The sequence below is a fragment of the Sphingobium fontiphilum genome (genome assembly GCF_014196635.1).
In the GTDB taxonomy this organism is placed as follows: Bacteria; Pseudomonadota; Alphaproteobacteria; order Sphingomonadales; family Sphingomonadaceae; genus Sphingobium; species Sphingobium fontiphilum.
Window position 1 is genome coordinate 113,561 of record NZ_JACIEB010000007.1, and the last position, 56,367, is coordinate 169,927.

Consider the following 56,367-nt stretch of genomic DNA (forward strand, 5'->3'; position numbering starts at 1 on the left):
CTCGGAGAGCCACCGTGCTTCACCAGCGGCAGGATTTCCGTGGCAGCGGCTGCGAACACGACGCCGGCTGCCAGATGCTGCATGGCCGCGACCAGCTTCTCGCCGGGGGACCGCCAACCGGCAAGGATGGCCCCAAACAGAATCGCGACCATCGGGATGAGTGAGAATTTGAGAGCGGCCATCGTCAACGCTCCACGATGATGTCTGGAGTGGTCATAGGCTCGTGGCCTTCGTGCACACGATGGTTGGCTGTTCGGCATCCTCGATCCTGATCTCGTTACCCGAGAAGGTAGCGCTGGCCGTATCGCCGACATACTGGAGGCCCTGCGCGGGGGCGGTCAGCACAAGAGGTGCCGCATCCGCAGCCCGCCGAATTTCAAGGGTCAATCCCTCATCCTTGAAGTCGATGAGAAGCGTGCGCTTGTCGTCGCACCGATACGGATGGCGGCCAGAAGTGCCGCTTGCGTCCGCGCTATCATTCGCGTGGATTTCCTGTTCCGTCGGCGGCTTGGTCGTCGGCTGCTCCGAACATGCAACCAATGCCATTGCGCCCGCGACGATGCCGACCGTCCTTGAACGAAGCGATGTCATGATGGCCTCCGGTTGCTTCTGAAGCCGTTCCGAGGCGGCAAGGTCCGCCCCTTCGCGCTTGGTTGAGCCGCCAAGCGCCGCAGGTATCGTTCCAGGCCAGCGTCCGAGCGGACGAGACTGACCTGGATCGTGCCCCGCATCATCGCTGCCAGGGGAACGCCAAGGAGCCCGGTAAAGTGCAGGCTATGCCGCACGCGTGTCCCCGTTGCCTCCATCTCCAGAGTGTAAGTCTCCTCGAACAGGAGGAGCTTGGGAACACCGGCGGTCCAGGCAAACATGCGGGGTTTGTCGATGCAGATGATGTCCGCCTTGGCGGTTATTTCCTTGTCGAGCTTGCCGATGCGGAAAATGTAAGCGGCCTCGCCGCCCTGAACCGCAGTGCCGGAAAGCTGAATGAAGGGCTTCCACCGCGCATGACCGGCAAAGTCGGTAAGAACCGACCAGATGCGCAGCGGCGATGCCTTGAGGCTCGTCACATTTTCGATCACTGACACCTCATGCCTCCTTCCTGGGCGTGGTGGGGGAGGACGAATCCTTGCCCTCCCCTGTCCGATCATGTGTGCTGCGGCAGCGACGCTGCCTCGTCTCGCTCGTCATCCTTCGCCGCTTGCTGCCCGAAACGCGCGTAGAGCGTCGGCAGCACGAACAGCGTCAGCAAGGTTGCGGAGATGAGACCGCCGATGACGACGGTGGCGAGCGGCTTTTGCACTTCCGCGCCGGCCCCGTTCGCGAACGCCATCGGCACGAAACCGAGGCTGGCGACCAAGGCCGTCATCACGACGGGACGAAGCCGCTGGATCGCCCCCGTCCGCGCAGCTTCCGCCCGGTCCATGCCGGACCGGATCAGGTCCTGCACCGAACTGACCATGACGAGGCCGTTAAGGACCGCGATGCCCGACAGCGCGATGAACCCGACCGCTGCAGAGATCGAGAAGTCCATGCCCCGGGCAAACAGAAGCAGTACGCCGCCCACCAAGGCGAACGGCACGCCGGTGAACACGATCGCGGCATCACGTGCCGATCCCAATGCCCCATAGAGCAGCATCAGGATCAAGATGAAGCAGGCCGGGATCACGAGCTGAAGCCGCTGGCTGGCGGACTCAAGATTTTCAAATTGCCCGCCCCATTCAAGATAGCTGCCAGCGGGCAAGCGCACGTTCTGCCCGACGGCCGCCTGTGCGTCCGCCACCACGCTGCCGACGTCACGTCCACGCACGTTCGCCTGCACGACGACGCGGCGCTTGCCGTTCTCGCGACTGATCTGGTTCGGCCCATCGACGACGCCGATACTGGCGACGCTGGACAGCGGCACATAGCCGCCCCCGGCAATCGGCACCTGCACCTGTTCGAGCTGGCGCAGATCGGCGCGCTGCGCGTCCGACAAGCGGATGACCACCGGGAACCGGCGATCACCCTCGAAGATCATGCCGGACTCGCGGCCGCCGACGGTGGCGGTGATCGTGTCCTGCACGTCCTGCGCGGTGACGCCGACCCGCGCCATCGCGTCGCGATTGACGCGAATATCGAGCATCGGCAGACCTGTGGTCTGCTCGACCTTCACGTCCGCCGCCCCTTGCGTCTTGCGCAGAACGCCGGCGATCTGTTCGGCGGTGCGGTTCATGGCAACGAAGTCGTCGCCAAACACCTTGACCGCGATGTCGCCGCGCACGCCGGCAATCAGCTCGTTGAACCGCATCTGGATCGGCTGCGTGATCTCGTAGGCGTTGCCAGGAATCTTGCCGAGCAGGCCTTCCAGTCGCTCGACCAATTCCTCCTTGGCTAGCTTGGGATCAGGCCATTCATCGCGGGGCTTGAGGATGACGAACATATCGGTCGCGTTGGGCGGCATCGGGTCCGATGCCAGCTCGGCCGTGCCTGTCTTGGAAAAGACGAAGCGCACCTCGGGCTGCTTGGCGACAATACGCTCGATCGGCACCTGCATGGCCTGGCTCTGTTGGACCGATGTCGCCGGGATACGCAGCGCCTGGATGAGCAGATCGCCCTCATCGAGCTGGGGCAGGAAGACTTGCCCCAGCGTAGTGAAGGCCAGCGCCGCCGCGACGAGGCTCACAACGCTTGCGCCGATCGTGAGCGACGGGCGCTTCATGGCCTTTTCGAGACCCGGTTCGTAACGGGCTTTGAGCCATGAGATGATGCGCCCATCCTTCTCCTCGACCCGCTTGGACAGCCAGATGGCAATCGCCGCCGGCACGAAAGTCAGCGACAAGGCAAAGGCGAAAAGCAGGGCGATGATGACCGTCAGCGCCATTGGCACGAACGTCTTGCCCTCCACGCCCGTGAGCGTGAGCAGCGGGACATAGACAAGGATGATGATTGCCTGCCCGTAGACCGAGGGCCGGATCATCTCGCGCGCCGCCGTGGCAACGGCTTCAAGGCGCTCCTTCATGCTGAGCAGTCGGCCTTCATGGTGCTGTTGCTCCGCGAGGCGGCGCAGCGCGTTCTCGACGATGATGACAGCGCCATCGACGATGAGACCAAAGTCGAGCGCGCCCAGGCTCATCAGATTTGCCGAGACACCCAGACGCAGCATGCCGAACCCGGTGAGCATCATTGTCACCGGAATCACCGCCGCCGCAATGAGCGCGGCGCGGAAATTGCCGAGCAGAAGGAACAGCACGACGATGACGAGCAACGCGCCTTCGGAGAGGTTCTTGGCGACCGTCTTGATCGTCGAATTGACCAGCGCGGTCCGGTCCAGAACGGGTTGCACCACGACATCAGGCGGCAGCGAGGCGTTGATCTCCTTCAGCCGATCAGCGACCGCCGTCGCCACGTTGCGGCTGTTCTCGCCAATCCGCATGATCGCGGTGCCCACGACCACTTCGGTGCCGTTCTCCGAGGCCGAGCCCATGCGGATCGCCTGGCCGGTGCGAACGGTGGCAACCTGGTCAAGGGTGATCGGCACCCCTTCGCGGGTTGCTATGACGGTGCGCGACAGTTCGGCCGCGTTGCGCACCAGAGCGTCGGAGCGGACCGCCAGACCCTCGCCGTTGCGGTTGACGAAGCCGCCGCCCACGCTGGTGTTGTTCTTCTCGAGTGCGGTGCCAAGATCGGTGAGCGTGATGTTCAGGGAAGCGAGCTTCTGGACGTCGGGGACGACCAGATACTGCTTGGCATAGCCACCGATGGAGTCGACGCCGGCAAGACCCGGCGTGTTCTTCAAAAGCGGCGTGACGATCCAATCCTGCGCGGTGCGCAGATAGGTTGCCTTGTCTTCCTCGCTCGTCAGCCGTTCGCCTTCCGGCGTGATGTAGCTGCCGTCGGGCTGCTGACCAGGCTCACCGGGACGGTGCCTGTCATCCTGCCGATGGTCGAGACGGACGGTCCACATATAGACCTCGCCCAGTCCGGTCGCGATCGGTCCCATTTCGGGGTTCACGCCGTCGGGCAGGTTTTCCGCGACGCCCGCCAAGCGCTCGCCCACCTGTTGGCGGGCGAAATAGATATCGGTGGACTCGTCGAAGACCGCCGTTATCTGCGCGAACCCATTGCGGCTGAGCGAGCGCGTGTTTTCAAGGCCGGGAATGCCCGCAAGCGCGGTTTCGATCGGAAACGAAACCTGCTTCTCGACCAGTTCGGGCGAGAGCGCCGAGGCGCGGACATTGATCTGGACCTGGTTGTTGGTGATGTCCGGCACCGCGTCGATCGGGAGCCGGTAGAGTGAATAGGCACCGATTGCGGTGGCGACGGCGGTGAGAAGCAGGACGAGCCAGCGCTTCTCGACCGCCCATGTGACGATACGGGCGATCATGGCATCAATCCTCGTGCGCCGCTTCGCCCTTGCCGAGTTCGGCCTTGAGCGTGAAGCTGCCGGTAGTGGCGATCTGTTCGCGGCCGGTGAGACCAGAGCGGACGATGACTGTGTCGCCGGCAGCGTCGCCCAGCGTGACCGGGGTCGCCTGGAACCCCTTGGCCGTGCGGACAAAGACCACCGATTTGCCTTCGACGGTCTGAATGGCCGTCGTCGGCACGCGTACCGCAGAGCTTCCGGCATTGCCGCTCAGCTGCACCGCGGCAGTGACGGGTTCGCCGACACGCCACTGCGCGCCGCGATTGTCGAGCGTCGCGATAACCGGCACTTGCCGGGTCTGGGGATCAAGCGCGGGCGAGACGAAGGTTATGCGCGCGCTGGTCTGCCTGCCCGGCGCCGTTACCGTCACCACGTTCCCGGGTTTGACCCTGCCGGCGTCTTCGGGCTTGAGGTTCAGCGCCAGCGATACCCGGCCAAGATTGGCGATACGGTACAGTTCCGCGTCGGCTGTAACCGTCTGGCCCAGCACGACCGGACGCGAGATGATCTGGCCGGCGATCGGAGCTGTGATGCCGAGGCGGTTGAGGCCCCCCCCGCCCCCGCCCCCGCCGCCGCCGCCGCCGCCGCCGCCGCCGCCAGCGGCCGAGACCTGACTTTGGGCCTGGCGATAGGCAATCCTTGCTTCGGTCGCAGCCGTTCGCGCCGCAATCAGGTCCTGTTCGGGCGACACGCGCTGCGCGAACAGGCGCTGTTCGCGTGCGAGGTTGGAATTGGCGAGTGCAAGCCTGGCGCGCGACGCTTCCACCTCTCCCTTGAGCTGTGCCGCTTCCCTGCTTTCGATGACCGCGATGGTTTCCCCCCTGCTGACCGACTGGCCCAGATTGCGGGTCAATGAAACGACGCGGCCTCCGATCGCGGCCGAAACGACCTGCGTCCCTTGCGGATCACCCTCGATAGTTGCGGGCAGTTCGATCGTACCGGCTCCGCCTGTCATCGGGCGCGCGATCTGGACCCCGGCGGCCGTGATCTGGTCGGGCGTGAGCGTCACGGCCCCTTCGTCGGCATGCGCTTCTTTATCGCCGCCCTCGTCGGCATTGGCAGATGCTTCATTGGTTGCAGCAGCATCGCCGCCTTCGGAGCTACCGCCGCAAGCGGAGAGCAGCAAGGCGAGGCCAAGCGGCATCGCGCCGCCCATAAGGATGGTCTTCATCGGTCGGTATCCCCCGAAATCGTGGTTGCCGTCGCGGGGGCGGTCAACCGCTCCAGTTGCGCGCGTGCATTTTGATAATTGGCGAGTGCGTCGATCGCGGCGACGCGCGTCTCGGCAAGAGTGCGTTCGGCCTCCAGCAGGTCGAGCTGGCCGAACTTGCCTTCGCGGTAGCCGATCCGGGCGATCCTGGCGGCTTCCTGTGCCGCTTCCAGCGCCGGTCCGGCTGCAGCGCGGGCGGTCGTCGCCGCGTTTGCGGCCTCCGCCTGCGCGTTCGTGATCGCCTGCTCGACATCGAGGGCGGTAACACGCCGTAAGGCTTCCGCTTGGCTTCGCTGCGCGCTCGCCTGCGCGATGGCCGCGCGGCCATTGTTGAACAGCGGGATCGGAATCGAGATCGAAAATACCGCAGCGGTGTCGTTGGACGCTTCGAGCCGCCTTAGAGCCGGGCCGACGTTGAGGTCCGGCACCCGGTTCGCCCGCGCCAGCCTCACGCCGGCATCGGCGACGGCTAGATCGGCGTCGGCGGCGGCGAGCGCCAAAGTGTTTGCCGCCGGCGGCGTCTCGACGGGACCAAAGGTCAGCGCCGGGAGCTGATCGAGAAGCGCGGCATCGAGCATCCCGTCGATAGGTCGTCCAATCCGCCGTGCCAGGTTCGTGCGCGCTGCTTCGGCCAGCCGTGTCAGCCGTTCCACATTGGCATCGGCGTTGATCCTCGTGACATCGGCGCGCTGCTGTTCGAGCGGCGAGGCCCGTCCCGCCTGAACCCGCACACCCGCGCCGCGCAGCACTTCGGCGGCAATGCGCGCTTGATCGCGCGCTGTTGCGAGCCGGCGTTCGGCCGCAACCGTATCTATATAGAGCTGCGTCACTTGCAGACGAATGTCGCTCGCGGTGATCGCTGCCTGAAGTTCGGCACGCGAAAGCTGGGCGCTGGCAACGGCGACGCGGGCACCGCGCTTACCGCCCAGCTCGATCGGGATCGCAACACCGACGGTCGTCTCGGCACTTTGCAGACCCTTGTATGGGCCAGAGCCGGCAACATTCTCGACCTGGCCCTGCAGGACGGGATTTGGCCGTAGCCCAGCGATCGTCCGCTCGGCCTGAGCCGCTTCGATCGCTGCTGCAGCTGCGTCAACAGCAGGTGCCGAGCCGCCCGCAGCCAGCACAGCCTGTTCTAAGGTATAGACGCCGAGCGGTTGCGCGGCCGCGGTAGCCGGCTCCGTCTGCGCCTGCGCGATCGCCGCGCAGGACGTTACGGCCAATAAGGCCGCGATGACACGATGCATGGATAAAGAACTCCTGACGAACCTTGAGAACCCACCGGTCGATGCCGGAGGAAGCTAGGGAGTCGTCAGGCTTGGGGAGGGCGTAGCGCCGGGTCGGCCGCTGCGGTGGCCAGAACTATCGCCCGGCTCGGCCGCATGATTGATCCAGCCAAAGCCTGCCCAAAGGACTCGGCCTCCGCCAGCGGAGCCGCGACATGATGACCATGGCAACTGCCATGATGGTGGGGGTAGCCCTTGTCACCATCGGCGGGCACTTGGTCGCCATCGCCCTCGGTGTGGCCGATTTCAGCGGCGCTATTGGCATCAATACAAACGATCGGCTCCATCGCGTGCGAGACCGATCCGACCCCAAGGGTCAGGAACACGGCCAAACAGGCGAAAAGGATCGTCAGTCGATGCATCTATCTGCTCTTTAACAACTATAGGCTCGTGGAGGCCAGCGAATGTTGTGCCGAACCTTCATTTGGCGGTTTCGGGCGCAGTTCTGAACGGGCCTGACTGATGATTTGCAGGCCGCCCCAGATACCTAGGCCCGCCATGATTAGGGCAACAGCGAGATCCGGCCAAGCCGTGCCCGTACCAACGACACCGGCGGCAGCGAGCAAGACCGCAAGATTGCCGATTGCGTCGTTGCGCGAGCAGATCCAGACTGAGCGCATGTTGGCGTCGCCACTGCGGTAGCGATAGAGCATGAGCGCAACGCTGCCATTCGCGATCAGCGCGATCACGCCGACGATTCCCATCGTCTCGGCCTGCGGCACGCCGCGGCCCAGCGCCGCAAGCACCGTCGTGACGAGGACATAAAGGCCGAAGGCGAGGATCGTGCCGCCCTTGAGCAGCGCGGCACGCGACCGCCAGCCAAGCGCCAGACCCGCGACCCCGAGGCTGATGGCATAATTTGCAGAATCGCCGAGGAAATCGAGCGCGTCCGCCTGTAGCGATCGCGACCCCGAAGCGATGCCGGCGACAATCTCGCCCAGAAACATCGCCAGATTGATCGCGAGCGCGATCCAGAGCATGCGGCGCCAGCGCGGATCCGGCGTCGGCGGTACGTCGGACTGGCAGCTGTTACAGACCATGATCATCTACTCGAACAAGCATCATGGACTCTCTATGCACCCTCTAGCTACTAGAGGGTCAAGGCAAATCATCGTGGTTGTCCCCGGCTGCATCAGCCGACCGCCACAGCGGCACGGCGCCGGTTGAGGAGGAAGCCACCAAGCACCGCGATGAGCATCAGGAGCTGCGCGCCCATTGACTGCAAGGTCGGGAAGATACCGAGCATGGAGACGCGGACGCCGCCGCCAAGCGGCGCGATGTCTATGATGCCGGCTTCCTGTAGCGCCGACACGCCCTTGCCGGCGAGGACGATGGTAAGGATCGCCATCAACCACGCGCTGTAGGCGAAGAATTTCGCGATCGGCAGGTCGCGGCTGTAGCGCAGCATGGCCCAGGCGAGAAGTCCGAGCAGCAGCGATAGCCGGTTGATGCCGAAGCTGAGCGTAAAGACGAGGGCGAGTGGTGCGAAGACCGCGATCCATCCGAGCAACGTCGGAGCGCCGCTCGCCGTGAAAAATACGGCACGCACGCCAGTGCTGTTGACAACGAACAAGGCGACGATCCCGGTCAACAATAGACCGCTGGCCATGTAGTTGTAGACCGCGAGCATATATGCTCGCAGTCCCGCATGAAAGGCGGCCGCAGGCCCCTTCGGGATTGCGCGAGCAGCAAGCGGCGATGTGGTCGGTTTCAACGGATCTGCCATGGCCAGTGCTCTTTCTCGGTGTGGCGATTGCGTGTTCCAGTCAGCTCGGCGATGCGACCGATCAAAAGGTCGCGGCCGGCAGGAATTTCATTGTTGATCCGCGCTTGCGTCACGCGTCGCACCGAACAGGCGCGCAAGGTGGGGCACAAACGGTGGAACGGTCTTTGTGTAGCGACGATAAGCATCGCCAAATTCGGCGAGCGCCTCACGCTCTTCGGCCCGTGCCAGACGCAAATACATGACGACAAGTACTGGAAACATCGCCAGCGTGAGGATGGTCGGCCACTGCAGCAAGAAGCCGACCATCACCAATACGAACCCATCATACTGTGGGTGGCGAACCAAGCCATAGATTCCGGTGGTAGCGAGCTTATGCCGGCGCTGGCTTTCATGAAGCGCCGTCCATCCAACGGCGATCAGCCAGAAGCCGGCGCCGATCAGCACGAAGCTGGCAATGTGGAACAGCCCGAAATGAGGGTTGATGCGCCAGCCAAACATCATCTCGAGGAGGTGGCCGGCGTCGTGGCTCCACCAGTTGACGCCGGGGAAGTGGGACTGGAGCCATCCTGAAAGCACGAAAATCGTTAGCGGGAACCCATACATCTCGGCGAAGAGGGCGACGATGAACGCGCTGAACGCTCCGAAACTGCGCCAGTCGCGCTTGGTTGCCGGCTTGAAGAAGCTGAATGCGAACAGGATGAACACGGCTGCGTTGACCAGCGCGAGCCCCCACAGGCCGTAGCCGTAATCGATATGCGTCATCGCGGCTCTCCCTCGGCGCGCTCATTGAGATTGGCCAGCGGGGCGCGGCCGGTCTCCTGGTCATGAGCATGCTGATGACCGCCATGACCATTATGCATGAACAGGTGCATGAGCGGACAAGCGAGAAGAATCAGGTAGGGGAGCAGGCCAAAAAAGTGCGCGGTGTGCTCAGTGATCAGGAAGAAGCCGGCAACGAGCAGAAATCCGATCAGGACGAACGTCCCGCGCCGGCGTATCTGATGGTCATGATCGTTCATACCGCTCTCTTCTGGTCAATGCCCGACGAGCATAGATCCCGGTCCAGAAGGCGCGGTATAAGTAGACACCGCAGCGGACCGCGCGGGCGGCGGTGCTCCCTGCGGTTCAGCCCTGCCCGCCCAGCGTAGTCCGCCTTTTCATCGAAGCCAGGGCGGCTCCGCGTTACCTGCGGTCTTTGCGTATAGTTTCTAGCGTCTCGGACCAGGAAATCTGCACGGCACTAGATAATCGCGGGAGGCAGCCAGAATTCATGCACAAGCGAAAGAAGAAACACAGGTCCCGCGCCCATTTGGGGGCGACCGTGCTCGAGCGCGAGGCAAAGATCGACCTTGCGGAGCGTCCTGCCGACGGTCTCGGCATCGCCTTCCTCGGCGCATCGGAGACCGTCACGGGCTCGCGTTACCTGGTGGATGACGGCGAGACGCAGGTCGTCATCGATTCCGGCCTGTTCCAGGGGCCTAGGGACCTGCGCCGCCTCAACTGGGCGCCCATTCCGCCCGAGGTCGCCGACGTCGACCTGGTGCTGCTGACCCATGCGCATCTCGATCATTCCGGCGCTCTGCCGCGCATGGCGCGTCTCGGCTGGGATGGAACCGTTCTCAGCACACGGGCCACCGAAGCCTTGTGCGAACTTCTTCTGCCGGACAGCGGACACCTCCAGGAGAAGGACGCCGAGTTTGCCAATCGCCACGGCTTTTCACGGCACCAACCCGCGCTGCCTCTCTACACCCAGGCCGACGCGCGCATGGCGCTGCAGCTGTTCCGAACGGTCGAGTTCGGAGCGTGGCACGCAATCGCCGACGGTATCAAGGCGCGCTATCACCGCGCCGGCCATATTCTCGGCGCCGCATCGATCGAGATCGACTGGAACGGTCGCACGATCCTCTTCTCCGGCGATGTCGGACGTTATGGCGACGCAGTCATGAAGGATCCCGAGCTGCCTGAGCGGGCAGATTACGTCGTCGTGGAATCAACCTATGGAGATCGCCGGCACGAGCAGGTCGATCCGGCAAGGGTGCTGGGTGATCATATCGAACGATGCGTCAGGCGCGGCGGAACTGTCGTCATCCCAGCCTTCGCGGTCGGGCGCGCCCAGTCGCTGCTGTATCACCTGTCCCGCCTGCGCGCTGACGGACGCCTGCGGGACATTCCCATCTATCTCGACAGCCCGATGGCGATCAATGCGAGCGGGCTGATGTGCGACTTCATGGGGGAGCACCGGCTGAGTCGCGCGGAGTGCGAAACTGCCTGTGGGGTGGCGCATTATGTACGGGAGGTCGAGGAGTCCAAGGAGCTGACCGCCAATGCCGCCCCCAAGGTCATCATTTCGGCAAGCGGCATGGCGACCGGCGGCCGCGTTCTCCATCATCTCAAGCGCTTCGCACCCGATGGGAAGAACCTCATCCTCTTTTCGGGGTTCCAGGCGGCGGGGACACGCGGCGCGGCGATAATCGGCGGGGCCCGGACGATCAAGATCCACGGCGAATATATCCCGGTCGCGGCCGAGGTCGCGAACCTCACCATGCTCTCGGCCCACGCCGACAGCGACGAGCTCATGCGGTGGCTCGGCGCGCTGCACGAGGGGCCACGACACGTCTATGTCACTCACGGCGAGCCGACCGGCGCGCATGTGCTGGCGAAGCGCATCTCGGAAGAACTGAACTGGTCGTGCAGCGTGCCGGCATTAGGAAGCTGGGGCCTGCTCGCGTGAGAGCTTCTGCAATCGAGGAGGCCGATTCGGAGCCCGTCGCGACGACGCTGCGGGCGCGCCGCCTCGGCCTGACCGCAGCCGGCAACGACCTCATTGCAGTCATGCGCCACGACTGCCCGGTCTGCCGATCCGAAGGCCTCGCCTCGCGGGCGCAAGTCAGCCTCCGTGCCGGCGACAACGAAGTGGTGGTTTCCTTGCTGCACAGCTCGGGCGATGCTCCTGCGCCCGGGGAAATAGGCCTGTCCGAGACAGCGTGGCATCGGCTCGGTGTCCGTGACGACGATCTGGTCGAGATCACGCACGCCCAGCCGCTCGCCTCGCTCAGCGACGTACGCCGTCGCATCTACGGGAACCGGCTTGGCAAAGAGGCCTTCTCCGCGATCATCAGCGACATCACCGAGCGTCGGTACAGCGATGTCCATCTCGCAGCCTTCGTGACGGCCTGTTCGGCAGTGCCGCTCGATCAGGATGAAACCATCGGGCTCACCAGGGCCATGGTTGATGTCGGTGAGCGGCTGAGCTGGCCCGGCGCGGTCATCGTCGACAAGCATAGTGTCGGCGGATTGCCGGGAAATCGCACGACGCCGATCGTCGTCTCGATCATGGCCGCTGAAGGCTTGATCATGCCCAAGACATCCTCGCGGGCGATCACCTCGCCGGCCGGCACCGCCGACACGATGGAAGTACTGGCACCCGTCGACCTCGACGTCCCCGCGATCCGCCGGGTGGTCGAACGCGAAGGCGGGTGTATCGTGTGGGGCGGCGCCGTCCGGCTGAGTCCGGCCGACGATGTAATCATCGGAGTCGAACGGGTGCTCGACATCGATGCGGTCGGCCAGATGGTGGCCTCGGTTCTCTCCAAGAAGATCGCCGCCGGCGCGACCCATCTCGTGATCGACATCCCGGTCGGTCCGACTGCCAAGGTGCGCAGCGCCGATGCGGCCGACACACTCTCAACGGCGCTGACGTCGGTCGCCGAAGCCTTTGGCTTGCGTACCCGCGTAATGTGCGGCTCAGGCGCCGAGCCGATCGGACGTGGCATCGGCCCGGCGCTCGAAGCTCAGGATGTACTGGCCGTGCTTCAAGGCGAACCCGGCGCGGAGGATCTCGCGCAGCGCGCATGCGAACTCGCCGGAGGCCTCTTCGAGTTGGCGGGGGCAACACCAGCCGGCGGAGGGTTCGCGCGGGCGCTGGAAAGTCTCGAAAGCGGCCGTGCCTGGGCGAAATTCCAACGCATCTGCGAAGCTCAGGGCGGCATGCGCGCACCCCCGGTTGCCCCATTTCAGCAGGATATGATCGCGCCTTATACCGGCCGGCTCGTCAGCATCGACAACCGCAAGCTCGCGACCGTCGCAAAGCTCGCCGGCGCCCCGATGGCCAAAGCCGCGGGAGTCGCGCTCCATAGCCGCCTGAACCAGAGAGTTGAGGCAGGCACACCCCTGTGCACCATACATGCCGAGAGCCCAGGCGAACTCGACTATGCGGCAGCCTTCGCGGTGAGCAATGGTGCGATCTTCGGGATCGCCGCGGAATGAGCCGGCCGATCGTCTTCGCGCTTCCCGGCAGTGAGGCGCTCCTCCAGGCCTTGTGTGCCGCGCTCGGCGCACAGCCGGGCGTACTGGAGCACCGCGAGTTCCCGGACGGAGAATCGTATCTCAGGACCGTAAGCGATGTCGCCGATCGTGACGTCGTCCTCCTGTGCAGCCTCGATCGTCCGAATGCAAAGCTGTTGCCACTTCTGTTCGCAGCGGACACGGTTCGCGAGCTTGGGGCGCGCAAGGCTGGCCTTGTCGCTCCCTATCTTGCCTACATGCGCCAAGACGTGCGCTTCCATCCCGGCGAGGCCGTGACGTCGCGCACCTTTTCCGCCGTCCTGTCGCGCCATCTCGACTGGATGGTGACGGTCGATCCCCATCTCCACCGCTATCATGATCTGTCGGAAATCTACCGCATTCCTACTCGGGTCGTTCATGCCGCGCCGCTGATGGCGTCCTGGATCAAGCAGAATGTCGCCCGACCGCTGATCATTGGACCCGACGCGGAAAGCCAGCAATGGGTGGCGCAGGTAGCAGCGGACGCTGACGCGCCGTACCTCGTTTGCGAGAAGGCGCGTTCCGGCGATCGCGAGGTGACCATCTCGATCCCCGATGCCTCCACCTTTTCCAACCGCCAGGCGGTGCTGGTAGATGATATCGCCTCATCGGGCCGCACACTCGCGGGCGCTGCGCGCCAGCTCGTTGGCATGGGTTTTGCGCCGCCCGATTGCGCGGTGGTGCATCCCCTCTTCGCGGGAGACGCAGCACAGGTGCTGGGCGCGCTTGTTGGCCGCATCGTCAGCACCAACACAGTTGTCCACGCTTCTAACGGTATCGACACGGTGCCCATGATCGCCGAGGCGGTTCACAGCCTCCTGTAATCGGCATGGGTCCACCTTCGCGATTGGTGAGCCAACGATCGCACGTTCCTGACCGTCCGCACCGACTGGAACGCGTGTGCGATCAGCCCCGCGCGTGCAACAGTGCAAATCCCTCTTGACCTTGGACTATGGTCCAACCCGCACAAGGCCCGCGCGAAGCGGCGCCATGATCGCCGCTGCAGCATGGTGCCGGTTCGGTTTGCCTAGGAGGACCATGGGGGACAAGCGCGTCGTTCATATCGTCGATGACGAAGAGACAATCAGGAAAGCAGTTGGATTCACGCTACGCACGGCGGGGTTTGTCGTTGAGACTTATGCGTCGGGACCGGAATTTCTGCAGAGTGCAGATGAGGCCGAGAACGGGTGCGTCATTTTGGACATGCATATGCCGGACATGGATGGTCTAGAGGTTCAGGCCGCCCTGGCACAGATAAACATCGACATGCCGGTCGTCGTGCTGACCGGAAATGGCGATGTGGCGCTGGCAGTCCAGGCGATGAAGGCAGGCGCCGTGGACTTTCTCGCCAAGCCGATCGAAAGGGCCATACTGCTCGATGCGATCGACCGCGCTTTCGCGCGCATTGATCGGGCAGATAGCCGTACCGTCGAAGAAGCCGGAGCGCGGAGGCTGATTGATCTGCTGACGCAGCGTGAAAGGGATGTTCTTGAAGGTCTCGCCCAGGGCCACCCGAACAAGACTATCGCCTACGACCTCGGCATCTCTTCCCGAACGGTCGAGGTCCATCGCGCCAACCTCATGTCCAAACTCGGCGTCCATACCCTTTCCCAAACCTTGAGGATCGCCTTTTCGGCAGGAATGGGAAAGCTGCCGTGAGCCTCTAAACACAGCCATATAACTGCGCTTCCTTCGGCTTAGCCAGCCCGGAGTGACAGCGAAACGCCGTCATAAGCTGCGCCACCTTCGCCAAGAAGGTGATGATACCACCCCGGCCGGCGGCTTTGGTGCGGGCTCATTCCTGCCAAAGGGCAAGCCGATCTTCGATCGCTATCTCAAAATCGCGTTAGAGTTCAACGATGAGAAGATAAACGGCGGCCAATGACAACGCAAACAGGCCCGCAATAACCCACAGAAAGTCGGAACTCAGGACGATATTGCTGTAAAGAAAGCGGCCGAATACGATCAGGAGACTTAGTGCGGTCGCCCTGATCAGCCAGCTATTCCGCCCAGTCAGCATGAAACGCCGGCTCCGGTCAACATGGTTCCGTATCCCGCGATAAAGCCTCCCCACGTGTTAAATACGATGCCAAGCCAATCCCGCAATGCTGGCGAAAGAGCCTGCGGATTGCCGCCAATATAGCGAACATCCTCCGGGAGCAGTGGTGGACGGAATCCGAGGAAATATATCGAAAGCCCCATCGTGAGAACGCCAAGTGCGATCAACACTCCGCCCACCAGAGCGGGTCTGATCCGAGAGACGGGCTACTTTACCATTTTCTACCGACAGTCAGCTCAGCGATGATGGGACAATCCGGCCGTTCGTCGCCGTGACACTGCTCGGCAAGATCGAGGAGTGTCTTCCGCAGGGTAGTCAGGGCTTCGGCCTTGCGCTGAAGTTCCTCCGCACGCGCCAGCGCAACCCGCTTCACATCGGCGCTGTTGCGGCCATTATCCGCCCAAAGGCTGAGCAGGGTCCGAATTTCCGCGATCGGGAAGCCGAGATCGCGCGCATTGGCGATGAACCGCAGGCGATAAAGGTCGCGCTCGCCATAGTCGCGATAGCCCGCGCCCCGGCGCGGCGGCGCCGGGATGAGGCCGATCTTCTCATAGTGGCGGATCATCCGCTCCGAGACGCCGGTCTGTTTCGAAGCCTCCCCGATATTCATGCTGAGCCCTTCTCGCCCGCCTTGAGAGGAAAGGTGCGGGCGGCATCCCCGACCATCCGGTCCACGCACCAGCGGGCGTAGAAGCCCGCGAACAGCGCGCCCAAGAGTCGCCCCGGGAACGAACCGGGCAAGCCATAGTCGATCCACACCCGCAATCGCGATCCCGACGGCAAGGGCTCGATCTCGAAGCCCATCTCGTAGCCGCCGATAATCAGGAGCTGCGGTGCACCGACGGTTCGCCATCGCTTGCGCCGCGGGGGCTCATGCTCAACCACCACCTCGTCCACTCGGAGGTTGAGCCCGAAGGCCGAGCCGATCATGGTGATACGCGAGCCGATCGCCTTGCCGCACTGCTCATCGAGCAGATACTCTATCCCGCCGCCGCCCATCATCCAGAACGACCCGGTCATGTGACTGGCGAGCGATGCCGGATCGTCGAGCCGCACGAACAGCGCATCCGAAGCGGCAGCGGTTTCGCGAACCTCTTCGAGGTGATGCGTGAGTTGCGACATCACGGCGGTGTCGGCAGCCATGATCCTTGCTTCACAGCGCTTGCCGGTTGAGGCGGAGCGCGTTCGTGACAACGCTCACCGAAGACAGCGCCATCGCCAACGCCGCGATGATCGGTGACAGGAGGATGCCGAACAGCGGATAGAGGACGCCCGCCGCGACCGGGACCCCGGCGACATTGTAGATGAAGGCGAAGACCAGGTTCTGGCGGATGTTGGACATGGTCGCCTGGCTCAACCGCCGTGCCCGCACGATGCCCATGAGATCGCCCTTGAGGAGCGTCACGCCCGCGCTCTCGATCGCAACGTCCGTCCCCGAGCCCATGGCGATGCCGACATCGGCGGCAGCCAGCGCCGGCGCGTCGTTGACGCCATCTCCAGCCATCGCGACGACGCGGCCTTCGGCTTTAAGACGAGCGACCACGGCACTCTTCTGGTCTGGCAGAACTTCGGCCTCGACATCGTCGATCCCGAGGCGTCTCGCGACCGCTTCGGCGGTCGTGCGGTTGTCGCCGGTCAGCATGACGACGCGGATACCTTCCGCCTTGAGCGCGGCCAACGCTTCGGGTGTCGTCTGCTTCACAGGATCGGCGATCGCGAACGCTCCTCCCACCTTGCCGTCGACACCGATGAAGATCGCCGTGGCGCCATCGCGGCGAAGCGTGTCGGCCTGCTCAGCCAGCGCTTCCGTCGCGATCCCCTCCTCGCCCAGGAAGCGGGCATTGCCGAGGACGATCCGGCGGCCATCGACGGTGCCGAGCGCGCCGCGCCCTGTCGGAGAGTCGAAGTCGCTCACCTCGCTCATGGCGATGCCACGGTCTTTCGCGGCCTCGACGATCGCAAGTGCCAGCGGATGCTCGGACGCACGCTCCACCGATGCGGCAAGACGCAGCAGCTCCGCTTCGTCGAAGCCGGAAGCCGGCACGACCTGCGTGACAGCCGGACGGCCTTCGGTAAGCGTGCCGGTCTTGTCGACGACGAGCGTGTCGACCTTTTCCATATGCTCAAGGGCCTCGGCATTCTTGATGAGGACGCCGAGCCCCGCGCCCCGGCCGACACCGACCATGATTGACATCGGCGTGGCCAACCCGAGCGCGCAGGGACAGGCGATGATCAGCACGGCAACGGCCGCGACGAGCCCGTAGGCGAAGCGCGGCTCCGGGCCCCAGATGCTCCAGGCGATGAAGGCGATGATAGCGATGCCGATGACGACGGGGACGAACCAGCCCGAGACCTGATCGGCCATGCGCTGGATCGGCGCGCGCGAGCGCTGCGCCTCCGCGACCATCTGGACGATGCGCGCGAGCATCGTGTCGCGCCCGACCTTGTCGGCGACGATGACGAGCGCGCCGGTCTGGTTGAGCGTGCCGCCGATGACCTTGTCTTGCCTGGCCTTGGTAACGGGCATGGATTCGCCGGTGACCATCGATTCGTCGAGCGAGGAGCGTCCATCCTCGACCACGCCGTCGACCGGCACCTTCTCGCCGGGACGTACCCGCAGGCGGTCGCCCACGGCGATCAACTCGAGACCGACCTCTTCCTCCGCGCCGTCAGCGGCGATGCGACGCGCGGTCTTGGGCGCGAGATTGAGCAGAGCCTTGATCGCGCCGGAGGTGCGTTCTCGCGCACGCAGCTCCAGTACCTGCCCCAGCAGCACAAGGACGGTGATCACTGCGGCCGCCTCAAAATAGACCGCGACCATCCCGTCCCCGGCGCGGAATGCGGGCGGAAATATCTGCGGGGCGAGCGTCGCGACGACGCTGTAGACCCAGGCGACGCCGGTCCCCATGGCGATCAGAGTGAACATGTTGAGATTGCGGGTCTTGAGCGAGGCCCAGCCCCGCACGAAGAACGGCCATCCGGCCCAGAGCACGACCGGGGTGGCGAGGACGAGCTGAACCCAGACCGAGACCGACATCGGCACCAAGCGATGGATTACCGGGAAGAGGTGCGCCCCCATTTCGAGGATCAACACGGGAACCGCGAGCACCAGACCAACCCAGAACCGCCGCGTGAAATCGATCAGCTCATGACTGGGGCCGCTGTCGGCGGTCACCGTTGCCGGCTCGAGCGCCATGCCGCAGATCGGGCAGGCACCGGGATGGTCCTGACGGATCTCGGGATGCATCGGGCATGTCCAGATCGTGCCTTCGGGGGCCTCGGCCGGCGACGCGGCCGGCCGGAAGTAGCGCTCCGGATCGGCAATGAACTTGGAGCGGCAGCCCGCGCTGCAGAAATGCCAGCTCTTGCCGCCATGCTCGGCATGATGGGCGGTCTTGGCCGGATCGACGGTCATGCCGCAGACCGGATCCTTCACGCCCGCCACTGGTTTCGCCGCACCGTGGCCGCCGCAGCAACCGCCTCCATGCGCCGCTGAGTGTGTCTCGTTCATCGCCTTGCTCCTTTTCGACGCCTGACGATGTAGGGTCTGACACCGTGTCAGGGTCAATACGTATTCTCCTAAGCGGCGAGGCTGGTGCTCAACGCCCCCACGCTCGACACCCGGCTGCGCGAAACAGGGATATGTCTCAAGTCGATCCCGGGCTGCGTTGATCCGGCTCCCAAGGGCGGCGCGTAGGACTGCATGGCGCTCGCTCTGCTCGGGCGGTTGGCATTGCGCTAGACCGACATTGGCGGAGACAGTGTTCCCAGCCATGCGACGAGCCCTAGAATGACGACCGCCAGGCAGCCCTCGACGAGCAAGCTCTTGCGCAACAGGACCATCGCCGCCGCCGCGTCCTGTTGCGCAATGGCGAAATTCAGCGCGGGCGTGAGGCGGAAGCGGTTGAGTCCGGCAAGGCCGACCATCGCGGCAAAAAGCAGGAGCTTGGCGATCAGCAGCAGCCCATAGGTCGATTGCGCCAGCGTCAGGACATGGTCAGGGCCGACCAAAAAGGCGCCGTTGATGGCGCCGGTGAGAATGAGCAGGCCAACGATCAGCGTGCCGACGCTTGCGAAGCCGCGCAGGGCGCACTCGGCCAGCATTGCCCGCTCCATGTCATCGGTCGCGATCGTCGGCAGGGTCAGGATGAGAAAGGCGGCGATCGCCCCGACCCATGCCCCGGCCGCAAAGAGATGAAGGAGGTCGGCCGCAAGTTGCAGCCACCCCGCATTGCCTTCCCCGGCCGCGCCGTGACCCGACCAGGCAAGCGTCGCCAGCGCGACTGCGCCTGCGACCGTCACACCCAGGGTGGCGCCGCGCGGCAATCGGCTCAGCAGCGCAGCGCCGAACAGCACGAAAAGAAGCGCCAGCATTCGTATCTTGAGCGCGAGGCCCAGCGCCGTTTCGTCGAGGAGGTCGCCGAGGATCGACATGTCCGGCTGGGTGAACGGCACGCCGGCCATGGCCGCTCCCTGGAACAGGAAACCCAGCGAAGAGAGGATGAGGCCGAGCACCGCGAGGCCGATGAGCGGAGCGACCATCGGCAGGTGCCGCCGCCCGGTCCGCCCGCCGCCGAGCGCATAGAGCGCAAACAGCGGCAGACCGAACAGCAGCCCGAGGTCGACGTAGAGCGCCCAGCGGATCGCGACGAGAGCCACGTCGCTCACCGGGTCACGTCACAGTGAAGGCGAGGTTGCCCTGAATCCGGTGCGTATCGGTCGAGACGACATGCCAGGCGACCTGATAGCTTCCGGCCGAGAGCGGTCGCGCGAGCGTCAGGATAAGCGTCTTGCCGTCAGCGCCGGTCGAGGTCTTGAAGCCCGTGACCGCCATGCGATGGTTGGGCATGCCGGGCATGCCGGTCATGACGATCTCGGCGCCCGACAGCCTGGGCATCAAGCCCTCGCTGAAAGTGAGCGTGATCTTCGACGGGGCCGCGACGCTCGCATTGGCGACAGGCGTCGAGGACAGGAGCTTGGGATGGGCGAAGGCCGGGGATGCGACGAGCACGCTGGCGGCGAGCGCGGCCAGGGCAAGGCGATGCGGTGCAGGCATGAAAGCAACTCCTTCTCGAAGAACGGTATTGCTGAATACGCAGCGCCGAGGCTTACCCCTCAAAATATTCACGCGCGCATCGCATGAGGGGCATGATGGGTTATTGCGTATTCTAAGGTTGAAGGAGAATGCAGATGACGGATCTCGACACACTTCTCGGACGCTTGCGCGATGCGCCGCTCGATCGGCGGCTACACGGTCTCGACGATCGGGTGATGGCGGAGATCGCGCGCATCCAGGCAAGTCCGAGCGTAGGCAACACCATGTTCGGCATTGCTGCGGTCGCGGCGCTTCTCATCGGGATTGCCGGCTCTGGGCTGCCCGCGGCATCCGCCGGTGCGAGCACCATCACGCCGTTCGACGCCCAGCTGGCCTTGGCGCCCTCGTCGCTGCTTGGATCGCGGTGATGCGCGATCCTCGGCGGCTGGTTCTTCTGGCGCTGCTGACATTTGCCGCGGCGATCGCCGGCGTGGTGATCGGGCGCGTCTATGTGGTGCCCGATCGGCCCGTCGAGAATGAACTTCACGAATTGCTACACCGCGATCTGAAGCTCGATGCCGGACAGCATGCTCGTCTCGAGACGATCGAGAAGAGCTATGCGATCCGTCGTCAGGCGCTCGAGGCTGAGCTGCGCGCCGACAATGTACGCCTTGCCGAGGCGATCGATGCCGAACATGGCTATGGCCCGAGGGTCTCGGCCGCTGTCGACCGCTCGCATCAGGCAATGGGCGAATTACAGAAGGAGACGCTGGAGCATATCTTCGCGATGCGCGCGGTGCTCCGTCCCGACCAGGCGGCGAAGTTCGACGAAGCCGTGGTGAAAGCTCTCACGGCCCAGAAAAAATGACGCTCCACCTCCCCGACTGCTCGGACGGGGAGCTTGCGGATCTGGCCCTGGCTGGCCGACAAGCAGCGTTCGGCGAACTGGTGCGACGCCACCAGGGCTGGGTCTACCGGCTCGTGCGCAGTCACGTCGGCGATAGCGAGGAAGCCATCGATGTAACCCAGACCTGCTTCGTCTCGGCGTTCACCGCGTTGGGCCGGTATGACGGCAAACGATCGTTCCGCGCCTGGCTGTCTCGTATCGCGCTCAACAAATGCAGAGACTGGCACCGCCGCCGCGCCGTTCGCAGGCTGCTCGCCTTCGCTTTGCCGCTGGGCGAAGCACGCGACGTGGCAGACGAAACGCCTGGCGCGGACAGAACGCTAGCTGGCGAAACCGAGCTGGAGCGCACGACGACGGCGATCGCGGCTCTGCCTGTCGCGCTCAAGCAAGTGCTGCTTCTGCGGACAGTTGAAGGCTGCTCCGAAGCCGAGACCGCCGAGATCCTCGGGATCAGCCAGAAGGCGGTCGAAACCAGACTTTACCGCGCTCGGACGCGACTTTCGGAAATCTTGCAAAATTCCTGAGGGGTAAGCGCTCACGCTGCGTATTCCCAATAACCCCTCCTGGATGTGAGCAGAGACAGCGCGTTATGAATTCAGTGTTCGACCGCCGCCAGTTCCTGCGCGGCGCCGCGCTCGCAAGCGGCGCCGCCGCGCTGTCGGCCTGGCTGCCTGCCTGGGCGCAAACCCTGTCGGCGGGCTTGCGGCCGACTATCCCAACCGTCTCCGGCGAGGACATCACCCTCACCATCGCCCGCCAGTCGATGACGATCGACGGGCATCGCTTTCGCGCAATCGGTATCAACGGCACGGTCCCTGCGCCGCTGGTCCGCTTGCGCGAGGGGCAAAGGGTGCGGCTTAACGTCGTCAACCAGCTCGAAGAGGACAGCTCGATCCACTGGCACGGGCTTCTGGTCCCGGCGAAGCATGACGGCGTGCCGGGCGTGTCGTTCCCCGGCATCAAGCCGGGTTCGAGCTATCTCTACGACTTCCCGGTCATCCAGAGCGGCACCTATTGGTATCACAGCCATTCGGGCCTTCAGGAACAGGAAGGTCATTACGGGCCGATCATCATCGACCCGGCGGGCGACGATCCCGTTGCCTATGACCGCGAGCATGTGATCGTACTGGCCGATCACAGCCCGCTGTCGCCGGAGGCGATCTTCCGTCGCCTCAAGGTCAATCCGGGCCATTTCAACTTCCAGCGCCAGACGCTCGCCGGGCTGCTCTCGGGGCGCGACCAGCCGCTCAAGGACCGGCTCGACTGGGGCCAGATGCGGATGGACCCGACCGACATCTCGGACGTCACCGGCTCGACCTACACCTATCTCGTCAACGGCCATGGCCCGTTCGACAACTGGACCGCGCTGTTCACGCCCGGCGAGCGGGTGCGGCTGCGCGTCATCAACGCCTCGGCGATGACCACCTTCAATGTCCGTATTCCGGGACTGCCGCTCACGATCGTCCAGGCCGACGGGCAGAATGTGGTGCCGGTGACGGTCGACGAGTTTCAGATCGGCGTCGCCGAGACCTACGACCTCATCGTCACGCCCGGCGAGGACAAGGCTTTCACCCTCGTCGGCGAGGCGATCGACCGCTCGGGCATGGCGCGCGCCACGCTCGCGCCGCGCGCCGGCATGGCCGCCGAGGTGCCGCCGCTGCGCAAGCGACCGCTCGCCGACATGAAGGACATGGGAATGGACATGTCCTCGACGCCCGGCATGGAAGGCATGGACATGTCGGGTGGCGCGCCGCGCGGCGTCGATCCCAGCGCCGAGAAGAACGCCTCGGCGCGTCTCGGCGGCACGGCAGCGGTGATGCCGGGCATGGATCATTCCGGGATGAGCGGCATGGACCACTCCGGCATGGCCGGGATGGATCATTCGGCAATGGCGGCGGAAGCCGGAGACCAGATGAACGGCATGGATCATGGCGGGCACGAGATGGCCTCGATGAAGATGCGCGACTTTGCAAATGCACCGCAGGTCAAGCGCGATCCGAGCGTTCAGACCATCTCACCGATGCCGGTCGATCGCACCGGCGAACCGGGCCAGGGCTTGGCCGACGTCGGCCACAAGGTACTCGTCTACAAGGATCTGATGGCACTGGAGCGCAACCCCGATGTCCGGGCGCCTGGCCGCAGCATCGACATCCACCTCACCGGCAACATGGAGCGCTTCATGTGGTCGTTCGACGGGGAGAAAATGTCGGACCATCACGAACCGATCCCCTTCACCGAAGGCGAGCGCGTGCGGATCAACCTCATCAACGACACGATGATGGGCCACCCGATCCACATCCACGGCCATTTCTTCGAACTGGTGACGGGACACGGCGATCACGCGCCGAGGAAGCACACGGTGATCGTCCAGCCCGGCGGCAAGGTGAGTTGGGACTTCACCGCCGACGCCGTTGGCGACTGGGCATTCCACTGCCATCTCCTCTACCACATGCATGCCGGCATGATGCGGGTCGTGAGCGTGCGCCCGAAGGGAGACGCATAATGATCCGGCCACTTGCCACACTGGGCAGTGTGATCGCGCTCATGGCAGCCACCCCGACCTTTGCCCAGGACCATTCGATGCACGACATGCCCGGCATGACACCGCCGGGCGGGGCGCAGCCGGCGCAGGACAAGCAGAAGCACAAGGACGCCGCGCCGCGCCCCAACCCACCTGCGCAGTCGCAGGATCCGGCCGCCTCGCCAGACAGCATGCCGGGAATGGACCATTCTCAGCATCAGGGCAGCGCAATGCCCGACATGCCTGGCATGGATCACGCCCAGCACAGCCAGGGCGCGATGCCGGGGATGGAGATGACGGGGACGGCGCTTCCCGCCGGTGACGCACCGCCGCCGCCTGTTCCGCACGACCATTATGCCGATCGCGATTTTCCCGGCGGTGAGATGGCGCAGCCGCGCATGGCCATGATGAAGGAGAGCGGCGGCAATAATTTCGGCCAGCTGTTGCTCAACGTCTTCGAGTATCAAGCCCATAGCGGCCGCGACGGCTATCGCTGGGACGGCGAAGGCTTCTACGGCGGCGACATCAACCGGCTCTGGCTCAAGAGCGAGGGCGAAGGCGAGTTCGGGCGCGGGATCGATACCGCCGAAGTGCAGGTGCTCTACAGCCGCGCCATCGACCCCTATTTCAACGTCCAGGCCGGTGTCCGGCAGGATTTCGGGCGCGGGCCCGACCGCACCTATGCGACGGTCGGCTTCGAGGGCCTGGCGCCCGGCTTCTTCGAATTGGAAGGCGCACTGTTCCTCTCCACCAAGGGCGACCTGCTCGGCCGGGTCGAAGGTTATTACGACCAACGCATCACCCAGCGCCTCATCCTCCAGCCACGCGTCGAGGTGAATTTCAGTGCGCAGGATGTGCCCGAGAACGACATCGGCTCAGGTCTCGTCAACGTCGAACCCGGCCTGCGGCTGCGGTACGAAATCAGCCGCCAGTTCGCGCCCTATATCGGCGTGTCCTATCTGCGCAAAACGGGAGATACGGCACGGCTCTCCCGCCTTGCCGGGGAGGATGTCCATGCCACGAGCTTCGTCGCTGGCGTCCGCTTCTGGTTCTAGTCCGGGAGCGGCGAATGGCGATGCGGCAGATGGGCAAGAGGATGTGCGGCGATCCCGCTGTATCTGATTCACGCCGAACCAAGGAGAGGACCTATGGACCACCCATCCGGCCACGGCAGCCCGCAAAAGGGAGCCTATTGGAGCCTCGCGCTCCAGACCCTCGTCAGCGGCGTCATCATGTATCTCGTGATGTTCGTCATGATCGACGGTCTCGACAGCTTCTACAACAACCTGAACATGCTCTACATGACGATGATGATGGTAGCGCCGATGGTGGTGCTGATGATCCTCGCCATGCGGCATATGTTCCCGTCGAAGGCCGCCAATATCGCGCTGATCGGGGTCTCGCTGATCGCTTTCTTCGGCAGCTTCGCCCTGATCCGCACCCAAACGACGATCGGCGACACAGCCTTCCTGCGCTCGATGATCCCGCACCATTCGGGCGCGATCCTGATGTGCCGCGAAGCGCGGCTGAGCGACCCGGAGGTCGTCCGTCTGTGCACCTCGATCGAGCAGTCGCAGCGCCAGGAAATCGACGAGATGAAGGCCATCCTCGCGCGTCGCTGAGCATCTCCTTCGAACCTCGATCCCTCAAACGCCTTCGGTTACTGGGCTGAGCGGGCGTCATGGACAAGAAAGATCCCGACGCCAAGAATGCCACTACCGAGATCGAGCGGCTTGCCGCGCTGTTTCTGCGTCAGGCCGGCCGCTATGTCCTTTCGCTGCTTGATGTCTCCGGGCGGGTGCTGAGCTACAATGAGGAAGGCGAGCGGATCGAATGCTGGCCGCTCGACCATGTTCTGGGAAAGCCGCATGATCTTTTCTATCCGCCCGACGAGATCACTGCCGGCAGACCACGGGCCGACCTGGCAGCGGCGCTAGACGAAGGAACATTCGAGCGCGAAGCCTGGAGAGTTTGCGAGAACGGCTCCGAGTATCTGGCGCGCCTGACCATTACGGCGCTGTTCGACGGTGACCTTCATTGCGGGTTCGCGTGCATCACCCGCGACGTCACCGACGAGGCCGCCGTTCGCGCCTCGATCGAGACGCGCGAACAGCATTTGCAATCCATCCTTGCGACCGTCCCCGACGCGATGATCATCATCGACGAGGGGGGCAGCATCACCTCGTTCAGCGCAGCCGCCGAGCGCCTGTTCGGCTACCGGGAATCCGAACTGATCGGGCACAACGTCTCGTGCCTGATGCCGCAACCGGACCGCGGCCGTCACGACGAGTATATCGCCCACTACCTCCGGACCGGCGAGCGCCGCATCATCGGGCTCGGCCGCGTGGTCGTCGGGCAGCGCCGCGACGGTTCGACCTTTCCGATGGAGCTATCCGTCGGCGAGGCGGGCGAGGACGGCCAGCGCATGTTCACCGGCTTCGTCCGCGATCTCACCGCAAAGGAACAGGACGAGCTGAAGCTGAAGGAGCTTCAGGCCGAACTCGTGCACGTCTCCCGCCTCAGTGCCATGGGCACGATGGCCTCTACCCTTGCGCACGAACTCAACCAGCCTCTCGCGGCGGTAGCACTCTACCTGGAAACGATCAGGGATCTGCTCGAGGCAGAGGAGGGCGAGCGTTTCGCGTCGCTGCGTTCGGTGATGGACGACGCGGCCCAGGAAACCTTGCGTGCCGGCCATATCGTCCGCCGCCTGCGCGATTTCGTGGCGCGCGGAGAGGTCGAGAAGAGCGTTCATGACTTGCCGCATGTCATCGCCGAGGCAAGCCAGCTGGCGTTGGTCGGCGCGCGCGAACGCGGCGTTCGCACTTTTTTCGCGCTCGACCCGGCCGCGACGCCGGTTCTCGTCGACCGCGTGCAGGTCCAGCAGGTGCTCGTCAATCTGATGCGCAACGCGATCGAGGCGATGGCGGAAGTGCCGATCCGCGATCTCCGGCTCGCGAGCATGCTGCGCCCCGATGGCCTGATCGAAGTAACCGTCGAGGATACGGGACCGGGCATCGCCGAGGAAATTCGGCAGCAGCTCTTCACCGCGTTCGTGTCGACCAAGTCCGATGGCATGGGCCTCGGCCTTTCGATCTGCCGGACCATCATCGAGGCGCACGGTGGAAGGATCTGGGTCGAGCACCCCCCGCGTGGCGGCACGCGATTTCATTTCACGCTGATCCACGCGAAGGCGGAGGAGGATTATGGAGGATAGGCGGATCATTCACCTCGTCGACGACGAGGAAGCAATTCGGCGCGCGGCCGGCTTTGCGCTGAAGACGGCAGGCTATGTTGTCGAAACCTATGCGTCAGGGGTGGAATTTCTCAAGGTGGCCAGGTCCGCGACAATTGGCTGCGTTATCCTCGACGTGCGCATGCCGGAAATGGATGGCCTGGCGGTTCAGGCCGCCATGGCCGAGCGCGGGATCAACATGCCGGTCGTCGTTCTCACAGGGCATGGTGATGTCTCGGTTGCAGTGCAGGCGATGAAGGCCGGCGCCGTCGACTTTCTGGAAAAGCCGTTCGAGAAGGCTGCCCTCCTTCAAGCAGTTACCCGCGCCTTTGGGCGCATAGACGATGCCGACGTCCGCGCGATAGAGGCAACCGACGCCCAAGTGCGCATCGCCGCCCTGACGCCCCGGGAGCGTGAAGTGCTCGAGGGTTTGGCGAATGGCTACCCCAACAAAACCATTGCCTACGATCTGGGATGCTCATCGCGGACGGTCGAGGTTCACCGCGCCAGCGTCATGACCAAGCTGGATGTCCGCAACCTGTCCGAGGCGCTCAGGATCGCCTTCGCCGCCGGATTGGGCCGCAAACCCTAGTAACTGCGAAGTTTACGTAGCGACCCTGAGCCGTGACCGTGCGACCGATATAGCGGTTTCAACCGGTATATTGATCACGCGCGATGTTATCTGTCAGTGCCCGGTGCGATGGCCGCTACACCATCCTTGTCTCTGACGACGATCCGGGCGTGCGGCGCAGCGTTCAGTTGCTGCTGCGATCGCGCGGCTATAAGGTGTACGGCTACACGACAGGTCGTGCGCTGTTGGCCGATCCTCGAGCAAACGAGGCCGACTGTGTAATCCTCGATTATCGGATGCCCGATATCGACGGTTTCGCCATCCTGCGCCATCTCAGGCAGACTGGCTGGTCGGGACACGCGATCATGATATCGGGCTTTCATGACGTCGTGCTGGCGCAGCGTGCCGCCGAAGCCGGCTTTGATCACATCATTGCCAAGCCGTTGATCGGTCGGGCTCTCCTCGATGCCGTCGGGCAGCACAGCGCGCAAAATCGCCGGGGTCATTAAAGGGGTCTTCTAATCCGCTCCGCGTGACAGCGCAGAGGTTGAAGGTGCAGCGGCCACCAAAGGTCCGAACGCTCCGACAATGCGAGACCGGCATCTATGCAATTCAATGTCGTGCGAAGACCCGCGGGCCGGCAGCGCCAAAGGCGATGACATCATAGCTATGGGACTTGACGCCCGGCACTTCCATGCCTTCCGAGCCAAGCGGCATGCCAGCGACGGCGAGCCCCTTGACGCCTGCGGGACGGGTGGCGAGCAAACGCTTCATGTCGGAAATCGGGACATGGCCTTCGAACGCATATCCGTCGATCAGGGCCGTATGGCAGGAAGAAAATTGCACGGGGACGCCGACCCTGCGCCGCAAAGCAGGCCGCGCGGCATCGTCCTCCATGATGACCTTGCGGCCGAGCTTCGCCTGGACAGCCCGCGCCCACTTCTCACAGCATCCACATCCCGGGTCCCGGCGAACGACGACATCGCTGGCGGCGAGAGCGACGCCCGGCATGGTGAGGAACAACAAGGCGGCAGACAAACGGGTCTTCATGGACAGATTCCTGAACAGTGACGATGAGCGGTAGACGTTTGCACCTATTGTTCAATACGCACCAATGCCGCCTCCCCCTCATCAAACGGTGGCATTTGTCGAACCCGGCCTGCGTCGCCAGACCAGCGGCAGCGCCACAAGGAGAAGGATCGACATCCAGCCGATGCCTATCAGGATCAACGACTGCTCCCCTGGATCGGCTAAGGCAATCGCCAGTGGCGCCAGAGCCTGGCCAATGCTGGCTGCGGCATGCTGCAGCCCCAGCTTCCAGCCGGACGGAAGCGTGGGGCCGCTGATCCAGAAGCTCGTCACGAGACGAAGGCTCGCGGAACTCCAGCCGGCCGCGACAATGAGGCCGGCGATCACGATCATCGACGACGCATAGGGAAAGACGAACAAGGCGGCGGCGAGAAGCCCAAGCGTAAGGCACGCGAGCAATCTGGGGGCTGTCACCAGCCACGGGACCCTGGTGTGGAACAGCTGCGCCGCCAACATCGCCAGTCCGCAAAGGCTGAGCATCCATGCAATCGCCTCGCGGTTGAGACTGGCTTCAACGCGGGTCACCAACAAGCTGACATGCATGGCGGCAAGGCCCCCACCGCCGACGACCGTGACAAGGAGCAGGATCGAAGTGGTCGGAAGCGACTGTGCTTCGCCATCACCACCGCTCCCGGGCCGCGCGGCGCCGCGCACCGGCAGGGGCGCAACCAACATGAGCACGGCGATCATGGCGACGGCGACCGACAGCATCAGGAGCGGCGCTCGAGGAAATACCGCCCCGGAGACCTCCGCGAGCAGCGGAGCGGACAGATCGCCCAGGAAAACGAAGGCGGTGAGCCAGGTGAAGTGCATCGCCCGCTCGGCCCGTCCACCTCCGGCAAAGCTCGTGGAGAGCAATGCGAGCGGTATGATCGCGGCCGCGGACATGCCCGCGAGAGCGCGCAGGAGATAGAGTGTCGGAAGCGCCACGACCCCGACCGGCGCCAAGGCAAAAGCGAGAAGGATGAGCGCGGCGCGCAGCAGGACCCGATAGTCCATGCGGTCCGCGAGCCAGCCCCAGAGCGGCGCAAAGAGCAATGCCGCAAGGGGATGCGCCGCACTCAGGCTCGCTACGTGGAAGTCATGGGCGCGCAGCGACAGTGGGACCGGTCCCTCGTCGACGAGCGACGGCAGGAACGCAAGGATAGCGGTCTGGCCCGCCGCCGCAGCGGCGACGGCGAACTGCAGCAAGATCGGCGAGCGGAAGGCTGTCTCCTTCTCGCCGTCCCCTTCGTCGCGACGCCCGGGTTCGTTCAATGATCCTGCCGGCGCCGCATTGCGGGTCACCACCACACGCGCAAGCCGACCACGACGCGATGCTCGGTCACAAGCTCGCGATCCGCGCGCCGGAAATCGGCGGTGCCGCCCAGCGCGCGTTCCCAGACGAAGCCGACATAGGGCGCGAACTTGCGCGAGATTTCATAGCGCAGCCGGCCGCTCAGTTCGACATTGCTGAAGCCGCTGCCGAGCTCGCGGTCGGTGGAGCGCTTGGAATAGACGTTGGTCTCGACCTGCGGCGTCAGGATGAGCCGATTGGTGAAGAGCACTTCATAGGAAGCCTTGGCACGGGCCGCCACACGGCCGTCGTCACCTACATAGCCGGTCAGCTGGACGTCGAACCAGTAGGGCGCCAGACCCTCGACGCCGGCGGCGAGCCAGGTCGTGGCACCCTTGCCGAGATCTTGGCGAACGCCCAACAGCGTGCCCCAGAACGGGTTCTTGCTGTGCCACCAGAGCGCCTCGACGCTGCTCTCGGGATCGAGGCGATCGCCGGAGTTCTTCAGTCCCTGGCTGCGCAGCCAGAGCTTGTCGTTGTCCTGTCCCCTGGTGACCAGCACCGTCCAACCGAAACCTTGCCCTTCGTTGCCGGTGGCAAACTCCAGTTCGTCGACGAGGATCTTGGGGATCGAGAGCTTGTCGGCCATCTCATAACCCGGCAGGCTGGAATTACGGTAGCCGTCGGCATAGTCGTTGGAGTCGCGCGCGTCCGGCGGGGCCTTGCCGCCCTGCATCCGGCCCATGTCCATCTTCGTGCTGCCGCCCGACACGTCGACCCCGGACATATCCATGCCGGCATGGTCCTCGGCCCGGGGCGGTTCTTCCGGTTGAACCTGCTGCGCGATCGGCGGCGCGGCCGGGACGTGTTGGTGAGGCGCGACCTGAGCATGGGCGGGCGCGACCGCCACAGCCAAGAGCGCAATGACAAAGGCGAACGGAGCACCTTGTGGGCGAGCAAGGCCGGTCATGCGACCACCACCTCCCGGAACATGCCGGCGGCCATATGGTAGAGCAGATGGCAGTGGAACGCCCAACGGCCCATCGCATCCGCCGTGACCCGGAAGCTCACCCGCTGGGCCGGCTGGACCACCACGGTATGCTTGCGGACCTGGAAAGTGCCGTCCGGCGCTTCGACGTCGCTCCACATGCCGTGGAGGTGCATCGGATGGGCCATCATCGTATCGTTGACCAGGGTGATGCGCAGCCGCTCGTTCGGCTTGAAGTGAAGCGGCCGCGAGTCGTTGAGCTTGATCCCGTCGAGCGCCCAGATGAACCGCTCCATATTGCCGTTGAGGTGGAGCTCGATCTCGCGTTCCGGCTCGCGCGGATCGGGATCTCCGGTCGGTGTCCTCAAGTCTGCCAGCGTCAGGACGCGCCATGATCGACCGCGCAAGCCCGCCCCCGGGTCGTCGAGATTGGCGCGAGGATAGTCGACGCGCATGTCGGTGTTCGCGCCATATTCGGTGCGGGCATGCCGGGCCTTGGGCGGCATCTCCGTCATGCCGTGCCCCGCATGTTCGCCGCCCATTGCGGTCATGGCGCCCATCATGTCGACGGGGTCGAGCCAGGGCCGCGCATCGAGCGCCGGCACGGGCGCGACCATGCCGGGCGCGGGCGCGATCGTGCCGCGGGCGAACCCCGTGCGGTCGATCGACTGGGCGAAGATCGTGCGGGCATCACCGTCCGGCATGGTGAACTCGACATCATAGGTCTCGCCGGGCCCGATCCGGAACTCCTCGACCGTCACCGGCACCACCGCCTGCCCGTCGGTCGAGACGATCGTGAGCGCGACACCGGGGATACGCACGTCGAAGAAGGTCGCCGTCCCGGCGCCGACGAAGCGGAGGCGAACATGCTCGCCCGGCGCGGCGATGGCGGTCCAGTTGCCCGCGGGCGTCGTCCCGTTCATGAGATAGGTGTAGGTCGCGGCGGAAATATCGCTGTAATCGGTCGGATTCATGCGCGACGTGTTCCACATTCGCCGGCGCTCGAGGGCCTTGCCAAGCCCCATCGAGCCGACGTCCTTGAGGAAGTCGCCTGCGGTCGGCTGCGCGAAATTGTAATAGCTGCTCAGCTTCTTGAGGTTCGTGAAGATCTGGAGCGGCGGCTCGTCCGACCAGTCGCTCAGCATGATCGTATAATCGCGGTCGGGAACAGAACCCGTCGGCACCTTGGGATCGATGACGATCGCACCGTAAAGCCCGGTCTGCTCGGCGAGCGTGTGGGCATGATACCAGTAGGTCCCCGTCTGGCAAACCTCGAACCGGTAGGTAAAGGTCTCGCCCGGCGCGATGCCCGCGAAGCTGATGCCCGGGACGCCGTCCATTTCGGCGGGCAGGATGATCCCGTGCCAGTGGATGCTCGACATTTCCTTGAGGCTGTTGCGAACCCGCAGCGTGACGGTGTCGCCCTCGCGCAGGCGCAAGACGGGTGCCGGGACCGCCCCGTTCACCGCCGTCGCGACCCGGCGCTTGCCGGTATAGTTGACCGGCAGCTCGGCGATCTCGAGGTCGAACTCGGTTCCGCGCAGTTCGCCGGCCGACGCGGAAAGGGATTTCGCCAGCAGCGCCGGAGCGAATCCGGCAACGCCTGCGCCGACCGCCAGCCCCTGGACGAAGCGGCGCCGCGCGATCGGGAAACTATGAAACGAGGGCATGACCGTCGCTTTCGTCAAATATGGTCAGGCCAGATCGAGGACGATCCGCCCCTCGATGTCGCCATGGTGCATGCGCGCGAAAACATCGTTGATATTCTCGAGCTTCTCGGCGTGCACGGTTGCGTGGACCTTGCCTTCGCCGGCGAAGGCCAGCGCTTCTATGAGGTCGAGCCGGGTGCCGACGATCGATCCGCGTACCGTGATGCCGTTGAGCACGGTGTCGAAGATCGACAGCGGAAAATCGCCGGGCGGAAGGCCGTTGAGCGCCACCGTGCCGCCGCGCCGGACCATGCCCAGCGCCTGCTGGAAGGCCTTGGGCGATACCGCGGTGACGAGGACGCCCTGCGCACCGCCGATCGCCTTCTTGATGGCGACCGAAGGATCCTCGCCGCGTGCGTTGACGGTCAGCGCGGCCCCAAGGCGGGTTGCGAGCTCAAGCTTGCTATCGTCTATGTCGACCGCGGCAACGTTCATACCCATGGCGCGGGCATATTGCACCGCCATATGACCGAGACCGCCGATCCCGGAAACGACGACCCAATCGCCGGGCTTTGCCTCGGTAGCCTTCAGGCCCTTATAGACCGTGACGCCCGCGCAGAGGATCGGCGCGATGTCGATGAAGTCGACATTGTCGGGAAGATGCCCAACATAGTTGGGATCGGCGAGGACATATTCCGCGAAGCTGCCGTTGACCGAATAGCCGGTATTCTGCTGGAGTTCGCACAGCGTCTCCCAGCCGCCCAGGCAATGCACGCAATGGCCGCAGGCGGTGTAGAGCCAGGGAACGCCGACCCGGTCGCCTTCCTTGACATGGGTGACGCCCGATCCGACGGCGGCGACATGACCGACGCCCTCGTGCCCGGGAATGAACGGCGGATTGGGCTTCACCGGCCAGTCGCCCTCGGCCGCGTGCAGATCGGTATGGCACACGCCGGTTGCTGCGATCTTGACGAGGATCTGGCCGGGGCCGACTTCGGGGATCGGCGCCTCTTCGATCACGAGCGGCTTGCCGAATTCGCGGACGACGGCCGCCTTCATGGTTTTCGCCATGTCTTCTTCTCCTACTGCGAGGGTGTCAGAACAGGCCGAGCGCATGCTCGTCATAGGAGACAAGCAGGTTCTTGGTCTGCTGGTAATGGTCGAGCATCATCTTGTGGTTCTCGCGCCCGAACCCCGACGCCTTGTAGCCGCCGAAGGCGGCGTGGGCGGGATACTGATGATAGCAGTTGGTCCAGACTCTCCCGGCCTGGATCGCGCGGCCGAGACGGTATGCGCTGTTTCCGTTACGCGTCCAGACGCCCGCGCCGAGGCCATAGGCCGTGTCGTTGGCAATCGCGATCGCCTCCTCGGCGGTCTTGAACCGCGTCACCGAGAGAACCGGCCCGAAGATTTCCTCCTGGAAGATCCTCATGCGGTTCTCGCCGACGAACACGGTCGGCTGCACGAAATAACCCTGGTCGAACTCGCCGCCGGGAAGCGCTCTGGCACCGCCGGTCAGGCATTGCGCGCCTTCGGCCTTGCCGATCTCGATATAGCCCAAAATCTTGCGAAGCTGGTCCTCGGATGCCTGGGCGCCGACCTGGATCGAGGGATCGAGCGGGTCGCCCTGGCGGATCGCTGCGACGCGCGCCACCGCGCGCTCCATGAAGCGGTCGAAGATCGATTCATGGATGAGCGCGCGCGAGGGACAGGTGCAGACCTCGCCCTTGTTGAAGGCGAACAGCGTGAAGCCCTCGAGCGCCTTGTCAAAGAAGCTGTCGTCCTCATCAAGGACGTCTGCCATGAAGATGTTAGGCGACTTGCCGCCAAGCTCCATCGTCTGCGGGATGAGATGATCGGCGGCGGCGTGCATGATCTGCTTGCCGGTGACGGTCTCGCCGGTGAAGGAGACCTTGGCGATGCGCGGATTGGCGGCGATCGCCTGACCTACGGTTCGCCCCGGACCGGTCACGACGTTGAGCACGCCGGGCGGCAGGATGTCGGCGGTGAGCTCGGCGAGCATCATCAGCGTCAAGGGCGTCTGGGACGCGGGCTTGATGACCGTGCAGTTGCCTGCAGCAAGCGCCGGCGCGATCTTCCAGGCCGCCATCAGCAGCGGGAAATTCCACGGGATGATCTGGCCGACCACGCCCAGCGGTTCGCGGAAATGATAGGCGATCGTATTGGCATCGATCGTCGAGATCGCGCCCTCCTCCGCCCGGATGCAGCCGGCGAAGTAGCGGAAATGATCGATTGCCAGCGGGACGTCAGCGGCGCGCGTTTCGCGGATCGGCTTGCCGTTGTCGATCGTCTCGGCGAGCGCTAGCAGCTCCAGATTATCTTCCAGCCGGTCCGCGATCCGGTTGAGCAGCCGGGCGCGTTCGGCCGGCGAGAGCCTGGCCCACTGATGCTTGGCAGCGTGCGCCGCATCGAGCGCGCGCTCGACATCTTCCGGGCTTGAAAGCGCGAACTCGGCGATCACGGCGCCGTTGATCGGGCTCGTGTCCGTGAAATATTCGCCCGTGGCGGGAGCGCTCCAGCGGCCGCCGATAAAATTGTCATACCGATGCCGGAACGACGGTGCGGCATTGATGGTCCCGATCGCTTTCTCGTACATCGCCTGTCTCCATCTCCATCGGCGCTTGATGGAGTAGACCCTCCGGCAAGCCGTCCTATAAGTAAGTTCCGCAGGAACCAGTCGGATGCCGCGCTAGCAAGATGAGGCATCAAAGATGACTGAAGAGCCGACGCGTCTCATTGAATTACGGACGGTATATTCGTGAGCGCAGACAAATGGTTCGCGGCCACGCTATCGGCGTTCTTAAATGCACCCCGATCACTTGGCGGTCATCGTGTACGCTATGAGGTACTACGCTTCAGCCTGACCCAGTCGTCCTTCAGCGGCGTGCCATTAGTGACCTGGAAGTGCGCGAAATAATCGTCGAAGACCTGGTCGACCTGGACATGGCCGACCATGCAGCGATGACGGGGCGTGGCATGGTAGACTTCGAGGATCTGCCCTACCTGCGCACCATCGGCCTGGCCGCCGCAGGCGACCTCGCCGCCCGCATACATTCGGACGATCTTGTCCCGCATGAAGAAGCTATGGCCGACGCCCTGCGCGAGGAGCGGCGTGCTACTGAACAGCAGAAGGCTTATTGTAGCGCCAATGCTCAGATGTTTCCGCATCGCCGTCTCTCCCCCTCTCGCGACGGACGCCTGCTTCCCGGGAATGGTGACCGGGGAAGACGGCGAACCGTCTGCATTGTCAAAGAACTGGCCCGCCGCGGGGGCGGCGGCGGGCCCTCAGCCCCCGGGGTTTTGTTCTCGGGGCTGGAAACCTCACATGTGGCTCATCGGCTTGTCGGCCATGGGCTTGGGGGCCTTCTTCTTGGGGGCCGGCTTCGCCTTTTTCATCGGCATCTCACAGCAGCCGCTCGCCGGCTTGTCGGCCATGCCCGATCCATTCGCCGCGGCGGATCCGCTGGACGTGCCTGCCATGCCGGGCATGCCCTGCTGTCCCTGTTGCTTCTGCATGCCGGACTGATGATCCTGCATCATCTGGTCGTGCATCTGCTGCCCGCCATGATCCATGCCCTGCTGGTGAGGATGAGACGGCGATGGCGTCGGCTGGGCGGCAGGGGGCGGCGTCGCGGGCGCCGACTGGGCCAGACCCGTGCCGGTGAGGGTCAAGGTCGCCAAGCAGCTGACCGCGGCGGTGAAAAGCGTCGTCTTTCGCATTGAAGGTCTCCGAAATGTTGTCCCTCTTGCCCGATCGAGGTTCCGATCCCGGCAATTCCGGCACTGCAATGCTGCAAACGGGATCTACTCTGTATACGTAAGTTACGAATCCGGCTCGATCAGCAGTGGTACTCGCTGGTTTACGCGGGTTGGATCATGGTGTCCGGGGTCAAGCAACTGCATGCCCGCGACCGGTCTTGCTGGTTCAGACCAGCCATAAAGGCAATTGGCCCGCCGTGGGGGAACGGCGGGCCAAAGCTTCGGCCGAACCATGCAGCTCAACTGCCCGTCACGGCTGTGGGCCAGCGGTCAACCCTGTCGCCGAACCTGGCTTCTTTGCCGGTTCAGCAACCGCCACGCGACATCCGCGACATGCCGGAGGCGCCATCCTGGTCCCGCGAGCCCTGCATCGCCATCCGATGCCCCTGCATCATCTGGCCGTGCATCTGTTCCTTGCCATGCCGCATGCCCTGCATGTGGGCGGTATCGGGTTGGGCGGGCGCCGGCTTGGCCTTGAGGGTCTCCTCAAGATCAGGCATGCCCGGCGGCATTCCGTCGGCGAGAACAGGCCCGGCGCCGACGGCAAGGATGCCGAGAGCTGCGAGCGAAACGATAACTGCCGTCTTTTTGCGCAAGTATCCATTCCTTCACGTCTGGGTTTTCGGTTCGACCGGGCAGATGCCCGGTCGACTGTCGCTCCTCTCGGAGCTTGCCCGTGAAATGGTGTCGCCTTCGGCCTAGCTGTATACGTAATATGCGAAGCCCGCCGCTCAGCCGGCCATATCCGCCATCATCCGGCAACTTGCGGCGCACTCCTTACAGGTAGCCGAACAACGAGCCATCTGCTGGTCCTCGGAATGACGGAGGCATTCCTGCGCGCATCGCTCGCAGGTCTCGGCGCAGGCGCGGCACAGGATCCGGTGGAAGGAGGATTGCCGCAGCATGGAGTTCGCCGTCGTCTGGCATATCTCGGCGCAGTCGGTCAGCATCGCGATCAGTGCGGCCGTCGCCAGAGCACCGCCCTGCTTCGTCAAATTGGTTGCAGTCTCCAGGCACATGCGGTGCGACGTGATGCATTGATCGACGCAGTCCGACATGGGCATCGCCATCCCCTCCATTGAACGGTGCTGCGCCGCCGCCGGAGCGGCCATCGCACCGGCCACCGCTAGGCCGGCGCCCGCCATCAGCAATTCGCGTCTTTCGATCATCATCATGCTCCCATCTGCTCTTTCACCGCTGGCGTTCCACCTCGGGACGCTGCGTCAGTCTTCGGCGACGAACCATCCGATGCGTCGCGCGCCTTCTCCCGCGCCATCCGGGTTTCCTCCCACGGCCAATGGCCGTTGATTTCGACCCCGAGCGAGATGCTGAGGAAAGTGCGGACCAGCACGAGACCGGCAAGCACGATGAGATCATCGAGCGTGGGGTTAATCACCAGCGACTTGACGATGTCGCCCGCGACCAGGAATTCGAGACCGAGCAAAATGCTGCGGCCTAGGGCGGAGCGGAACGCACTATAGGCTTCCGTCCGATCGCCAGCCCTTGCCCGCCTTGCAAACAGCACCGTCGCCAACGCAGCGCCGACGAGGATCGTCAGCGTCCCCGCGAGCTCGAGACCGATCACCGCGAACCGGAAGAAGGCGCTCAGCCATCCCGCTTCAATGGTGATCATACCAGCCTCGCCGGCGGATATTGTTGAAGCTGTCGGTCGTGTGGCAGGCGTAGCATTGGTCGACGCGCGCCTTCCTGCCGGCGGCACGCTCCGAGACCATGCTGAAATGCTCCATGAAATGGCTTGGAGGCGCCTTGTGGCACTCGGAGCATTCGGTCGAATTGACCGACGGATGCCGGTAGTTCGCGATTTTCCAACTGTCGGTCTTGTGGCAGCTCGCGCAATCGGTGCCGAACAGTCCCTGGTGGGGATCGCGGTAGGAGTGGCAGCTCGCGCAGTTCAACCCGGCTTCGGGCGAGAAACCATGCGGATTGACCGCCGACCCGTCGAGGGGCTGCCGGAATAGCTTCGGGTCGAGCAGCGCTGCATGATTCATGCGGATGATGCCGCGATCGCCCTCATGCTCGACATGGCAGGATGTGCACTCGGTCGCGCGGGCATGGAACTGCGTCGATTGCTTGGAGCCGAAATCGGTTCCGGCATGGCAGGTCAGGCACGTCGTGGTTTCCACGCCCTTGCCCGGCGTATGACAGGCGGTGCATTGGCCGGCGAACGCCTGGTGGGCGCTCGACAGCGGACCCGGCGCCACGAGCCGCGCGACCAACCCCGCATCGGCCGGCGCGCTCGATCGCATCCGAACCGGAATCGCGATCACGATCGCCAGCAGGGCCGCGATGAACACGGCATAGAGGAGGCGTTGCCATCTCATAGCCAGCGCAGCCCGAAATAGATCGCGGCGCCCACGTGGAGCGCCAGCAGCGCATAGATGAGACAGGCCAGAAGGATGTGCAGGAGCCGCCATTTGGCGAACAGCGCGTTCGTCGCCTCTTCAGCCCGGATCGCAAATTCGGTGTCGGTGAGCGCCGCCGCGAGCGCCTCCCTGTCCTCGGGCAAGTCGACGGCCGGTGCGTCGCCCGCGACGAAGAAATAACGCTTCCAGCCCGACAGCGGCGCCTTGGTCCCAGCTGTTGCAGGTGGCGGGGCCGGCTCGTCGAGAAAGGCGGACCGCAGGGAAGCCAGCTCCGACTTGCGGCCTCTCAGCGCCTTGGCGATCTGGGCGAGGAGATAGCGGCCGATATACCCGGTGATGACTGTCATCAACAGGATAACGGTGAGGAGCAGGCCGACCGGGCTTTCGAACTTATGCGCGGCGTGCACCAGTCCCAGGATCGGCGCGAGCACGCCGGCATAGATGTGGATGGCGAGCAAGGTCGGCTTGCTCACGACATGCGAGAGTCCCTTGTCGACCCATTTGATATGCTTGGCTGCTACATAGGGAAGCGTCAGCACCATCAGCACCAGCGCCGCGATGCCGATGATCCCGCCCGCGAGACTGCCCGGAAACCGGGGCGAGACATGCACGAGATAGCCGAGCGGAAACAGCAGCAGAAAAGCGACCAGCAGGCCGACGATGAGGTCGCCCCGCTCGCGCATCAGGCTTCCACGACGAGCGGTGTGCCCGTTCCTTTGGCCTGACAGGCGAGGACATAGCCCTGTTCCTTGTCGGACGGCGCCAGGCCGGTTTCGACCTCCATCGTCACCTCACCCTCAAGCAGCTTGACGACGCAGACGCCGCACTGACCGACGCGGCAGGCATAGGGGATTTCCACACCCGCGCCTTCCGCCGCCTCGAGCACGGTCTCGTTGGCCGGAAGGGCCGCTGAAACGCCGGACACGGAGAAGGTCACGGTGCTCGGCGCCACCGCCGGCCCCGCAGGCTGATCCTGCGCGGGTGGGGATGCGGGCTTCACCTCGAGCTCGTCGGCATCGGCAGGCAGTGAGGCCGGGCCAAAGGCTTCGGTGTGCACTTGCGCTTCGGGCACGCCAAGCTCGGCAAGGATGGTGCGCATCGCGCCCATCATCGCCGGTGGACCGCACATATGGATGCGGCGGCTCGCAATCTCGGGAACCGCCGCCAGAATCATTTCCCGGGTGATCGGGCCTTCGGGTCCCATCCAGACAGTGCCGGGTGAGCGCTGCATGGCGGCTATGACGTGGAGGTTGGCGAAGCGGCGCTCGAGACGCTCGATCTCGTCCCTGAACACAAATTCTTCGGTGGAACGAGCGCCGTAGAAGAAGAAGATGTCACCATCCCAGGCCGTGTCGGTGAGATAGCGCAGCACCGACATCATCGGTGTGATGCCCACCCCGCCCGCGATCAGGACGATGCTCTGCGCATCGGTCCCCGTGAAAGTGAAGGCACCAAATGGACCGCTCACCTTCAGAAGGTCGCCTGCGGAAACCTTGTCGTGCAGATGGCGCGAGACGACGCCCTGCTCCTCGCGCTTGACCGTCAACTCGACATAGGCGCGCTGCGTCGGCGAGGATGCGATGGTATAGGACCGGCGCGCCGTCTTGCCGTCCTCGGGTTCCACCTCGACCTGCAGGAACTGGCCGGGGAGGAAATCGAACGGCAGCCGATCGGCCGCCGGATCGGCGAGACGGAAGGTCAGCACCGTCGGCGTCTCGCGGACGATCTGGACGACGCGCAGCTGCCCGGCCCAGCTTTTCGGCTTGCGCAGCGAGGCGCCGGCTGGCGGTGCGGCGTTGCTGGGCGCAAGCGCCACGACGTCCGGCGCGGACGGCGCCGCGAGTTTGCCGGCAATCGGAGCAGCCACCGGCGACGCCGACGCCGGCGATTTGACGGCACCTCCGCCGACGATCGCGCCGATCCGCCGCAGGCGGAACATCTGCAATGCGATCAACGTGGCGCTGACGAGCGCCAGGAAGATCATGAGCAACAGATGCGAAGGGGAGATGCCGAACCAATGGTTGGCATGTCCGGGTGAAGGCTCGTCCAGATCGAGCTGGTCGCGAAACCAGGAAAGGCCCACGTCCTGGGGCGGCTGCAGGCCCCCGATCGCGCCCTGTGCGGCGGAGCCCGCGCGGAACATATCGGTGCCCTCGCGCAGGCGCTGGGCCGCATCAAGCCGGGCCGAAACCGTCGTCGCACGTGCTCCCTCGGCGGACGCGGCGTTGATCATCGCCAGGCCTGTGTTGACCCGTTCGCTGGCCTGTGACGCCACACGCTGCCGGGCTGCTTCATCGAGCGCCGGAAAGGCGAGCAGCTGCGAGAAGAAGGCCGACCGCCGAGAATCGTGGCCGTGCTCATTCTCTCCCTCGCCGTTGATCATGCGCTCCATCATGGAGTCCATCATCTTCGCCATGTCGGTGGAGCCCGGCGCCGCCGGAGCAGACATGGCGCCACCCGTCGGCATCGAGGCTGTACCCGTGTCCCCACCATGATGGGCTGCATGATCCTCGCCTTCCTGCGCGCTGACGCTCGTGGAGACGCTCAGGGCGAGCACGAGCCAAAGGCTGCAGCGGCGCAGGCTGATCCGGTTGCGCATCCCCTTCCCCTTTTGCGCGCCTACATATCTTTCATCGGCATCGCCGAATTCGTCGGCGCCGCGTCGGTTGCCGGTGCGCTCTGGTTCATGCCGCCCGCTCGCATCGCATCATGGTCCATGGCCTGACGGTGATGTCGGTCCATCTCCTCCTGACTGTTCATCTCATGCGCGGAATCCGTGGCACCATCGTTCATCGTGTCGGTCGGGGCGGCGGCGGCGACGCTGTTCTCCGCGGCCGGCACCGTCTGATCGCTTTTGCGGTCGCAGCCGGCGAGCGCGAGCGCCACCAGCAAGCTCCCGCCGGCAACGGGAAGAAAGGTCTTGGCATGTCTGATCATGGCTTGTTCCTTCTCTCTGGAAACGTCCGGGCGGCAGACTGCCGCCCCGACCGGCTCATTCCGCGTTACGGAGAATCCGAAGGCACTGGTCGTGCGAGAGGTTCATGGGATTGCGGCCCTGGCCCTTCATCTCACGATGGTCATGGGGCGTCTGGAGACCCATATTGCTCTCCATCGCCCGGCAGCTCTCCACCTGTGCGCTCGTGGGCCGTGTGGTCACACAGGCTCCCAGAAGTAACGCCGGAACTGTTACGGCGATGATATACCTTTTCGTCATGATAAGACCCCTTTCGGTAGCGGTGATCGTTCTTCCTGCGCTGCTTCGTCTTTTGTTTTTTGTCGTTGGTCCTTCCGTCTTGCCGTCAGGAAGGCGAGGATCGGGCAATCGGAAACTGGCACCTCGCCCGGGCACTCGTCGGCAAGCATCCGAAGCATTTCGCGGATGTCGGACAGACGCTTGAGCCGGGCCTCGGTGTCACTGATCTTGGCGTGCGTGATGTCGAGCACGGCTTGTGCACTGGAGGTGTCGGAAGCCCTGAGTTCCAGCAGCTGCCGAGCTTGCTCGAGAGTGAAACCGAGTTCCTGTGCCGAACGGATGAAGTTGACGCGCTCGAGATCCGTCTCATTGTACAGCCGATAGCCCGCTGCCGTTCGCTCTGGCGCACGCAACAGACCCATCCGCTCGTAATAGCGGATCGTGTCACGCCCCACGCCTACGGCCGCGGCCAGTTCGCCGATCTTGAAATTTCCCATGACATCCGCTCGATTATGCCGGTGGGACCGTGGTCCTGGGTCAAGCAGTTTTACTGCGACCCCGAATGGCCCCGTTTAGGCCACCGGCGCCAGGCCAGCCGGCGGTCTACCCGACATCCTCGCCGTCGGGCAGCTCCTGCCGGCCGGTCGCCGGAGGCACGGTCAGTTCTTGCGAAGCTCGACGACGTCGTGCTTGGCCGGTGTGCCGTCCGCGACGGTCACATGGGCAAAGTGATCGTCGTAGATGTGATTGATCCTCACATGACCGACGAATTGCCGGCGGAATGCCGGACCCGTGCCCTTATAGGAACCGCCCGGTACGGGGACGTTCCGATACACGTCGAGAACCTGACCGACCTCCGCACCATCGGCTTTTCCGATGCAAACAACCGGACCGGTCTCATCGGTACCAACGATCGAACCGCGCATGAACCATGTGTGGCCAATACCTTGCGCGGCGGCCGGGACTGCCGATAGCAGGGCCAAACCCGCTGCCGCAAGCATCACTGCTTTCATGTCGAACTCCTTTATTAGCTGAGTGCGAACCTCTCGGCTATCTCGTTCGGAGCGGCGGTGGAGGTTCAGCTCCGGCCGCGGCTCCGACCGACGCCAGGTCGTGTCAGTTGCTGCGGCGCAGCTCGACGATGTCGTGTTTTGCCGGCGTCCCATCCTTCACCGCGACGTGCGCGAAGTGATCATCGTAGATGTGGTCGACGGTCACATGCCCGACAAGCTGACGATGGTAGGTCGGCCCGGCGCCCTTCGAAGGACCAGGATGGGTCACGACACGATAGACTTCCAGCGTCTGGCCGACTTCGGCGCCATCGCTCTTGCCGATGCAAACGATCGTGCCCTGGGCATCCGCGCCCACGATCGAGCCACGCATGAAGAAGCTGTGCCCGATACCCTGAGCCATCGCCGGAACGGCGGCAAGCATCGAAATTCCGGCCAGCGCGGCCATGAGCGACTTCTTGATCATATTCTCCTCCTTCAGTAGATATTGACACCACCGCCGGGAAAGCGAGGGGAAGAACTTCTCTTCAAGCGTCGGAGTACGGTCCCAGGTCCAGCCTCGATATACGTATAGGCCGCAGCACTTGGTCAGGCGGTTGCCGAAGAGGTCGCCTGCCGCGACGGTGCAACCCGATCGTCTCGATCTACCGTCCATCCTCGGAGGAGGGGCGAATCTTGGCAGGCCTGCGCTGATGCTTGCCGGGAGCTAGCTGCTATGCAAACATCAGTGGAGTGCCGGGGTGCTGGGCGATGCAGGAGGACGGCGCAGCGCCTGCTCTATTGCTTGTGGATGGCGGTCACTTTCCCGGCGCTGCCGGTCAACATAAGGTCGAAATCGACCTTGTCGCCGACCTTCGCCGCATCGATGATCGCAGGCGCCGCCTTGAACGCCATGGTCATCGACGGCCACTTGGCTTCGGGGATCGGGCCGTGGTCGAGCGTAATCGTGCCCGCCACCTTGTCGATGGCGGTAACCGTGCCATGACCCTTGGCCATGATCGGCGCAGCCGCCGGTGCCATCGCCACGTTGCCCATGTCGCCGCTCATGGCTGCGGTGGCAGGCGTCGCCTGGTTGGTCTCGGCCGCAACCGGCGTTTCCGCCCTCTTGCCGCACGCGGCGGTCAGGGCGGTGAGGCCGAGGGCAATGGTCAGTCTTGCATGCTTCATGGTCTTCTCCTGCATGATGAAACGGGTTGAGTGATCGGCTTGGTTTTCGGACGGCGCAGCAACAGATAGGCGGCGGGAAGGACGAACATCGAGAGCAGCGGCGCGGTCAGCATGCCGCCGATCATCGGCGCGGCGATCCGGCTCATCACCTCGGAGCCGGCGCCCGATCCTAGCAGGATCGGCAACAGCCCCGCGAGGATCACCGCGACCGTCATCGCCTTGGGACGGACGCGAAGCAGCGCGCCTTCGCGCACTGCCGCCTGAACCTCGGCCGCATCAGGATCGGCATGGCGCTCCTCCAGTGCGTTCTTGAGGTAGATCAGCATCACCACGCCGAACTCGGCGGAGACGCCAGCCAGCGCGATGAATCCGACGCCGGTCGCAACCGACTGGTTGAAGCCGAGCAGGTAGAGCGTCCAGATCCCGCCGGTGAGCGCGAACGGCAGTGTGCCCATGATCAGCGCCGCCTCGTCGAACCGGCCGAAGATCATGTAGAGCAGCACGAAGATGATCAGCAGCGTCGCCGGCACGACAAGCTTCAGCTTGTCGACCGCCCGCTGGAGATATTCGAACTGGCCGGAATAGGTGATGCTGACGCCGGGCGAGAGCCTGACCTGTTTCGTCACCGCGCGCTGGATGTCGCCGACAACCGAGGCGAGGTCGCGTCCACGGACATCGACATAGACCCAGGTCGAAGGCCGGGCATTCTCGGTCTTGAGCATCGGCGGCCCTTCGGCGATCGATACATTGGCCACGGTGCCGAGCGTGATCTGCTGGCCGGATGGGGTCAGAACCGGGAGCGTCCTTAGCCCTTCGAGGCTGTCGCGCAATTCGCGCGGATAGCGCACGCTGATCGGATAGCGCGCCAGCCCCTCGACCGTCTCTCCGATGGTCTCGCCGCCGATCGCACCCGAGATGATCTGCTGGACATCGGCGATGTTGAGCCCGAACCGGGCGGCAGCAGCGCGGTCGATATCGACATCGATATAGCGCCCGCCGGTCAGCCGCTCGGCGAGCGCCGAACTGACCCCCGGCACGGTTTTCGCCACCGTCTCGACGTCATGGGCGATGCGGTCGAGCTGGATAAGGTCGGCTCCAGAGACTTTGACCCCGATCGGGCTCTTGATGCCGGTCGCCAGCATGTCGATCCGATTGCGGATCGGCGGCACCCAGACATTGGCGAGGCCAGGGAGCTTCACTGTCCGGTCCAGCTCATCGACCAGTTTCTCCGGCGTCATCCCCGGCCTCCACTGGTCGCGCGGCTTGAACTGGATCGTCGTCTCGAACATTTCGAGCGGCGCGGGGTCGGTGGCGGTTTCGGCGCGCCCGGCCTTGCCGAACACGCTCTCCACCTCGGGGACGGTCTTGATCAACCGGTCGGTCTGCTGGAGCAGTTGCGAGGCCTTCGCCGCCGATAGGCCGGGCAAGGCTGACGGCATGTAGAGCAGGTCGCCCTCGTCGAGGTTGGGCATGAACTCGCCGCCAAGCCGAGAGAGCGGCCAGGCGGTGGTCGCGAACACCAAGGCCGCGATCAGCAGCACGGTCTTGGGCCGCTGCATCGTCCAGTCGATCGCGGGCCGGTAGAGGTTGGTCAGCCAGCGATTGACCGGATTGGCCTGCTCGGCCGGGATGCGCCCCCGGATCAGCCAGCCCATCAGGATCGGCACCAGGGTTACCGACAGAATCGCGGCTGACGCCATCGCATAGGTCTTGGTGAAGGCGAGCGGTGCGAACAGCCGGCCTTCCTGCGCCTCCAGCGTGAACACCGGAATGAACGACAGCGTGATGATCAGCAGGCTGAAGAACAGGGCTGGCCCGACCTCGGCGGCGGCTTCGGTGACGACGATCCAGCGCATCTCGCCCTCGAGATGCTTGTCCGGGTGATCCTGCTCCCAGCGCTCGATCTTCTTGTGGGCATTCTCGATCATCACCACCGCGGCGTCGACCATCGCGCCGATGGCGATGGCGATCCCGCCCAGCGACATGATGTTGGCGTTCACCCCCTGGAACCGCATCACGACGAAGGCGGCGAGCACACCCAAGGGCAGCGTGAGGATCGCGACCAGGGCCGAGCGGACGTGCCAGAGGAACAGCCCGCAGACGATTGCGACGACGATGAACTCCTCGATGAGCTTGTGGGTGAGGTTCTCGACAGCACGATCGATGAGCTGCGAACGGTCATAGACCGTCACCAACTCGACGCCGGCCGGCAGGCTCTTCCTGAGATCGGTGAGCTTGTCCTTGATTGCCGCGATCGTTTCGCGGGCGTTCTTGCCCGAACGGAGGATGACGACGCCGCCGGCGACCTCGCCTTCGCCGTTCAGCTCGGCGATACCGCGCCGCATCTCGGGGCCGATCTGGATGGTGGCGACATCGCCTAGCCGCACCGGCACGCCGCCGGCCGCCGTCTTCAGCGGGATCGCCCGGAAATCGTCGAGCGACTTCAGATAGCCCGAGGCGCGGACCATATATTCGGCCTCGGCCATCTCCAGCACCGAGCCGCCTGCTTCCTGATTGGCTTGTCTGATGGCATCGACGGCCTGGGCGTGGGTGACGCCGTAGGCGGCGAGCTTCACTGGATCGAGCAGCACTTGATATTGCTTGACCATGCCGCCGATGCTGGCGATCTCGGCGACACCGGCCACCGTCTTCAATTCGTAGCGCAGGAACCAGTCCTGAAGCCCGCGAAGCTGCGACAGGTCGTGACGACCGCTGCGATCGACCAGCGCATATTCATAGACCCAGCCGACCCCGGTGGCGTCGGGGCCGAGCGCGCTGCGGGCGCTAGTCGGGAGCCGTCCCTGCACCTGGTTGAGATATTCGAGCACACGGCTGCGCGCCCAATAGAGATCGGTGCCGTCCTCGAAGATCACATAGACGAAGCTGTCGCCGAAGAAGGAATAGCCGCGCACCGTCTTGGCGCCGGGCACCGACAGCATCGTGGTGGTGAGCGGATAGGTGACCTGGTTCTCGACGATCTGCGGCGCCTGCCCCGGATAGGAAGTGCGGATCACGACCTGCACGTCGGAGAGATCGGGTAGCGCATCGATCGGGGTCGAACGCACCGCCCATAGCCCGGCGCCAACCAGCGCCAGCATGCCGATCAGGACAAAGAAGCGGTTGCGGACCGACCAGCGAATGAGGTGAGCGATCACTGGCCCGCCACCTGGGCCATGCGCCGCACAGTCGGTCCTGCAGGCGGTCGATCGAAGCCGAAGCGAACACGGTCGCCCGTCTTCAGGCCACGCGCGATGGATGCATCGGGAAGTTGGAAGGTCATTGTCATCGCCGGCCAGCCGATGGCGGGCACCGGCTCATGGCTGAGCGTCACTGAATTGGCGGTGACCTGCTCGATCTTGCCGACGGTCTCGTAAAGCGTCGCCGTAGCGGCGGGCTTGGCAACTGCTGGCGGAGTAGCCCCGCCGATCGGCCGCGCCTGCACGCCAGAGAGGCTGGCCTCGGAATCGATCAGAAACTGGCCCGAGGCGACGATCTTTTCGCCTTCGCTGAGGCCAGCCAGGATCTCGGTGTCGTCACCGGCCTCCCTTCCGGTTTGCACCTCGGCCGGCCGGTAGCGCCCCTTGTCGAGCGCGAGCATCACCAGGGTCCGCTTGCCGGTGCGGATCAGCGCTTCGGACGGCACCAGCAGCGCCGGTTGCGTGGCTCCGCCGAACGACACGGTCGCGAACATGCCCGGGCGCAGGCGTCCGCCGCGATTGGGCAGTTCGATCCGCACGGTCAGCGTCCGGCTGTCGGCCCGGGTCTGCGGCAGGATCGCGGAAACACGGCCCGACAAGGTCTCGCCGGGAAATGCTGCGAGCGTTGCCTGCACGGATTGTCCGGGTCTGAGCGGACCGGCGATCGCCTCGGGTACGGCGGCATTGAGCCAGACCGTGCCGAGGCCGTTAACCTCGGCGAGCGTCTGTCCCGCCGCCATCGTCATCCCTGCGCGCACATCCAATGTCTTGATGACCCCGCCGGTCGGCGTTGAGATTGTGATGACATTGTGCGGCCGTCCCGCTCGCTCGACCGAAGCGATCGTGCCAGACGGCATGCCGAGCAGCATGAGTCGCTGGCGCGCCGCCTGGATCAGCGCCGCGTTGCCGGGACGGCGCACCGCAAGAAATTCGGCCTGCGCACCACCCCATTCCGGCACCAGGATATCGGCAAGCGGCGCCCCCGCAGCGACCACGTCTCCCGGCGCGCGACCATAAACCCGTTGCACGAACCCGCCCGCGCGGGCCTGCACGATCGCGACATCGCGCTGGTTGAAGTCGATCGTGCCGGTAGCGGTGAGACTGCTCGCCAGTTCGCCGCGCCGGACTGTCACCGTGCGGAGTCCCAGCGTTTGCGACGTCGCCGGATCGATCCGCACGCCGGGCACGTCGCTGCCGCCTTCATCCGCATATTTGGCGACAAGCTGCATATCCATGAACGGCGATTTGCCCGGCTTGTCGAAATGCTGCGACGGCACCATCGGATCATACCAGTAGAGCACCTTGCGGCCGGCGTCGGCGCCCGGGGCTGCTGACGGGCTATCGGTCAGATGGCTTGTCCAGCGCGCGATCCCATAGCCGCCCGCTCCCGCAACCAGGGCGAGGACGAGACCGGCGGCCGCGAGGCGCGGCCGGATCGGGGAAGCGGCTTCATTCATTGGTCGGCGCTCCGATAGGTGAGGGTCAGCCGGGCGCCGTCGGCGGCGACCAGGGCTTCGCGGTCGAGGACAGTGAGAGTGGCGTCGGCGAGCGCGGCATAGGCGTCGGCGATATCGACAAGGCTGGCGCGCCCGGCGCCGTAGCTGGCGGTCTCCAGCCTGACCCGCTGCTCGGCGAGCGGTTGCAGCGTGTCCCGCGCGCGCATCCACTGCTCATGATGCATGACATGGTCGGCGAGATCGGCATCGAGGTCGGCGGCGAGCGCACGCCGGGCCGCTTCACGCTCCGCCAGTATCCGCCCGGCAGTGGCCTGGGCCGCGGCGATCCCGGCATTCTGGCGATTGCGGGTGAAGAACGGCAGGCTGACCGTCACGCCGGCCGAGACATAGTCGCCGAACCGGGGATCGCGGCGTTGATACGCGACATTCACACCGAAGTCGGAGCGCCGGCCGGCATCGGCCAAGCGCACATCGGCATCCGCCTGGCCGGCCTTGGCATCGATCATCAGCATAGTAGGAAGGCGATCGAGCCCTGCGCGCAGGGCTGCTGCATCGACCGCAAAATAGGGAATTGGCCCAGTAATTTCGGGGGCTGGATCGCCTGTCCAGCGGGTCAGCATCGCGCGTGCCCGCGCCACGTTCGACACCAGCTCGCTCCGGCGATCCTGCATGGCGGCAACGGCCTGCCGCCCGGCGAGGGTCTGCGCTGGCCGTGCGTTGCCCGAGGCGACTGCGCCTGGCGTCGTTCCCACCACCTGCTCGAGGCGGGACAGGACATCGTCGAGCGCGGCGAGCCTGCGTTCGGCATAGGCCAGATTGATCCAGGCCAGCGCGGTGCCAACCTCAACAGTGCGCGCCTCGACCGCGGTATCGGCCTCGGCCGCCTTGATGTCGCTATCGGCGCGCGCCTGCTGCGCGTGTCGCTTGGCGAGATTGGGAATATCCTGGGACACCCCGACCCGCGCCATCGTGAAATCGTCGCGCTGCGGCTCGAACGCGAGCGGGCCCGAGATCGGGAAGCTCTCGATACTCACCCCAAGCGTCGGATCGGGCAGCGCGCCAGCCGCGCCGCGCGTGGAACGCGCGGCATTGGCGCCGAGCACGTTGGCCTTGATCGACGGCGCCTCCTGCCGGGCGCGCTGGAGCGCGGCTTCGAAGGTGAGCGGACCGGCGAGCGCAATGCCGGGGATTGCCGCGAGCAGCGGCAGGCAAAGAAACAATCGCATGGAAATCTCCTGATCGGACGATCAGGCCGGCATCGCGCACTATGGCAGGCACATCAGCGGCGGCAGAATGGGGGGCATCCCGCCGCCACTACTGGCCTAGCCGTCTATGCGACCTGAAGCGGCCAGAACCTGTGCCTAACCGGCCGAAGAGGCCGACGAAGGCAATGCCATGCTGTGCATCTGCTTCATGCAATCAGCAGCGCCGGTGCTGCTCATCTTCATCATGTCGCAGTCGCAGCTTGCCACCCGCGCGTTATGGGGCACCCAGACGCGTCGCTGGGCCGGTCCCGTGGCACGCGGGCCATATTGCGGAACCGACTTCCACTCATAATGGCCGGACTGTTGGCTGTGGTCGGGCTGGCCGGCGAAGGCGGTGGCCGGTGCGGCGAGGGCTACTCCCAGCAGGGCATAGAAAACACGGTTCTTCATGACTGTAATCCTTTGGCAAATCATCGTGGTGGCCGCAGGTCCGACAGGATGTTTCGATGCGCGACGCGCGCACCGATCCTGTCAGCCTGAAGGCCGGGTTCGATCAGTCAAGGAGAGTCGGTGGTTCCGGTTCGGGAGTAAGGTCGCTGCCGCGCAGGACCGTTGTGGTCGTCCAGAATGCCAGGGTTGGACCTGCTTCGCGCGCCGCAAGCACCGGCGCGTCATTGCGCACGGCCATGGGAATGACGCAACCCATCGCGGCGATGCAGGCGAGCGTCATTCCCTTGCAGGGTTTCTCCGCGGGCTGTTGCTGCGCCATCATCTTCATGCAGTCTTCAGACATCCCGGAATCGGTCATCGCCGCCATCGCTATCGTCGCGGACACCGCAGGCGGGCCAGACGCAAAAGCGGTTTCCTGGCCGAGCAGACCGATCAGGGCTCCAAGCAGGAGAAGAAGATGAAGCGCACGTTTCACCATCATATCCGAATACGCTCATGTGAGAAGAGGAGCAAGATTCTAACTCAGTTTCCCGAGCAGGCGCCCAGTTGCGCCAGCTTCGGCGGCTAGATTACGGTTGTAAGCAAGCGGCATGCGCGGCGACTTCCAGCGCAACGCGTCCATGATGCCGGCAAGGTCCTCGCCGCTGGCGAACAGGTCCTGGTTGAGCCCGACCCGCGTCGAATGGGCGCTGATCCCCTTAAGCAGGCGGACTAAATCGTCGGCGGTGAGATCGGGCAACGCGCCACGGTCAAACGCGCGTTGGATCATCGCGCGGTAGATCGGGCCGACCGAAGCAGGATGGAGAGCGCCCTCCCCCACATCATACTCGACCCGGGCTGGCACCGCGGGCTTGGGCAAGGTTTTGCGCAGATCCCACGCCTCGCGACTTGAGATGCTGTCGATACGGCGGCCCTTCACCGCCGGGCGCGCCTTGTAGCGCCGGACCTGCACGCGCCGGAACAGAGGCCCATGTTCGATCCCCGCGGCATCGCGCCATGCCGCGATCGCCGATACGGTGCGCGGGCTGAGATAGGCGGTCGCCCCCTCCCCTTCCTGGTCGCCCTTGTGGCGCAGGATCTGCAGCAGGCGCGCAGCAGGATCGATTGCCTCTTCGATATGCTCGATCGCGACCGCCACGAGCTCCGAGGCGCGCAGGCCGGTGTCGTAAGCAGTGGAGAGAAGGGCGCGGTCCCTGAGACCCGTCAAATTGTCGCCACAGGCCTCCAGGAGCGCCCTGATGTTGAGGCCGCGGGGTTTGTCCCGCTCGACGTCCTTGACCGGCCCCTTGAAGAGGGCATAGCGTGGAAGGTACGCTAAACAACGCTAAGGGAGAACAACCGAGGAACGCTTAGGCGGCGCGGCTGTCCGGCGGAAGATTGAGGGCCTTGCGGCCAGCGGAAGCGGCGGCTCGATCCCAGAGGAAATCGCCGGAAAAGGCAATATGCTCCCAGCCAACCGGCGACGTATGGACAAGCAGATCATCGGGGACCGGGGCCGCTGCCGATCGCAGATGCTGGGCGGCGTCGGCCATGTAGATCGTGTTCCAATAGACGATCGCCGCGATGACTAGGTTGAGGCCTGATGCCCGATATTGTTGAGCTTCATGGCTGCGGTCGATGATGCGGCCCTGGCGGAAGGTGTAGATCGCTTGCGTCAGGGCATGGCGCTGCTCGCTGTTGTTAAGGCCGGCATGGCATCGCCGGCGCAGATCGGGATTTTCAAGCCAGTCCAGCATGAACAGGGTCCGTTCGATCTTGCCGATCTCCTGTAGTGCGACGTCGAGCTGGTTCTGCCGTTCGTAGGCGGCGAGCTTTCGCAGCATGACCGACGGCGCGACGTGGCCAGCCTTGATCGACCCCACGAGGCGCAGCACGTCGTCCCATTGTTCATTGATGATGTCGGTGCGGATACGCTTGCCCAACAACGGGGCGATGGACGGATAGGCCGAAACCGGCGCGATCGGCGCAAGCCGCCTGTCCGGAAAGTCGCGCAGGCGCGGGCAGAAGCGAAATCCCAGCATCGCGCACAGGGCGAAGACATGATCGGTCGCTCCGCCGGTGTCGGTGTAATGCTCGACGATCCTGAGATCGGTGCCATGGCTGATGAGGCCGTCGAGGACATAGGGCGCTTCATGCGTGGCGGCCGAGATCACATTGACGTGGTAGGGCCCGCGCTGATCGGAAACATGGGTGTAGAAGCTGAAGCCATGATCGACGCCATAGCGGGCGTTGATGTCGCCGCCCGATGCGCCGCGCTTCGCGCCCCTGAAGAACTGACCATCGGAACTGGACGTTGTGCCGTCGCCCCATACCCGCGAGAATGGCAGGCGGTGGTGCGCGTTGATGAGGACGGCGAGCGCCGCGCGGTAGCTCTCGTCGCGGATATAGGCGTCATGGGTCCATAGGAGTTGATCGCGCGTGACGCCCTGGCTCGCGGCGGCCATGCGCGACAGGCCGAGATTGGTGGCGTCGGCGAGGATCGTGGCGAGCAGCGCATTTTCATTGGGACATAGCTCGCCGGTGCGCAGGTTGGTGAACGCCGAAAGAAAGCCAGTTTCCTGCGCCACCTCATGTAGCAGTTCGGTGATACGGATGCGTGGCATCATCGCATCGAGCCGGTCGGCCAGGGCTTCGGCGTCGGGCGTTGCGATCGTGCGAACGGGGGATATCTGGAGGCGGCCGTCGCGGTATCGCACACCCTCCAGAGCGTCGCGCTTCAGGCTCCGGGCGAATTTCTTCAGCCGCCAGTCCAGTTCGCGGCCCCGCTGTTCGAGCCATTCGCCGGCTGTGGGTGGCAGACCAAGAGCCGACACGATCGGCTTGGCCTTCGGTTCGCTTAGCAGGTAGCTGTCGAACTGGCGGTATCCCGTCGATCGTTCCACCCAGACATCACCGGAGCGCAGCTTGTTGCGCAGATGCGCGATAGTCGCGATTTCCCAGAGCCGCCGATTGATCTTGCCGTCATCGCCCATGACGATTTTCTGCCATTCCTTGCGGAAGGGCATCGGAGCGTCGGCAGGCAGATCGCGCTTGCCCGACCTATTGAGGTCGCGCAGCATCTCGATAGCGGCAATCGTTTTCGCGCTGCCCTTTCCGGCCCTGAACTGCAGCGCTTCAAGCAGATCAGGGGCGAACTTGCGCAACGTCGCATAGCGGTCGGCCGCGACCCTCAGCGGATCAAGATTGGCGGTTTCCGCGATCGTCGCCACTTCCGGTCTGGCCTTCAGGAGGGTGTGCCATCCTACTGAGGCATCCAGGACCTCCATAGGATCTTCGCCAGTATCGACTGCATCGGTGAGCGCGTCGATCGTCCTGCGGAAGATCAGCATCAGCCGGGCCACGTTCTTCGACGTGGCGGCATAGCTGCGCGCCTGGGCGTTCTTCGCGCGGGTGAAGATGCCGCCGATCAGCTTGTCCGCCATCTCCAGGGCGCTGTCCGTCAGCCGTTCTTCAAGATCGAGCAGGAAGGCAACGAGCGTGGCGCGTCGCCGGGAGGGAATATAGCGCTCGATCATATAGGCAGGCGACGCACGGCCTTCCCTGACATATTGCCGAAATCGGTCCGCGTGGATGCGGCCCGCGACGTCGGGGGAAATGCCGATCTTCCGCACCTGCCTCAGACGGTCGAGGATCTGGCGGACGTGATCGGGCTTGGCCGCGACGGGGATGGTCTTAAGCAAGGCGAGATGGCTCATGCCGCCGGCGGCGTCGAAGAGCTGATCGAGGGCCTGGACCTGTTCGGCGCTGAGATCGGCGATCAGGGCGTGGGCGGCCTGCTTGCGCGCGCGGGCACGTCCCGCGCTGCTGGCGCGTTCGATGGTGGAGATGGACGGCAGCAAAATCCGGGCCTCGCGCAGGGCGGTGACCACGCCCATCGCAATCGTCATCCCCTTGTCGGTCGCCCATGCCGTTCTCGCGGCCGCCTCGACCATGAAGGGAATATCGGCCCGGGTTGGCCCCCGAAGCCCCAAACGCGCCGCCAGCTCACGGGCATGATCCGTCATTGTCTGATCCCGCGCCGCATAGTTGGCCAGCTCGGTTACGTGCAGACCAAGTTGCTCCGCGACGAAAGCGGCGAGATCATGGGGTATTGCTCCCCTGTCCTGTATCAACTGCGCAAGCGTGATGCCCGGGTGCCGCAGGAGCGCGAGTTGCAGCGCCACGCCCAACTGGTTCCGTCGCTCCCGTCGCGCGCCGATGATCTCGATATCGGAAGGCTCGAAGGTATAGAGCCGGGCCAAATGGTCGCGATCGGTCGGGATGGCGAGTATCTGATCGCGTTCGCTCTCGGTCAGGAGTTGATGCTTGCGCTTCGTCATGCCGTTTCCTGTCCACAAAAGGTCATCTGGGCCTATGGACAGCGAGGAGTAAAGAGACATAGTATGTGGACGGATATGGGTGGGGCGCAGCGGCTGCCCTCCATAGCGTCCACAGAACGACCGTTTGGGAGACGTGCGGCATGGGTGATATTCTGGGCTATGCCCGCGTCAGCACCGGCGATCAGGACGTTGCGGGCCAGACCATGCGTCTGGAGAAGGCTGGCGCCATCAAAATCTTCACCGATGTCATTTCAGGTAAGAGCATGGAACGGCCCGGTCTGGCTGAGCTAATCGCCTATGCCCGCAAGGGTGACACGCTGGCGGTGGTCCGCCTCGATCGGCTTGGGCGCTCGCTTGCCGAACTTCTCACCACGGTTGAGACGCTACGCGGTCAGGGCATCGCGCTCCTGAGCCTTGAAGAAAAGATCGACACTTCGTCAGCTGCCGGCGAGCTCATCTTCCATGTGTTTGGGGCCATCGCCCATTTTGAGCGACGGCTGATTTCTGAGCGAACCAGAGATGGTATTGCCGCCGCCCGTGCTAAGGGCAAACAGCCTGGCCGTCAGCCGCTGGACATGTCCAAAGTGGATGCGGCCATCAAGCTGGTCGAAGCTCGTATCTCGCCTACCGAAGCAGCGCGGCAACTCGGCATCGGCCGATCGACCATTTATCGCGAAATGCGTAGGATGGGAATCGAACGGCCCGCCTGATTAAGCGCCCGTCCGTTCGCATCGAGCGTTCGCCATGCGTTCTCGCTTAGCGTTGTTTAGCGTACTTTCCACGCTATGCCCTCCATTGGGAATGGCAATCGCGCCCGACCCCCGGCCCGAACAAGTCCAACCTTCCCCAGCAGATCCGGGTCTGGATCAAGGATGGCGGCACCGAGGTGGCAGACTGCAACTGCAGCATGATGAAGATGAGCGCGGCCAATTGCATGATGGACATGCCGGGCAAGCGCGCCATGCCTTCGGCTGGTTAAAGCGATTGCCTGGCCGATAACGAAAAGCAACCTGGCCAGGCGCGTGTCGCCGGCGGAGTATTCGCATGCTTCGCCGGCGCACGTTTTGCCCCTGATTGTTTGACGTTTCGGTCCGGCCTCCGCCGATCAGGAGAGCTCCATGCGAAAGATTTTTCTGGCGCCGCTGCTCGTGGCCATCCCGGCCGCCGTGCTGGCCGAACCCATGACGTTCGATGCCGCGCTCGACCGCGCTGCACGCGAAGCGCCGTCGCTTGCAGCGAGCGAGGCGAGCGTCGAAGCCACGCGGTCGACGGCAATTGCCGCCGGTCGGCTGCCCGATCCGACCTTGGTGGTGAGCCTCGAGAATTTCCCTGTTTCGGGGCCACCTGCTTTCACATTGAACAGGGACAGCATGACAATGTCACGCGTCGGAATCGAACAGGCGTTTCCCAATCCCGCCAAGCGCCGTGCTCAACAGGGGCGAGCACAAGCAGACATCGGCGTGGCCGAGGCCGATCTGGCGGTCGATGCCCAGAATGTGCGGCTCGAAACCGCGCTAGCCTGGGTCGATCTCTACTATGCCAAGCGGCGCCTTGCCCAACTTGAGCGGCTCGACGCGAGCCTTGGCGATCTGCAAGCTACCGTCACGGCGAGGCTCGCGTCTGGTTCGGCACGTCCTTCGCAGGCGCTTGAACCCGAGCAGTTGCGCGCAGCCATCAACGACCGTCGCAGCGAGCTCAGGGCCGATGTAACCAAGGCGCAGGCGAGACTTGCGCGCCTTACCGGCGACCCCGACTCCGATGTTACCGGGGACCCGCCGGTGCTTGAGGTGTATGGTCCTGCTTTGCGGACCCATGTGGCTTCCCTACCTCGACTTCAGGCTCTGGACGCCCGAGCCCGTGCTTCCGAGGCGGATGTCACGCTTGCCCGCGCTGACAAACGCCCGGACTGGCGGGTTGGAACATCCTAT

General features: G+C 64.5%; 57 protein-coding genes and 1 pseudogene (2 of these 58 only partly in view). 16 read left to right on the forward strand and 42 right to left on the reverse strand.

Going from position 1 to position 56,367, the window contains the following annotated elements:
- The 11 genes from GGR44_RS14300 to GGR44_RS14355 all read right to left on the reverse strand — a co-directional run.
- Positions 1-182, reverse strand: partial view of a ZIP family metal transporter gene (locus GGR44_RS14300; RefSeq protein ID WP_183956194.1) — the 5' end (the start) only. 502 nt of this gene lie to the left of the window's left edge; the window shows 182 of its 684 coding nt (coding positions 1-182); it begins with the start codon at positions 180-182; its stop codon lies off the left edge, out of view.
- A gap of 31 nt (positions 183-213) precedes the next feature.
- Positions 214-591, reverse strand: coding sequence for a hypothetical protein (locus tag GGR44_RS14305; protein WP_183956195.1), 378 nt, complete (start codon positions 589-591; stop codon positions 214-216).
- Complete coding sequence (locus GGR44_RS14310) at positions 588-1,085, reverse strand: SRPBCC family protein (protein WP_183956196.1); 498 nt, start codon at positions 1,083-1,085, stop codon at positions 588-590. The genes GGR44_RS14305 and GGR44_RS14310 overlap by 4 nt, the downstream gene beginning before the upstream one ends.
- A gap of 59 nt (positions 1,086-1,144) precedes the next feature.
- The gene (locus GGR44_RS14315; RefSeq protein WP_183956197.1) at positions 1,145-4,363 is read right to left on the reverse strand and encodes an efflux RND transporter permease subunit; all 3,219 of its coding nucleotides are present in this window, start codon (positions 4,361-4,363) and stop codon (positions 1,145-1,147) included.
- Positions 4,364-4,367: 4 nt separating this feature from the next.
- Positions 4,368-5,573 carry an efflux RND transporter periplasmic adaptor subunit gene (locus tag GGR44_RS14320; RefSeq protein ID WP_183956198.1) on the reverse strand — a complete coding sequence of 402 codons (1,206 nt, stop codon included), beginning with the start codon at positions 5,571-5,573 and terminating at the stop codon, positions 4,368-4,370.
- Positions 5,570-6,859, reverse strand: coding sequence for a TolC family protein (locus tag GGR44_RS14325; protein WP_183956199.1), 1,290 nt, complete (start codon positions 6,857-6,859; stop codon positions 5,570-5,572). The genes GGR44_RS14320 and GGR44_RS14325 overlap by 4 nt, the downstream gene beginning before the upstream one ends.
- A 65-nt stretch (positions 6,860-6,924) precedes the next feature.
- Positions 6,925-7,260, reverse strand: coding sequence for a hypothetical protein (locus GGR44_RS14330; protein ID WP_183956200.1), 336 nt, complete (start codon positions 7,258-7,260; stop codon positions 6,925-6,927).
- 18 nt (positions 7,261-7,278) lie between these two features.
- Positions 7,279-7,938: a cation efflux transmembrane domain-containing protein gene (locus GGR44_RS14335; RefSeq protein WP_183956229.1), complete on the reverse strand. Its 660-nt coding sequence runs from the start codon at positions 7,936-7,938 to the stop codon at positions 7,279-7,281.
- A gap of 92 nt (positions 7,939-8,030) precedes the next feature.
- Positions 8,031-8,624: a hypothetical protein gene (locus GGR44_RS17230; RefSeq protein WP_425511327.1), complete on the reverse strand. Its 594-nt coding sequence runs from the start codon at positions 8,622-8,624 to the stop codon at positions 8,031-8,033.
- An 87-nt stretch (positions 8,625-8,711) separates the two neighbouring features.
- Positions 8,712-9,386 (reverse strand): methyltransferase family protein, encoded by a 675-nt coding sequence (locus GGR44_RS14350; RefSeq protein ID WP_043153233.1) that lies wholly within the window; start codon positions 9,384-9,386, stop codon positions 8,712-8,714.
- The gene (locus tag GGR44_RS14355; protein WP_043153230.1) at positions 9,383-9,643 is read right to left on the reverse strand and encodes a DUF2933 domain-containing protein; all 261 of its coding nucleotides are present in this window, start codon (positions 9,641-9,643) and stop codon (positions 9,383-9,385) included. Before GGR44_RS14355 ends, GGR44_RS14350 begins: the two co-directional genes overlap by 4 nt.
- 251 nt (positions 9,644-9,894) lie before the next feature.
- Between GGR44_RS14355 and GGR44_RS14360 the strand changes: the two genes are divergently transcribed.
- From GGR44_RS14360 to GGR44_RS14380, 5 genes are all read left to right on the forward strand, one after another.
- On the forward strand, positions 9,895-11,355 hold the full coding sequence (locus GGR44_RS14360) for an MBL fold metallo-hydrolase RNA specificity domain-containing protein (RefSeq protein ID WP_183956201.1): 1,461 nt from the start codon (positions 9,895-9,897) through the stop codon (positions 11,353-11,355).
- Positions 11,352-12,890, forward strand: a complete 1,539-nt coding sequence (locus tag GGR44_RS14365) for a thymidine phosphorylase (protein WP_183956202.1) — start codon at positions 11,352-11,354, stop codon at positions 12,888-12,890. The genes GGR44_RS14360 and GGR44_RS14365 overlap by 4 nt, the downstream gene beginning before the upstream one ends.
- The gene (locus GGR44_RS14370) at positions 12,887-13,771 is read left to right on the forward strand and encodes a ribose-phosphate pyrophosphokinase (RefSeq protein WP_043153225.1); all 885 of its coding nucleotides are present in this window, start codon (positions 12,887-12,889) and stop codon (positions 13,769-13,771) included. The genes GGR44_RS14365 and GGR44_RS14370 overlap by 4 nt, the downstream gene beginning before the upstream one ends.
- A 214-nt stretch (positions 13,772-13,985) precedes the next feature.
- The gene (locus GGR44_RS14375) at positions 13,986-14,606 is read left to right on the forward strand and encodes a response regulator transcription factor (protein WP_043153223.1); all 621 of its coding nucleotides are present in this window, start codon (positions 13,986-13,988) and stop codon (positions 14,604-14,606) included.
- 52 nt (positions 14,607-14,658) lie between these two features.
- Positions 14,659-14,832, forward strand: a complete 174-nt coding sequence (locus GGR44_RS14380; RefSeq protein ID WP_183956203.1) for a hypothetical protein — start codon at positions 14,659-14,661, stop codon at positions 14,830-14,832.
- Positions 14,833-15,217: 385 nt separating this feature from the next.
- Here the strand turns inward: GGR44_RS14380 and cueR are convergent, their stop codons facing one another.
- The 5 genes from cueR to copC all read right to left on the reverse strand — a co-directional run bounded on the left by cueR (position 15,218) and on the right by copC (position 20,062).
- On the reverse strand, positions 15,218-15,616 hold the full coding sequence (cueR, locus tag GGR44_RS14385; RefSeq protein ID WP_043153220.1) for a Cu(I)-responsive transcriptional regulator: 399 nt from the start codon (positions 15,614-15,616) through the stop codon (positions 15,218-15,220).
- The gene (locus GGR44_RS14390) at positions 15,613-16,149 is read right to left on the reverse strand and encodes an SRPBCC family protein (protein WP_221214393.1); all 537 of its coding nucleotides are present in this window, start codon (positions 16,147-16,149) and stop codon (positions 15,613-15,615) included. Before GGR44_RS14390 ends, cueR begins: the two co-directional genes overlap by 4 nt.
- A gap of 10 nt (positions 16,150-16,159) precedes the next feature.
- Positions 16,160-18,517: a heavy metal translocating P-type ATPase gene (locus tag GGR44_RS14395; RefSeq protein ID WP_043153218.1), complete on the reverse strand. Its 2,358-nt coding sequence runs from the start codon at positions 18,515-18,517 to the stop codon at positions 16,160-16,162.
- A gap of 227 nt (positions 18,518-18,744) precedes the next feature.
- Positions 18,745-19,674: a copper homeostasis membrane protein CopD gene (gene copD / locus GGR44_RS14400; protein WP_043153217.1), complete on the reverse strand. Its 930-nt coding sequence runs from the start codon at positions 19,672-19,674 to the stop codon at positions 18,745-18,747.
- Positions 19,675-19,678: 4 nt separating this feature from the next.
- Positions 19,679-20,062 carry a copper homeostasis periplasmic binding protein CopC gene (gene copC, locus GGR44_RS14405; RefSeq protein ID WP_021244014.1) on the reverse strand — a complete coding sequence of 128 codons (384 nt, stop codon included), beginning with the start codon at positions 20,060-20,062 and terminating at the stop codon, positions 19,679-19,681.
- Positions 20,063-20,196: 134 nt separating this feature from the next.
- Between copC and GGR44_RS14410 the strand changes: the two genes are divergently transcribed.
- The 9 genes from GGR44_RS14410 to GGR44_RS14450 all read left to right on the forward strand — a co-directional run bounded on the left by GGR44_RS14410 (position 20,197) and on the right by GGR44_RS14450 (position 27,784).
- Positions 20,197-20,469, forward strand: coding sequence for a hypothetical protein (locus tag GGR44_RS14410; RefSeq protein ID WP_031290677.1), 273 nt, complete (start codon positions 20,197-20,199; stop codon positions 20,467-20,469).
- Positions 20,469-20,909, forward strand: a complete 441-nt coding sequence (locus GGR44_RS14415) for a periplasmic heavy metal sensor (RefSeq protein WP_021244012.1) — start codon at positions 20,469-20,471, stop codon at positions 20,907-20,909. Before GGR44_RS14410 ends, GGR44_RS14415 begins: the two co-directional genes overlap by 1 nt.
- A complete protein-coding gene (locus GGR44_RS14420; RefSeq protein ID WP_183956204.1) occupies positions 20,906-21,472 on the forward strand; it encodes an RNA polymerase sigma factor in 567 nt (188 codons plus the stop codon). Before GGR44_RS14415 ends, GGR44_RS14420 begins: the two co-directional genes overlap by 4 nt.
- Positions 21,473-21,537: 65 nt before the next feature.
- Positions 21,538-23,451, forward strand: a complete 1,914-nt coding sequence (locus GGR44_RS14425) for a copper resistance system multicopper oxidase (RefSeq protein WP_183956205.1) — start codon at positions 21,538-21,540, stop codon at positions 23,449-23,451.
- Positions 23,451-24,524, forward strand: coding sequence for a copper resistance protein B (locus GGR44_RS14430; RefSeq protein ID WP_183956206.1), 1,074 nt, complete (start codon positions 23,451-23,453; stop codon positions 24,522-24,524). The genes GGR44_RS14425 and GGR44_RS14430 overlap by 1 nt, the downstream gene beginning before the upstream one ends.
- 93 nt (positions 24,525-24,617) lie before the next feature.
- Positions 24,618-25,091, forward strand: coding sequence for a DUF305 domain-containing protein (locus tag GGR44_RS14435; protein ID WP_021244008.1), 474 nt, complete (start codon positions 24,618-24,620; stop codon positions 25,089-25,091).
- Between the two features lie 59 nt (positions 25,092-25,150).
- Positions 25,151-26,686, forward strand: coding sequence for a PAS domain-containing sensor histidine kinase (locus tag GGR44_RS14440; protein ID WP_021244007.1), 1,536 nt, complete (start codon positions 25,151-25,153; stop codon positions 26,684-26,686).
- Positions 26,676-27,296, forward strand: a complete 621-nt coding sequence (locus tag GGR44_RS14445; RefSeq protein WP_021244006.1) for a response regulator transcription factor — start codon at positions 26,676-26,678, stop codon at positions 27,294-27,296. Before GGR44_RS14440 ends, GGR44_RS14445 begins: the two co-directional genes overlap by 11 nt.
- Before the next feature lie 83 nt (positions 27,297-27,379).
- On the forward strand, positions 27,380-27,784 hold the full coding sequence (locus GGR44_RS14450; RefSeq protein ID WP_021244005.1) for a response regulator: 405 nt from the start codon (positions 27,380-27,382) through the stop codon (positions 27,782-27,784).
- A gap of 103 nt (positions 27,785-27,887) precedes the next feature.
- On the opposite strand, the gene GGR44_RS14455 is transcribed toward GGR44_RS14450, so the two are convergent.
- The 26 genes and pseudogenes from GGR44_RS14455 to GGR44_RS14580 all read right to left on the reverse strand — a co-directional run bounded on the left by GGR44_RS14455 (position 27,888) and on the right by GGR44_RS14580 (position 54,439).
- Positions 27,888-28,325, reverse strand: a complete 438-nt coding sequence (locus GGR44_RS14455) for a DUF411 domain-containing protein (protein ID WP_021244004.1) — start codon at positions 28,323-28,325, stop codon at positions 27,888-27,890.
- Between the two features lie 81 nt (positions 28,326-28,406).
- Positions 28,407-29,621: an MFS transporter gene (locus GGR44_RS14460; RefSeq protein ID WP_021244003.1), complete on the reverse strand. Its 1,215-nt coding sequence runs from the start codon at positions 29,619-29,621 to the stop codon at positions 28,407-28,409.
- Positions 29,622-29,647: 26 nt separating this feature from the next.
- Positions 29,648-30,433, reverse strand: coding sequence for a copper resistance protein B (locus GGR44_RS14465; protein ID WP_051187084.1), 786 nt, complete (start codon positions 30,431-30,433; stop codon positions 29,648-29,650).
- Between the two features lie 173 nt (positions 30,434-30,606).
- Positions 30,607-32,298 (reverse strand): copper resistance system multicopper oxidase, encoded by a 1,692-nt coding sequence (locus GGR44_RS14470; RefSeq protein ID WP_021244001.1) that lies wholly within the window; start codon positions 32,296-32,298, stop codon positions 30,607-30,609.
- A 24-nt stretch (positions 32,299-32,322) separates the two neighbouring features.
- Positions 32,323-33,348 (reverse strand): alcohol dehydrogenase AdhP, encoded by a 1,026-nt coding sequence (adhP, locus tag GGR44_RS14475; protein ID WP_183956207.1) that lies wholly within the window; start codon positions 33,346-33,348, stop codon positions 32,323-32,325.
- Positions 33,349-33,373: 25 nt separating this feature from the next.
- The gene (locus tag GGR44_RS14480; protein ID WP_021243999.1) at positions 33,374-34,894 is read right to left on the reverse strand and encodes an aldehyde dehydrogenase family protein; all 1,521 of its coding nucleotides are present in this window, start codon (positions 34,892-34,894) and stop codon (positions 33,374-33,376) included.
- 242 nt (positions 34,895-35,136) lie between these two features.
- On the reverse strand, positions 35,137-35,466 hold the full coding sequence (locus GGR44_RS14485; protein ID WP_043153208.1) for a hypothetical protein: 330 nt from the start codon (positions 35,464-35,466) through the stop codon (positions 35,137-35,139).
- A 153-nt stretch (positions 35,467-35,619) separates the two neighbouring features.
- The gene (locus GGR44_RS14490) at positions 35,620-35,979 is read right to left on the reverse strand and encodes a hypothetical protein (RefSeq protein ID WP_246344695.1); all 360 of its coding nucleotides are present in this window, start codon (positions 35,977-35,979) and stop codon (positions 35,620-35,622) included.
- Positions 35,980-36,362: 383 nt separating this feature from the next.
- Positions 36,363-36,653, reverse strand: a complete 291-nt coding sequence (locus tag GGR44_RS14495; protein WP_021243996.1) for a hypothetical protein — start codon at positions 36,651-36,653, stop codon at positions 36,363-36,365.
- Positions 36,654-36,788: 135 nt separating this feature from the next.
- The gene (locus GGR44_RS14500; RefSeq protein WP_031290675.1) at positions 36,789-37,229 is read right to left on the reverse strand and encodes a four-helix bundle copper-binding protein; all 441 of its coding nucleotides are present in this window, start codon (positions 37,227-37,229) and stop codon (positions 36,789-36,791) included.
- Entirely contained in the window at positions 37,229-37,690 is a 462-nt protein-coding gene (locus GGR44_RS14505; protein ID WP_021243994.1) for a DUF1622 domain-containing protein, read from the reverse strand. Before GGR44_RS14505 ends, GGR44_RS14500 begins: the two co-directional genes overlap by 1 nt.
- Positions 37,677-38,372, reverse strand: coding sequence for a cytochrome C (locus tag GGR44_RS14510; protein WP_343052354.1), 696 nt, complete (start codon positions 38,370-38,372; stop codon positions 37,677-37,679). Before GGR44_RS14510 ends, GGR44_RS14505 begins: the two co-directional genes overlap by 14 nt.
- A gap of 23 nt (positions 38,373-38,395) precedes the next feature.
- Positions 38,396-39,124, reverse strand: a complete 729-nt coding sequence (locus tag GGR44_RS14515; protein ID WP_021243992.1) for a hypothetical protein — start codon at positions 39,122-39,124, stop codon at positions 38,396-38,398.
- Entirely contained in the window at positions 39,124-41,040 is a 1,917-nt protein-coding gene (locus GGR44_RS14520) for a 2Fe-2S iron-sulfur cluster-binding protein (protein ID WP_183956208.1), read from the reverse strand. The genes GGR44_RS14515 and GGR44_RS14520 overlap by 1 nt, the downstream gene beginning before the upstream one ends.
- 20 nt (positions 41,041-41,060) lie before the next feature.
- Positions 41,061-41,378, reverse strand: a complete 318-nt coding sequence (locus GGR44_RS14525) for a hypothetical protein (RefSeq protein WP_021243990.1) — start codon at positions 41,376-41,378, stop codon at positions 41,061-41,063.
- Between the two features lie 273 nt (positions 41,379-41,651).
- A complete protein-coding gene (locus GGR44_RS14530) occupies positions 41,652-42,131 on the reverse strand; it encodes a heavy metal-responsive transcriptional regulator (protein ID WP_183956209.1) in 480 nt (159 codons plus the stop codon).
- 162 nt (positions 42,132-42,293) lie between these two features.
- Entirely contained in the window at positions 42,294-42,647 is a 354-nt protein-coding gene (locus GGR44_RS14535; protein ID WP_246344696.1) for a hypothetical protein, read from the reverse strand.
- Between the two features lie 103 nt (positions 42,648-42,750).
- Positions 42,751-43,110 carry a hypothetical protein gene (locus tag GGR44_RS14540; RefSeq protein WP_183956210.1) on the reverse strand — a complete coding sequence of 120 codons (360 nt, stop codon included), beginning with the start codon at positions 43,108-43,110 and terminating at the stop codon, positions 42,751-42,753.
- Between the two features lie 311 nt (positions 43,111-43,421).
- Entirely contained in the window at positions 43,422-43,811 is a 390-nt protein-coding gene (locus GGR44_RS14545; RefSeq protein WP_183956211.1) for a copper-binding protein, read from the reverse strand.
- Complete coding sequence (locus GGR44_RS14550) at positions 43,808-46,966, reverse strand: CusA/CzcA family heavy metal efflux RND transporter (RefSeq protein WP_183956212.1); 3,159 nt, start codon at positions 46,964-46,966, stop codon at positions 43,808-43,810. The genes GGR44_RS14545 and GGR44_RS14550 overlap by 4 nt, the downstream gene beginning before the upstream one ends.
- The gene (locus GGR44_RS14555; protein WP_183956213.1) at positions 46,963-48,465 is read right to left on the reverse strand and encodes an efflux RND transporter periplasmic adaptor subunit; all 1,503 of its coding nucleotides are present in this window, start codon (positions 48,463-48,465) and stop codon (positions 46,963-46,965) included. The genes GGR44_RS14550 and GGR44_RS14555 overlap by 4 nt, the downstream gene beginning before the upstream one ends.
- Positions 48,462-49,691, reverse strand: a complete 1,230-nt coding sequence (locus GGR44_RS14560; protein WP_183956214.1) for a TolC family protein — start codon at positions 49,689-49,691, stop codon at positions 48,462-48,464. Before GGR44_RS14560 ends, GGR44_RS14555 begins: the two co-directional genes overlap by 4 nt.
- Positions 49,692-49,826: 135 nt before the next feature.
- The gene (locus GGR44_RS14565; protein WP_183956215.1) at positions 49,827-50,120 is read right to left on the reverse strand and encodes a hypothetical protein; all 294 of its coding nucleotides are present in this window, start codon (positions 50,118-50,120) and stop codon (positions 49,827-49,829) included.
- A gap of 103 nt (positions 50,121-50,223) precedes the next feature.
- Positions 50,224-50,601 carry a hypothetical protein gene (locus GGR44_RS14570; RefSeq protein WP_246344697.1) on the reverse strand — a complete coding sequence of 126 codons (378 nt, stop codon included), beginning with the start codon at positions 50,599-50,601 and terminating at the stop codon, positions 50,224-50,226.
- Between the two features lie 36 nt (positions 50,602-50,637).
- Positions 50,638-51,411: pseudogene (locus GGR44_RS14575) on the reverse strand (site-specific integrase); the annotation flags it as partial.
- Positions 51,412-51,469: 58 nt separating this feature from the next.
- The gene (locus tag GGR44_RS14580; RefSeq protein ID WP_053556553.1) at positions 51,470-54,439 is read right to left on the reverse strand and encodes a Tn3 family transposase; all 2,970 of its coding nucleotides are present in this window, start codon (positions 54,437-54,439) and stop codon (positions 51,470-51,472) included.
- A 140-nt stretch (positions 54,440-54,579) separates the two neighbouring features.
- On the opposite strand from GGR44_RS14580, the gene GGR44_RS14585 reads away from it, so the two are divergent.
- Entirely contained in the window at positions 54,580-55,149 is a 570-nt protein-coding gene (locus GGR44_RS14585) for a recombinase family protein (protein WP_011607925.1), read from the forward strand.
- Between the two features lie 408 nt (positions 55,150-55,557).
- Positions 55,558-56,367, forward strand: partial view of a TolC family protein gene (locus GGR44_RS14590; protein ID WP_183956216.1) — the 5' portion only. Its footprint extends 420 nt past the window's final position; 810 of the gene's 1,230 nt are visible here — the first part of the coding sequence; it begins with the start codon at positions 55,558-55,560; its stop codon lies off the right edge, out of view.

Excerpts from the sequence above, each read along its gene's own strand:
- GGR44_RS14305 (WP_183956195.1), bottom strand. The coding sequence starts at position 591 with ATGACATCGCTTCGTTCAAGGACGGTCGGCATCGTCGCGGGCGCAATG.
- GGR44_RS14315 (WP_183956197.1), bottom strand. The coding sequence starts at position 4,363 with ATGATCGCCCGTATCGTCACATGGGCGGTCGAGAAGCGCTGGCTCGTC.
- GGR44_RS14320 (WP_183956198.1), bottom strand. The coding sequence starts at position 5,573 with ATGAAGACCATCCTTATGGGCGGCGCGATGCCGCTTGGCCTCGCCTTG.
- GGR44_RS14325 (WP_183956199.1), bottom strand. The coding sequence starts at position 6,859 with ATGCATCGTGTCATCGCGGCCTTATTGGCCGTAACGTCCTGCGCGGCG.
- GGR44_RS14330 (WP_183956200.1), bottom strand. The coding sequence starts at position 7,260 with ATGCATCGACTGACGATCCTTTTCGCCTGTTTGGCCGTGTTCCTGACC.
- GGR44_RS14335 (WP_183956229.1), bottom strand. The coding sequence starts at position 7,938 with ATGGTCTGTAACAGCTGCCAGTCCGACGTACCGCCGACGCCGGATCCG.
- GGR44_RS17230 (WP_425511327.1), bottom strand. The coding sequence starts at position 8,624 with ATGGCAGATCCGTTGAAACCGACCACATCGCCGCTTGCTGCTCGCGCA.
- GGR44_RS14350 (WP_043153233.1), bottom strand. The coding sequence starts at position 9,386 with ATGACGCATATCGATTACGGCTACGGCCTGTGGGGGCTCGCGCTGGTC.
- GGR44_RS14355 (WP_043153230.1), bottom strand. The coding sequence starts at position 9,643 with ATGAACGATCATGACCATCAGATACGCCGGCGCGGGACGTTCGTCCTG.
- GGR44_RS14360 (WP_183956201.1), top strand. The coding sequence starts at position 9,895 with ATGCACAAGCGAAAGAAGAAACACAGGTCCCGCGCCCATTTGGGGGCG.
- GGR44_RS14370 (WP_043153225.1), top strand. The coding sequence starts at position 12,887 with ATGAGCCGGCCGATCGTCTTCGCGCTTCCCGGCAGTGAGGCGCTCCTC.
- GGR44_RS14375 (WP_043153223.1), top strand. The coding sequence starts at position 13,986 with ATGGGGGACAAGCGCGTCGTTCATATCGTCGATGACGAAGAGACAATC.
- cueR (WP_043153220.1), bottom strand. The coding sequence starts at position 15,616 with ATGAATATCGGGGAGGCTTCGAAACAGACCGGCGTCTCGGAGCGGATG.
- GGR44_RS14390 (WP_221214393.1), bottom strand. The coding sequence starts at position 16,149 with ATGGCTGCCGACACCGCCGTGATGTCGCAACTCACGCATCACCTCGAA.
- GGR44_RS14395 (WP_043153218.1), bottom strand. The coding sequence starts at position 18,517 with ATGAACGAGACACACTCAGCGGCGCATGGAGGCGGTTGCTGCGGCGGC.
- copC (WP_021244014.1), bottom strand. The coding sequence starts at position 20,062 with ATGCCTGCACCGCATCGCCTTGCCCTGGCCGCGCTCGCCGCCAGCGTG.
- GGR44_RS14410 (WP_031290677.1), top strand. The coding sequence starts at position 20,197 with ATGACGGATCTCGACACACTTCTCGGACGCTTGCGCGATGCGCCGCTC.
- GGR44_RS14415 (WP_021244012.1), top strand. The coding sequence starts at position 20,469 with ATGCGCGATCCTCGGCGGCTGGTTCTTCTGGCGCTGCTGACATTTGCC.
- GGR44_RS14420 (WP_183956204.1), top strand. The coding sequence starts at position 20,906 with ATGACGCTCCACCTCCCCGACTGCTCGGACGGGGAGCTTGCGGATCTG.
- GGR44_RS14425 (WP_183956205.1), top strand. The coding sequence starts at position 21,538 with ATGAATTCAGTGTTCGACCGCCGCCAGTTCCTGCGCGGCGCCGCGCTC.
- GGR44_RS14430 (WP_183956206.1), top strand. The coding sequence starts at position 23,451 with ATGATCCGGCCACTTGCCACACTGGGCAGTGTGATCGCGCTCATGGCA.
- GGR44_RS14435 (WP_021244008.1), top strand. The coding sequence starts at position 24,618 with ATGGACCACCCATCCGGCCACGGCAGCCCGCAAAAGGGAGCCTATTGG.
- GGR44_RS14440 (WP_021244007.1), top strand. The coding sequence starts at position 25,151 with ATGGACAAGAAAGATCCCGACGCCAAGAATGCCACTACCGAGATCGAG.
- GGR44_RS14445 (WP_021244006.1), top strand. The coding sequence starts at position 26,676 with ATGGAGGATAGGCGGATCATTCACCTCGTCGACGACGAGGAAGCAATT.
- GGR44_RS14450 (WP_021244005.1), top strand. The coding sequence starts at position 27,380 with ATGTTATCTGTCAGTGCCCGGTGCGATGGCCGCTACACCATCCTTGTC.
- GGR44_RS14455 (WP_021244004.1), bottom strand. The coding sequence starts at position 28,325 with ATGAAGACCCGTTTGTCTGCCGCCTTGTTGTTCCTCACCATGCCGGGC.
- GGR44_RS14465 (WP_051187084.1), bottom strand. The coding sequence starts at position 30,433 with ATGGATATGTCCGGGGTCGACGTGTCGGGCGGCAGCACGAAGATGGAC.
- GGR44_RS14470 (WP_021244001.1), bottom strand. The coding sequence starts at position 32,298 with ATGCCCTCGTTTCATAGTTTCCCGATCGCGCGGCGCCGCTTCGTCCAG.
- adhP (WP_183956207.1), bottom strand. The coding sequence starts at position 33,348 with ATGGCGAAAACCATGAAGGCGGCCGTCGTCCGCGAATTCGGCAAGCCG.
- GGR44_RS14480 (WP_021243999.1), bottom strand. The coding sequence starts at position 34,894 with ATGTACGAGAAAGCGATCGGGACCATCAATGCCGCACCGTCGTTCCGG.
- GGR44_RS14485 (WP_043153208.1), bottom strand. The coding sequence starts at position 35,466 with ATGCGGAAACATCTGAGCATTGGCGCTACAATAAGCCTTCTGCTGTTC.
- GGR44_RS14500 (WP_031290675.1), bottom strand. The coding sequence starts at position 37,229 with ATGATGATCGAAAGACGCGAATTGCTGATGGCGGGCGCCGGCCTAGCG.
- GGR44_RS14505 (WP_021243994.1), bottom strand. The coding sequence starts at position 37,690 with ATGATCACCATTGAAGCGGGATGGCTGAGCGCCTTCTTCCGGTTCGCG.
- GGR44_RS14515 (WP_021243992.1), bottom strand. The coding sequence starts at position 39,124 with ATGCGCGAGCGGGGCGACCTCATCGTCGGCCTGCTGGTCGCTTTTCTG.
- GGR44_RS14520 (WP_183956208.1), bottom strand. The coding sequence starts at position 41,040 with ATGCGCAACCGGATCAGCCTGCGCCGCTGCAGCCTTTGGCTCGTGCTC.
- GGR44_RS14525 (WP_021243990.1), bottom strand. The coding sequence starts at position 41,378 with ATGATCAGACATGCCAAGACCTTTCTTCCCGTTGCCGGCGGGAGCTTG.
- GGR44_RS14530 (WP_183956209.1), bottom strand. The coding sequence starts at position 42,131 with ATGGGAAATTTCAAGATCGGCGAACTGGCCGCGGCCGTAGGCGTGGGG.
- GGR44_RS14535 (WP_246344696.1), bottom strand. The coding sequence starts at position 42,647 with ATGAAAGCAGTGATGCTTGCGGCAGCGGGTTTGGCCCTGCTATCGGCA.
- GGR44_RS14540 (WP_183956210.1), bottom strand. The coding sequence starts at position 43,110 with ATGATCAAGAAGTCGCTCATGGCCGCGCTGGCCGGAATTTCGATGCTT.
- GGR44_RS14545 (WP_183956211.1), bottom strand. The coding sequence starts at position 43,811 with ATGAAGCATGCAAGACTGACCATTGCCCTCGGCCTCACCGCCCTGACC.
- GGR44_RS14555 (WP_183956213.1), bottom strand. The coding sequence starts at position 48,465 with ATGAATGAAGCCGCTTCCCCGATCCGGCCGCGCCTCGCGGCCGCCGGT.
- GGR44_RS14560 (WP_183956214.1), bottom strand. The coding sequence starts at position 49,691 with ATGCGATTGTTTCTTTGCCTGCCGCTGCTCGCGGCAATCCCCGGCATT.
- GGR44_RS14565 (WP_183956215.1), bottom strand. The coding sequence starts at position 50,120 with ATGAAGAACCGTGTTTTCTATGCCCTGCTGGGAGTAGCCCTCGCCGCA.
- GGR44_RS14570 (WP_246344697.1), bottom strand. The coding sequence starts at position 50,601 with ATGATGGTGAAACGTGCGCTTCATCTTCTTCTCCTGCTTGGAGCCCTG.
- GGR44_RS14580 (WP_053556553.1), bottom strand. The coding sequence starts at position 54,439 with ATGACGAAGCGCAAGCATCAACTCCTGACCGAGAGCGAACGCGATCAG.
- GGR44_RS14585 (WP_011607925.1), top strand. The coding sequence starts at position 54,580 with ATGGGTGATATTCTGGGCTATGCCCGCGTCAGCACCGGCGATCAGGAC.